The 47,263-nt window shown below is 50.6% G+C and carries 61 protein-coding genes (1 of these 61 running past the window's edge); 5 read left to right on the top strand and 56 right to left on the bottom strand.

Features of this window, described 5'->3' with window-relative positions; genetic code table 11:
• Nucleotides 1–294 precede the first annotated feature (294 nt).
• Nucleotides 295–726: an OsmC family protein gene (locus tag BMW55_RS15760; RefSeq protein ID WP_089971605.1), complete on the bottom strand. Its 432-nt coding sequence runs from the start codon at nucleotides 724–726 to the stop codon at nucleotides 295–297.
• A gap of 13 nt (nucleotides 727–739) precedes the next feature.
• Nucleotides 740–1,360: a stage II sporulation protein M gene (locus BMW55_RS15755; protein WP_089971602.1), complete on the bottom strand. Its 621-nt coding sequence runs from the start codon at nucleotides 1,358–1,360 to the stop codon at nucleotides 740–742.
• Nucleotides 1,361–1,480: 120 nt separating this feature from the next.
• On the opposite strand from BMW55_RS15755, the gene pdaB reads away from it, so the two are divergent.
• The gene (gene pdaB / locus BMW55_RS15750; protein ID WP_089971599.1) at nucleotides 1,481–2,245 is read left to right on the top strand and encodes a polysaccharide deacetylase family sporulation protein PdaB; all 765 of its coding nucleotides are present in this window, start codon (nucleotides 1,481–1,483) and stop codon (nucleotides 2,243–2,245) included.
• A 95-nt stretch (nucleotides 2,246–2,340) separates the two neighbouring features.
• Here pdaB and BMW55_RS15745 read toward each other — a convergent pair whose 3' ends face one another.
• Nucleotides 2,341–2,934: a KinB-signaling pathway activation protein gene (locus BMW55_RS15745; RefSeq protein ID WP_089971596.1), complete on the bottom strand. Its 594-nt coding sequence runs from the start codon at nucleotides 2,932–2,934 to the stop codon at nucleotides 2,341–2,343.
• A 135-nt stretch (nucleotides 2,935–3,069) separates the two neighbouring features.
• Here BMW55_RS15745 and gerD point away from each other — a divergent pair, with 135 nt between their 5' ends.
• On the top strand, nucleotides 3,070–3,711 hold the full coding sequence (gene gerD, locus BMW55_RS19060) for a spore germination lipoprotein GerD (protein ID WP_139179519.1): 642 nt from the start codon (nucleotides 3,070–3,072) through the stop codon (nucleotides 3,709–3,711).
• A gap of 56 nt (nucleotides 3,712–3,767) precedes the next feature.
• Here the strand turns inward: gerD and BMW55_RS15740 are convergent, their stop codons facing one another.
• Nucleotides 3,768–5,468 carry a cell wall-binding repeat-containing protein gene (locus BMW55_RS15740; protein WP_089971593.1) on the bottom strand — a complete coding sequence of 567 codons (1,701 nt, stop codon included), beginning with the start codon at nucleotides 5,466–5,468 and terminating at the stop codon, nucleotides 3,768–3,770.
• A gap of 164 nt (nucleotides 5,469–5,632) precedes the next feature.
• On the opposite strand from BMW55_RS15740, the gene BMW55_RS15735 reads away from it, so the two are divergent.
• Together BMW55_RS15735 and BMW55_RS15730 are read left to right on the top strand one after the other, a co-directional pair.
• Nucleotides 5,633–6,496, top strand: coding sequence for a PIG-L family deacetylase (locus BMW55_RS15735; protein ID WP_089971590.1), 864 nt, complete (start codon nucleotides 5,633–5,635; stop codon nucleotides 6,494–6,496).
• Nucleotides 6,497–6,791: 295 nt separating this feature from the next.
• Nucleotides 6,792–7,760, top strand: a complete 969-nt coding sequence (locus tag BMW55_RS15730; protein ID WP_089971587.1) for a PIG-L deacetylase family protein — start codon at nucleotides 6,792–6,794, stop codon at nucleotides 7,758–7,760.
• A gap of 49 nt (nucleotides 7,761–7,809) precedes the next feature.
• Here BMW55_RS15730 and BMW55_RS15725 read toward each other — a convergent pair whose 3' ends face one another.
• From BMW55_RS15725 to rpsJ, 40 genes are all read right to left on the bottom strand, one after another.
• Entirely contained in the window at nucleotides 7,810–8,895 is a 1,086-nt protein-coding gene (locus BMW55_RS15725) for an Mrp/NBP35 family ATP-binding protein (RefSeq protein WP_089971584.1), read from the bottom strand.
• 51 nt (nucleotides 8,896–8,946) lie between these two features.
• The gene (gene cwlD / locus BMW55_RS15720) at nucleotides 8,947–9,696 is read right to left on the bottom strand and encodes an N-acetylmuramoyl-L-alanine amidase CwlD (protein ID WP_089971582.1); all 750 of its coding nucleotides are present in this window, start codon (nucleotides 9,694–9,696) and stop codon (nucleotides 8,947–8,949) included.
• Between the two features lie 110 nt (nucleotides 9,697–9,806).
• Nucleotides 9,807–10,250 (bottom strand): hypothetical protein, encoded by a 444-nt coding sequence (locus BMW55_RS15715; RefSeq protein ID WP_089971578.1) that lies wholly within the window; start codon nucleotides 10,248–10,250, stop codon nucleotides 9,807–9,809.
• Between the two features lie 97 nt (nucleotides 10,251–10,347).
• On the bottom strand, nucleotides 10,348–10,740 hold the full coding sequence (gene rpsI, locus BMW55_RS15710; RefSeq protein WP_089971575.1) for a 30S ribosomal protein S9: 393 nt from the start codon (nucleotides 10,738–10,740) through the stop codon (nucleotides 10,348–10,350).
• Nucleotides 10,741–10,759: 19 nt separating this feature from the next.
• Nucleotides 10,760–11,197 (bottom strand): 50S ribosomal protein L13, encoded by a 438-nt coding sequence (gene rplM / locus BMW55_RS15705; protein WP_089971571.1) that lies wholly within the window; start codon nucleotides 11,195–11,197, stop codon nucleotides 10,760–10,762.
• 823 nt (nucleotides 11,198–12,020) lie between these two features.
• Nucleotides 12,021–12,770: a tRNA pseudouridine(38-40) synthase TruA gene (gene truA, locus BMW55_RS15700; protein WP_089971569.1), complete on the bottom strand. Its 750-nt coding sequence runs from the start codon at nucleotides 12,768–12,770 to the stop codon at nucleotides 12,021–12,023.
• A gap of 9 nt (nucleotides 12,771–12,779) precedes the next feature.
• Complete coding sequence (locus tag BMW55_RS15695) at nucleotides 12,780–13,562, bottom strand: energy-coupling factor transporter transmembrane component T family protein (RefSeq protein ID WP_089971566.1); 783 nt, start codon at nucleotides 13,560–13,562, stop codon at nucleotides 12,780–12,782.
• A complete protein-coding gene (locus tag BMW55_RS15690; RefSeq protein ID WP_089971563.1) occupies nucleotides 13,559–14,416 on the bottom strand; it encodes an energy-coupling factor transporter ATPase in 858 nt (285 codons plus the stop codon). Before BMW55_RS15690 ends, BMW55_RS15695 begins: the two co-directional genes overlap by 4 nt.
• Entirely contained in the window at nucleotides 14,392–15,240 is an 849-nt protein-coding gene (locus BMW55_RS15685; protein WP_089971559.1) for an energy-coupling factor transporter ATPase, read from the bottom strand. The genes BMW55_RS15690 and BMW55_RS15685 overlap by 25 nt, the downstream gene beginning before the upstream one ends.
• Nucleotides 15,241–15,317: 77 nt before the next feature.
• Nucleotides 15,318–15,710 carry a 50S ribosomal protein L17 gene (gene rplQ / locus BMW55_RS15680; RefSeq protein ID WP_089971556.1) on the bottom strand — a complete coding sequence of 131 codons (393 nt, stop codon included), beginning with the start codon at nucleotides 15,708–15,710 and terminating at the stop codon, nucleotides 15,318–15,320.
• A 25-nt stretch (nucleotides 15,711–15,735) separates the two neighbouring features.
• Nucleotides 15,736–16,680: a DNA-directed RNA polymerase subunit alpha gene (locus BMW55_RS15675; RefSeq protein ID WP_089971553.1), complete on the bottom strand. Its 945-nt coding sequence runs from the start codon at nucleotides 16,678–16,680 to the stop codon at nucleotides 15,736–15,738.
• A gap of 149 nt (nucleotides 16,681–16,829) precedes the next feature.
• Entirely contained in the window at nucleotides 16,830–17,243 is a 414-nt protein-coding gene (rpsK, locus tag BMW55_RS15670) for a 30S ribosomal protein S11 (protein WP_089971551.1), read from the bottom strand.
• Between the two features lie 3 nt (nucleotides 17,244–17,246).
• Nucleotides 17,247–17,615 carry a 30S ribosomal protein S13 gene (gene rpsM, locus BMW55_RS15665; RefSeq protein WP_089971548.1) on the bottom strand — a complete coding sequence of 123 codons (369 nt, stop codon included), beginning with the start codon at nucleotides 17,613–17,615 and terminating at the stop codon, nucleotides 17,247–17,249.
• A 17-nt stretch (nucleotides 17,616–17,632) separates the two neighbouring features.
• The gene (rpmJ, locus tag BMW55_RS15660; protein WP_022738894.1) at nucleotides 17,633–17,746 is read right to left on the bottom strand and encodes a 50S ribosomal protein L36; all 114 of its coding nucleotides are present in this window, start codon (nucleotides 17,744–17,746) and stop codon (nucleotides 17,633–17,635) included.
• A gap of 72 nt (nucleotides 17,747–17,818) precedes the next feature.
• Entirely contained in the window at nucleotides 17,819–18,037 is a 219-nt protein-coding gene (infA, locus tag BMW55_RS15655; protein ID WP_089971545.1) for a translation initiation factor IF-1, read from the bottom strand.
• Between the two features lie 4 nt (nucleotides 18,038–18,041).
• Nucleotides 18,042–18,356: a KOW domain-containing RNA-binding protein gene (locus BMW55_RS15650; protein WP_089971542.1), complete on the bottom strand. Its 315-nt coding sequence runs from the start codon at nucleotides 18,354–18,356 to the stop codon at nucleotides 18,042–18,044.
• A gap of 15 nt (nucleotides 18,357–18,371) precedes the next feature.
• Entirely contained in the window at nucleotides 18,372–19,118 is a 747-nt protein-coding gene (gene map / locus BMW55_RS15645) for a type I methionyl aminopeptidase (RefSeq protein ID WP_089971539.1), read from the bottom strand.
• On the bottom strand, nucleotides 19,115–19,768 hold the full coding sequence (locus BMW55_RS15640) for an adenylate kinase (protein WP_089971536.1): 654 nt from the start codon (nucleotides 19,766–19,768) through the stop codon (nucleotides 19,115–19,117). The genes map and BMW55_RS15640 overlap by 4 nt, the downstream gene beginning before the upstream one ends.
• Nucleotides 19,769–19,865: 97 nt before the next feature.
• The gene (gene secY, locus BMW55_RS15635; RefSeq protein WP_089971533.1) at nucleotides 19,866–21,176 is read right to left on the bottom strand and encodes a preprotein translocase subunit SecY; all 1,311 of its coding nucleotides are present in this window, start codon (nucleotides 21,174–21,176) and stop codon (nucleotides 19,866–19,868) included.
• Complete coding sequence (rplO, locus tag BMW55_RS15630) at nucleotides 21,176–21,616, bottom strand: 50S ribosomal protein L15 (protein WP_089971529.1); 441 nt, start codon at nucleotides 21,614–21,616, stop codon at nucleotides 21,176–21,178. Before rplO ends, secY begins: the two co-directional genes overlap by 1 nt.
• A 33-nt stretch (nucleotides 21,617–21,649) precedes the next feature.
• On the bottom strand, nucleotides 21,650–21,838 hold the full coding sequence (rpmD, locus tag BMW55_RS15625) for a 50S ribosomal protein L30 (RefSeq protein ID WP_089971525.1): 189 nt from the start codon (nucleotides 21,836–21,838) through the stop codon (nucleotides 21,650–21,652).
• A 13-nt stretch (nucleotides 21,839–21,851) separates the two neighbouring features.
• Complete coding sequence (gene rpsE, locus BMW55_RS15620; protein ID WP_089971522.1) at nucleotides 21,852–22,370, bottom strand: 30S ribosomal protein S5; 519 nt, start codon at nucleotides 22,368–22,370, stop codon at nucleotides 21,852–21,854.
• Nucleotides 22,367–22,735 carry a 50S ribosomal protein L18 gene (gene rplR / locus BMW55_RS15615; protein ID WP_089971519.1) on the bottom strand — a complete coding sequence of 123 codons (369 nt, stop codon included), beginning with the start codon at nucleotides 22,733–22,735 and terminating at the stop codon, nucleotides 22,367–22,369. The genes rpsE and rplR overlap by 4 nt, the downstream gene beginning before the upstream one ends.
• A 36-nt stretch (nucleotides 22,736–22,771) precedes the next feature.
• Complete coding sequence (gene rplF, locus BMW55_RS15610; protein ID WP_089971515.1) at nucleotides 22,772–23,308, bottom strand: 50S ribosomal protein L6; 537 nt, start codon at nucleotides 23,306–23,308, stop codon at nucleotides 22,772–22,774.
• A 26-nt stretch (nucleotides 23,309–23,334) separates the two neighbouring features.
• A complete protein-coding gene (gene rpsH, locus BMW55_RS15605) occupies nucleotides 23,335–23,733 on the bottom strand; it encodes a 30S ribosomal protein S8 (RefSeq protein ID WP_089971512.1) in 399 nt (132 codons plus the stop codon).
• Between the two features lie 25 nt (nucleotides 23,734–23,758).
• Nucleotides 23,759–23,944, bottom strand: coding sequence for a type Z 30S ribosomal protein S14 (locus tag BMW55_RS15600; RefSeq protein ID WP_089971508.1), 186 nt, complete (start codon nucleotides 23,942–23,944; stop codon nucleotides 23,759–23,761).
• A gap of 35 nt (nucleotides 23,945–23,979) precedes the next feature.
• Entirely contained in the window at nucleotides 23,980–24,525 is a 546-nt protein-coding gene (rplE, locus tag BMW55_RS15595; protein ID WP_089971505.1) for a 50S ribosomal protein L5, read from the bottom strand.
• 25 nt (nucleotides 24,526–24,550) lie between these two features.
• A complete protein-coding gene (gene rplX / locus BMW55_RS15590; protein WP_089971625.1) occupies nucleotides 24,551–24,904 on the bottom strand; it encodes a 50S ribosomal protein L24 in 354 nt (117 codons plus the stop codon).
• Nucleotides 24,905–24,974: 70 nt separating this feature from the next.
• Entirely contained in the window at nucleotides 24,975–25,343 is a 369-nt protein-coding gene (gene rplN / locus BMW55_RS15585; protein WP_089971502.1) for a 50S ribosomal protein L14, read from the bottom strand.
• Nucleotides 25,344–25,383: 40 nt separating this feature from the next.
• Complete coding sequence (gene rpsQ, locus BMW55_RS15580) at nucleotides 25,384–25,650, bottom strand: 30S ribosomal protein S17 (RefSeq protein WP_089971499.1); 267 nt, start codon at nucleotides 25,648–25,650, stop codon at nucleotides 25,384–25,386.
• Nucleotides 25,647–25,859, bottom strand: coding sequence for a 50S ribosomal protein L29 (gene rpmC, locus BMW55_RS15575; protein WP_089971497.1), 213 nt, complete (start codon nucleotides 25,857–25,859; stop codon nucleotides 25,647–25,649). Before rpmC ends, rpsQ begins: the two co-directional genes overlap by 4 nt.
• Nucleotides 25,856–26,278: a 50S ribosomal protein L16 gene (rplP, locus tag BMW55_RS15570; RefSeq protein WP_089971494.1), complete on the bottom strand. Its 423-nt coding sequence runs from the start codon at nucleotides 26,276–26,278 to the stop codon at nucleotides 25,856–25,858. Before rplP ends, rpmC begins: the two co-directional genes overlap by 4 nt.
• 3 nt (nucleotides 26,279–26,281) lie before the next feature.
• Nucleotides 26,282–26,941 (bottom strand): 30S ribosomal protein S3, encoded by a 660-nt coding sequence (rpsC, locus tag BMW55_RS15565; protein ID WP_089971491.1) that lies wholly within the window; start codon nucleotides 26,939–26,941, stop codon nucleotides 26,282–26,284.
• Between the two features lie 25 nt (nucleotides 26,942–26,966).
• Complete coding sequence (gene rplV / locus BMW55_RS15560) at nucleotides 26,967–27,299, bottom strand: 50S ribosomal protein L22 (RefSeq protein ID WP_089971488.1); 333 nt, start codon at nucleotides 27,297–27,299, stop codon at nucleotides 26,967–26,969.
• Between the two features lie 31 nt (nucleotides 27,300–27,330).
• The gene (rpsS, locus tag BMW55_RS15555) at nucleotides 27,331–27,612 is read right to left on the bottom strand and encodes a 30S ribosomal protein S19 (protein WP_089971483.1); all 282 of its coding nucleotides are present in this window, start codon (nucleotides 27,610–27,612) and stop codon (nucleotides 27,331–27,333) included.
• A 42-nt stretch (nucleotides 27,613–27,654) separates the two neighbouring features.
• Nucleotides 27,655–28,485 (bottom strand): 50S ribosomal protein L2, encoded by an 831-nt coding sequence (gene rplB, locus BMW55_RS15550; protein WP_089971480.1) that lies wholly within the window; start codon nucleotides 28,483–28,485, stop codon nucleotides 27,655–27,657.
• A gap of 32 nt (nucleotides 28,486–28,517) precedes the next feature.
• Nucleotides 28,518–28,805, bottom strand: a complete 288-nt coding sequence (rplW, locus tag BMW55_RS15545; RefSeq protein ID WP_089971477.1) for a 50S ribosomal protein L23 — start codon at nucleotides 28,803–28,805, stop codon at nucleotides 28,518–28,520.
• Nucleotides 28,802–29,428: a 50S ribosomal protein L4 gene (gene rplD, locus BMW55_RS15540; protein WP_089971474.1), complete on the bottom strand. Its 627-nt coding sequence runs from the start codon at nucleotides 29,426–29,428 to the stop codon at nucleotides 28,802–28,804. Before rplD ends, rplW begins: the two co-directional genes overlap by 4 nt.
• Nucleotides 29,429–29,457: 29 nt before the next feature.
• The gene (gene rplC / locus BMW55_RS15535) at nucleotides 29,458–30,084 is read right to left on the bottom strand and encodes a 50S ribosomal protein L3 (RefSeq protein WP_089971472.1); all 627 of its coding nucleotides are present in this window, start codon (nucleotides 30,082–30,084) and stop codon (nucleotides 29,458–29,460) included.
• Nucleotides 30,085–30,118: 34 nt separating this feature from the next.
• Entirely contained in the window at nucleotides 30,119–30,427 is a 309-nt protein-coding gene (gene rpsJ / locus BMW55_RS15530; RefSeq protein ID WP_089971469.1) for a 30S ribosomal protein S10, read from the bottom strand.
• A gap of 410 nt (nucleotides 30,428–30,837) precedes the next feature.
• Between rpsJ and BMW55_RS19850 the strand changes: the two genes are divergently transcribed.
• A complete protein-coding gene (locus BMW55_RS19850) occupies nucleotides 30,838–30,969 on the top strand; it encodes a hypothetical protein (RefSeq protein ID WP_280139795.1) in 132 nt (43 codons plus the stop codon).
• A 129-nt stretch (nucleotides 30,970–31,098) separates the two neighbouring features.
• Here the strand turns inward: BMW55_RS19850 and cyoD are convergent, their stop codons facing one another.
• The 12 genes from cyoD to rpoB form a co-directional block, all read right to left on the bottom strand.
• The gene (gene cyoD / locus BMW55_RS15525) at nucleotides 31,099–31,401 is read right to left on the bottom strand and encodes a cytochrome o ubiquinol oxidase subunit IV (RefSeq protein ID WP_089971465.1); all 303 of its coding nucleotides are present in this window, start codon (nucleotides 31,399–31,401) and stop codon (nucleotides 31,099–31,101) included.
• Between the two features lies 1 nt (nucleotide 31,402).
• Nucleotides 31,403–32,008 (bottom strand): cytochrome o ubiquinol oxidase subunit III, encoded by a 606-nt coding sequence (gene cyoC, locus BMW55_RS15520; RefSeq protein WP_089971462.1) that lies wholly within the window; start codon nucleotides 32,006–32,008, stop codon nucleotides 31,403–31,405.
• Nucleotides 32,008–33,978 carry a cytochrome aa3 quinol oxidase subunit I gene (gene qoxB, locus BMW55_RS15515; RefSeq protein ID WP_089971459.1) on the bottom strand — a complete coding sequence of 657 codons (1,971 nt, stop codon included), beginning with the start codon at nucleotides 33,976–33,978 and terminating at the stop codon, nucleotides 32,008–32,010. Before qoxB ends, cyoC begins: the two co-directional genes overlap by 1 nt.
• A 23-nt stretch (nucleotides 33,979–34,001) precedes the next feature.
• The gene (locus BMW55_RS15510) at nucleotides 34,002–34,928 is read right to left on the bottom strand and encodes a ubiquinol oxidase subunit II (protein WP_089971455.1); all 927 of its coding nucleotides are present in this window, start codon (nucleotides 34,926–34,928) and stop codon (nucleotides 34,002–34,004) included.
• Nucleotides 34,929–35,214: 286 nt separating this feature from the next.
• Nucleotides 35,215–35,469, bottom strand: coding sequence for a hypothetical protein (locus BMW55_RS15505; RefSeq protein WP_089971452.1), 255 nt, complete (start codon nucleotides 35,467–35,469; stop codon nucleotides 35,215–35,217).
• A 402-nt stretch (nucleotides 35,470–35,871) separates the two neighbouring features.
• The gene (tuf, locus tag BMW55_RS15500) at nucleotides 35,872–37,059 is read right to left on the bottom strand and encodes an elongation factor Tu (RefSeq protein WP_089971449.1); all 1,188 of its coding nucleotides are present in this window, start codon (nucleotides 37,057–37,059) and stop codon (nucleotides 35,872–35,874) included.
• A gap of 109 nt (nucleotides 37,060–37,168) precedes the next feature.
• On the bottom strand, nucleotides 37,169–39,244 hold the full coding sequence (fusA, locus tag BMW55_RS15495; RefSeq protein ID WP_089971446.1) for an elongation factor G: 2,076 nt from the start codon (nucleotides 39,242–39,244) through the stop codon (nucleotides 37,169–37,171).
• A gap of 40 nt (nucleotides 39,245–39,284) precedes the next feature.
• Nucleotides 39,285–39,755: a 30S ribosomal protein S7 gene (gene rpsG / locus BMW55_RS15490; RefSeq protein ID WP_089971442.1), complete on the bottom strand. Its 471-nt coding sequence runs from the start codon at nucleotides 39,753–39,755 to the stop codon at nucleotides 39,285–39,287.
• 47 nt (nucleotides 39,756–39,802) lie between these two features.
• Nucleotides 39,803–40,216 carry a 30S ribosomal protein S12 gene (rpsL, locus tag BMW55_RS15485; RefSeq protein ID WP_089971439.1) on the bottom strand — a complete coding sequence of 138 codons (414 nt, stop codon included), beginning with the start codon at nucleotides 40,214–40,216 and terminating at the stop codon, nucleotides 39,803–39,805.
• A 157-nt stretch (nucleotides 40,217–40,373) separates the two neighbouring features.
• Nucleotides 40,374–40,622, bottom strand: coding sequence for a 50S ribosomal protein L7ae-like protein (locus tag BMW55_RS15480; RefSeq protein WP_089971436.1), 249 nt, complete (start codon nucleotides 40,620–40,622; stop codon nucleotides 40,374–40,376).
• A 90-nt stretch (nucleotides 40,623–40,712) separates the two neighbouring features.
• Nucleotides 40,713–44,336, bottom strand: a complete 3,624-nt coding sequence (gene rpoC, locus BMW55_RS15475; protein ID WP_089971433.1) for a DNA-directed RNA polymerase subunit beta' — start codon at nucleotides 44,334–44,336, stop codon at nucleotides 40,713–40,715.
• A 73-nt stretch (nucleotides 44,337–44,409) separates the two neighbouring features.
• Nucleotides 44,410–47,263, bottom strand: partial view of a DNA-directed RNA polymerase subunit beta gene (rpoB, locus tag BMW55_RS15470; RefSeq protein ID WP_425283875.1) — the 3' portion only. The gene runs 683 nt beyond the window's last position; only the last 2,854 of its 3,537 coding nucleotides appear in the window; the start codon falls outside the window, past its right edge; the stop codon is at nucleotides 44,410–44,412.

Raw genomic sequence — 47,263 nt, 5'->3', positions numbered from 1 at the left:
TGAGCCAGGATCAAACTCTCCATCAAAGTTTGACTGCTCAAAAAGAATCAACAGGTCGTGTGTCACTCTTTAGTTTTCAAGGAACACTTTCTTCTTTTTTCGTCGCCGCCTTGCATCTCGCGGCGACAAATGTTATGTTAACACATCCATTCAATCGTGTCAACAACTTTTTTTAACTTTTATTCGTCGTTCAACTGCATCTTTTATAAAGAAAAAGCGACGCCACTTAATATAGCACGCTTTTTCTTCACTGTCAATCTATTTTCTTTTCATATCACAGAGCAGACGATTGCCTCAACTCTTTTCCTTCATTTCATATCTTTGTCCATTAATCTCAAAACTGCTGGTCACTTCCGCATTTAATGAATTGGATACGGAGCAGTATTTCTCCACTGAGAGCTGCACCGCGCGCCGAACTTTATCTTCCGGCAAGTCCCCGGTCAGGATGTAATGCATATGGACGCGTGTAAACCGGCGGGGATGGTCTTCTGCCCGATCTCCGCTTACTTCCATTGAAAAAGACTCTACCTCCAGGCGCATCTTTCTCAAGATATCCACAATGTCAATCCCGGAACATGTTCCGACTGCTGAGAGGAGCACCTCGGTCGGGCGGGGGCCCACATTTTCCCCTCCCACCTCCGGCGCCGCATCAAGATCCATCGTATGCCCGGACGGCGTTTCCGAAGCAAAATGCATGTTGCCTTTCCAACGAATCTGTACTTTCATCCCCATGCCTCCTTTATCCAAGCGGTTTCATGTACAGGATCAAACTGGTCTCAATAATGGCCGCCACAAAGATCAAAACGGCAACGCCCGCCAACACGACCGGCAGCCGGGAGCGAATTCCTTTCCACTCTTGAACGCTGGCCTCCATGTATTTGGGAACGACCAGTGAGATCACCCGCCGAACCGCCGCTGCACCCAGCCGCATCCCGAACGCAGCCGCAATAATGGCTCCGGGCAGCTCGAGGATGCCGTGCGGCAATATCGTGGTCACAAAGATCACAAAGGGATTCGCCCCTGTTTCTTTGGCCGCGGTCATCAGGGTGACTCCCAGTAACATCCCATTGCTCACCATGGACATAAACGGGACCAATCCAAATAACAATCCCATCCCGATCATGGAGAAAGACGCGATGATGTTATTGAAAAACAGGGTGGAAAGTGTATGTAAAAAAGTGGGGTTTTCCTTGATCGAATTGACAACTCCTTCCAAACGGTCAAAGACACCCATCTGCTTCAGTGACTGAAGGAGGGGTTCTGCATTCACATACCCGGAAACGGCACTGACAACAAAAATGAGTGTGGCAATTCCGATGTACTTTCGCTCCGCCCGGATGCTTTCCATCAAGCGCCGCATCTATTTTCCTCCTTTCTTTCCATTCCAAAAGAATGACAATCATAACCCTCGTCCCTACGCATACATTTAGTATGGGACAGGTATCTGGTCGCTCATGCGACAACAATGGAGGGTAAAGGTATGAACTTTTTTTGGGTGTTTTCAGGGAAACGGATCAAACGGGCCTTGATGATTGCCGTGGCGTTTCTTTTCGCCGTCGGAATCTTTTATGCCGAAAACAAAAACATACAGGTATTCTTTCCCCTCGATTCGGGACCTTCCGCCATTTACAGTGTGAACACGGATAAAAAACAGGTGGCACTCACTTTTGACATCAGCTGGGGTGAAGAGCGGGCAAGGCCCATTTTGGATGTGCTGGAGCAGAAAGGGGTGAAAAAAGCGACTTTCTTCCTTTCTTCTCCCTGGGCGGAAACACACCCCGATTTGGTAAAAGAAATTGTTGAGATGGGTTTTGAGATCGGCAGCCACGGTCACCGCCATGATAACTACAGCACTTATAACGAGCAGCAGATCCGTACGCAGATCAGCAAAGCAGATCAAATCCTCACCGAACTCACGGGGAAAAAGCCGAAGTTAATCCGTTTTCCCAACGGTGACTTCGATAAACGGGTGTTGCAGGTCGCCGACCAAATGGGCTACAAGACGATTCAATGGGATACCGATTCGCAGGATTGGATGAACCCGGGAACGGATAAAATCATTCAACGGGTGGTCAGTAAAGCGCATCCCGGCGACATCATCCTGATGCACGCAAGCGATTCCTGCAAGCAAACCCATGAAGCGTTGCCGGTCATCATCGACAAGCTGAGGGAAAAAGGGTATGAATTTGTGACCGTATCTGAACTGATCGCCGGCACGGAAGTACAAACGAAACCCGTTGAATGATCCGACTGAGGGACAGGGATCTTTTATCCTTGCTGTGGTCGTCACAGGTAAAGGGTTCGTTTCGTTTTGGGTCGCCAGCCTGAACTGGATTTCAGTCAGCTGGCTTTTTTGTTTTCCTTTTTTACCCAGCGATGCAACTGCAAAATTTGCCAGGCATTACAGACGAGCAAAATCATGATGGTGAAGAAAATAAACACAACGGGGAGCTCGCCGGCTCGGGCATTGATCGACGGGATGGCTTCCAGCGTGGTTGCCGTCACCATGAAAAACAGGGTTGGGATAAAGGCGCTCGGATTGGTCTGTCTCAACTTGAGCCAGGCAACCAAGACACCCACGGCCACGATGAGCAACGGAATCCATAAATGCATCCACAACATCCTGCCGTCGAACTTGACGACATGAAGATAAACCAAATTGCCTATCACGATAAAGAGCAGAATGATTTGAATGAAGTCATACAGCCATCTGCTCCTGACCAGCCCCTTAGCAAGCCAGTTAAACACGAGATAAGAAAAAAAGCCCAGTTGTGCAACGGCGGCAAACGTTGAGCCGCTTAGCAAAAGCTGTGTCACCGGACCGAATGGATCCGGGTCCAGGACCATGTTCAAAGTCACCCCGATCAATACCGCCGATAGGGCCCCTAAGGCCAGCGTCGTCCAAAACCAAAAGAAAAGTTTCCTCAGTGTCATAGCTCAAGCATCTCCTATAAACATTCACTTTCCTGATTGTATCAAAAGGTGATCTTCTTTGACCAGTCAGGCATAAAACGGGACGACAATTCCCATATTAAAAGTAGCATTTGCGCGAGAAACGGAGGACTTCCCATGCGTCGCTCAACACTGTTTATACTGGTCATTATGCTTGTTCTTATCTCATGCAGTCCAAACGAAGGGCAAACTCAGGAGCAACAGCCCGATTACCAAAAAATTAAAGAAATGACTTTGGATGTACTGCATACGCCGGAGGGGAAAAAAGCGCTACAGGAATTGATGGCCGAACCAGAGTTTAAACAAAAAGTGATCATTAGCGGTTCGGATGTCGAACAAATGGTGGCCAAATCATTTACCGACGAAAAAACCAAAAAAGAGTGGGAAAAAATCCTGCAACAGCCCCAAGTGGCGGCCAATTTGGCAAAGGCGACCGCAAAAGAACAAAAACAACTGGTAAAAGACCTGATGAAAGATCCGGAATTCCAGAAAATGATGCTGGATCTGCTGAAAGACCCCCAATTCTCAATGCACCTTCTTCAATTGATGAAAAGCCAACAGCACAGAAAAGAAGTCATGAAAATCATGGAAGAAGCCTTGAAAATACCCACCTTCCAGGAAAAACTGATGAAATTGATGGAACAAGCCCAGAAGAAAGGCGGCAAGAAAGGCGGCCAGGGCGGCGGTGAAGGTGGAGGCGGTGGTGAAGGAGGCGGTGGAGGCGGCGAAGGCGGAGGCGGCGCAGGAGGATCCGCTTAAGCCGGCTTCCTTAAAAAATGCGGAAAGAGACCGGGAACTCCCGGCCTCTTTTTCTGTTACCTGATATATTGGGAAATCTGTTCTTCCACCGTTCTGGAAACCGCCCCTTCACTTCCTAAAATGTATGCCACATCCGGACTGTTTTGCGTTAGATAGCCCTTGACATTTGATTCCAACGAGGCAGGAGGGGTGAGCAAAATCGGCGCTTGCAGATGTGCAGCGAAAGGTCCGCCCGATAAAGCATCCGGAAAGTCATCCCCGCGGGCAAACACTTGCGTGTTGGGAATGAGTTGGAATTTATTGGCGATATTGACGGCTGTCTGATAACGCGTACTTCCGCCGATGCGTTCAACTGTTCTTCCATAGGAAGCGATTTTGTTCGCTACGGCATCGGAAACGGCCCCTGTTCCCCCGACAATGACGAATTTGCCTATCTCAGGATGGCTCTTGATGAAATTTTCGATATCCGGGGGGATGGAACCGGGTTTGACCAGCAAAATCGGCATGTAGGCTTGTCCGGCCACACTGGAAGCGGCAAGAGCATCGGGGAAATTCTCTCCGCTCGCGATGAAAGCAACATCAGACATAAAATCCCCCGCTGTACTCTTCATTTGTTCTGCAATGGCAGCTGAAACGGCATAACGGGTAGCACCGGCGATCCGCTCAACCTGATTGACTCCCATCTGCTTCAGTTCTGTTTCCACAGTGGCGGATACCGCCCCGGTCCCTCCTAAAATGATGGCCCGGTCAGGATTTCGCCGAAGGATCTCCTCTTTGATTGAGGGGGGCAAAAATCCGGTCTTGGTAAGGAGAATCGGCGCCTGATTCATGCTGGCGAGCGGAACCCCGGACAGAGCATCGGCATACAAGTCCCCGCGGGCGATGACAACAGTGGACGAATCAATGCCCAGCTCTTTGCTGATATTGGCAGACACCTCATAGCGATCTGCACCGCCAATTCTCTGCAGTGTCGGCACAATCAAAGTAAAATCGTCATAAACAGCATTGCCTGAAAACTCAAAGGCGTTCACCTTGAGGCTGTTGAACCCCGCATGAAGCGGAACAGAGACGGAAAAATCCCTTTCCAGCGATTGGGATTCACTGCCGTTCAAGCTGTACTCGGCAAAATCGGCATCCGTAGAGCCTTTCAAGGTGAGTGAACGGGTCCCTTGGGGCAGGCGCTGTTCATATTGATCCGGCGTTTCAAATGTAAGCGCAGGCAGAGTTTGATCAGGTGCTGCGGCCAGACGCAACCCGCTCAGGCGATACTGATAATTCAAAGGTGTTTTGCTTTCAGAAATCACAATAAAAGAATACTCTCCCGCCGGAAGCGTGTCCCCGTCCTGATAGTAAACCAGGTTCCCGTTCGCATCGACACCTGCAATCAGATAATCCATCAGCGTAGTTGAGTGTTCTGCCGTGACATGAACGGTGCTCGGTTGACTGAGACGAAACACGTATTCAGGAATGCGGTAGCTGGGAGTACTCCCCGAATAGACGACTTCCGTCATCCCGGTCGCTTCGCTGCCCGCTGTCCATGTGTTGGCTTGCTTGATCGTCCTGTTTCTAAGCACTTCTCTTTTCTTTTTCGCAAATTCCCCAATTCGGAGCATGATTTGGTGCTTGCGCGCTTGGATCAACTCATCGGCAAGGCTCTCCCCGCCCGCAGCATGAACGGCGGCGGACCGATCCATCAGGCTCACGGATGCAACCAATGCCACGGTTAAGATCCCCGCCGCCCATCTACAACTCTTCACGTCTCGAAATTCCTCCCTTTTGCTTGCATCCTTACATCATGAATATTCGTACGGAATTCTTGTTTTTTGTCCGGATTTTTTTCTGTTTCATTGACAAAAAACCCGCGAGAAATCCGAATAAACAGGATAGAAAAATGATTAACTCTTTTATTTCGAGGTGAAAGATGAGTTTACCGAAAAAAGGATTCCTGTTATGCCTGTCTGTCGCTTTGCTGCTCTGTTTACTCCCTGTCGCACACTCGGATGCAGCCATTTTGCGGCCCGTTGATTCGGGTTCCAATGTGGTCGTCTATCTGGTTCCCCATGCGGATGACGAAACGCTCACTTTTTCAGTGCCTGTCGTGAATGACATTCGGGCAGGAAAAAAAGTATACATGGTTTTGCTGTCTGCCGGTGCAGGTTCTTCGGCCAGGGAAACATTAAACGGGAAGTATGATATAGAGTCCCATGATTCGGATAAAGCCGGCGAGCCCAAATATTGCAATTGGCACAAACGATACCATGATCCGATTCTGGAGAACTATCATGTGGACTGGTTAACGCGTTACGAGTTTGGCCAGGCCCGTATCCATGAATTTTATAAGGCAGGTATTGCGCTTGGTGTACCGAAAGCCCGACTCAAAGTGCATCTGCTTGACCAGTTTACTTATGACGCGGTGAAAGCCGTTATCCGAACCCACGCAAGATTGTTCCCCAATGCCGAGTTTAAATCGATGTCACGGCTGGACGGCCATTCGGAACACGCCATGCTCGGACGGGTTTTGGATGACATGTATGCACGCAAAGAAATCAAAAAGCGGCAAACCAATTTCATCTCCATCTACACGGACCGTTTCAGCGGCAAAATAGTGCCGGGATATAAAATCTACCCGACTCATACAACGGACCGCACCAAGGTGATCCAGGCACTCAATGTGTATAAAACATGGAATCCCCCGGCAGGAGATTATGCGATCGGATATCACAGTGTACCGGCCCAGTTTGACAGCATGTTAAACCAAACTTATACCAAAGTCAGCCGATATTGATCGATTACCAACGGGCAGGGTTCACCTGCCTTTATTTATTTCAATAAATTTAACCACTTTGTTATTGACGTGAAAAATATCCATCATATATCATCTAAAAGTGCATGAATTTATAATTTATCTGCTCTTATTTAACGATATCAAAAAAACATGAATTTCCATTTAAACATAAATTTTGTTCGATCAGTTTGAAACCGCGTTTCGTGAAACGGGTAGGCTGCAAGCGAATCCCCGGTATTTCACAGCGCATGGATAATATCACTCAGGTCATTTACAGCACAATCAGAGGTGGCAAATGAAAAAATTCCTTATGCTCATTTTAGCGGGGACACTCTTGCTCACCGCCTGCGTGCTCTCCTATCAAATCTTTTTAGATACAGACCGGCAGGCCGTTGCAGATTCTCTCCAAACGAAGAAAAAGCGAAAACAACCCCCTAAACCCACTTGGATTGATAATGGCTCAAATGTGGTTGTCTACCTTGTCCCTCATCAAGATGACGAAGTGCTCACCTTTTCGGTCCCGATCCTGAATGACATTCGAGGCGGAAAAAAAGTTTATCTCGTGCTCATGTCCGACGGGAGGGGGACTTTCGCCCGCACCGTGCTGAACGGGAAATTTGACCAAAAAAATCCCCACAAAAAGGCGAAACCCTTCTACTGCCGGTTACATAAAAGATATCATGATCCGCAAAAAGAACATTATCTGCACGGTTGGCTGACCATCGAGGATGTTGCCGAGATCCGGCTGCGTGAATTTTATCATGCCGCTGAAGCGCTGGGCATCCCGAGCAATCAAGTGCGATTGAACATGATCGAACATTTCACTTATGATACGGTCAGACAGGTCATCCTGCAGGAAGTGAAAAATTTCCCCAACGCGGTATTTAAATCGATGTCGCCGATCGATTCACATAAGGAACACGCCATGTGCGGCATCGTATTAAATGATTTGCTGAGAGAGGGAAAAGTAAAGCAAGCGGAAACCCATTTTGCCTCGATCTTTACAGACCGCTTCAGCCACAAGAAATTTCCCGGATATAAAATGCGCTTAACGCATCAGGAAGACGCGGCCAAAGTCCGCAAGGCACTCAAAGCTTACATGACCTGGAACCCTGAGCACGGCGAATACGCGATCGGTTACCATAGCGTTCCGTCCCAGTTTATCAGCATGGAGAGAAGAATTTATACGAAAATTATTCAAGAAAAACGGCCAACAGAACAGGAACCTGTGAAAAAACAAGTGGCTACCGTCAAAGCGGAGTGATTCATAAAAAAAAGCATCGGCGTACAAAAGCCGATGCTTTTCTTGATGGTTACCGTTCGATTACGGGAACCTTTTTGATGATTTTGTCCGCCAACTCCTGATAGAGCCGGCCCGTCGGATGGTCTTCGGGATAAACAGACGGCGAATAGTCGGGATCGTCGGGATTGTTCACGGGCGCTCCCAAGGGAATTTGAGCGAGTAGCTCCACTTTTAGCTCCTGTGCCAGTTTCTCCCCTCCGCCGCGGCCGAAGACGTATTCTTTTTCCCCGTTTTTGTTTTCGTACCAGGACATATTTTCAACGACGCCCAGCACTTCATGATTGGTGCGGATGGCCATGGCGCCGGCCCGGGCAGCGACAAAAGAGGCTGTGGCATGAGGGGTGGTCACGATAATCTCTTTGCTTTGCGGGATGAGCTGATGAACATCCAGAGCCATGTCACCGGTCCCCGGCGGCAAGTCTAACAGCATATAGTCCAACTCACCCCAATGAACTTCAGTGAAGAAATTGCGCAGCATCTTACCCAGCATGGGACCGCGCCAAACCACCGGAGCATTGTCTTCCACGAAAAAGCCCATCGACATTACTTTGACTCCGAAGCGTTCCACCGGCAAAATCGTCTCGCCGATGACGACCGGCCGTTGTTCGATTCCCATCATGTCCGGGACGCTGAAGCCGTAAATATCCGCGTCAATTAGGCCTACTTTTTTTCCTGCTCTGGCCAGGGAAACGGCCAAGTTCACCGTCACGGTCGATTTGCCCACCCCGCCTTTTCCGCTGGCCACGGCGATAAACTCCGTTTTCGAATCTTGGGCAAGTATGGCAGGAACCGCCTGTCCGGGTTGAGGCTGTGCCTGTTTGCGCAAACTTGCCGAAAGGGCTGCACGCTCTTCATCGGTCATCGCGCCAAAGCTGATATCCACCTGTTCGGCGCCCAGATTCTTGAGCGCATGTTCCACATCTTCTTTAATCTTAAACTTCAAGGGGCATCCCTGAATCGTCAAAATCACGTCCAGTGAAACGCGGCTGTTCTCGATCCGGATATTGCGAATCATATTCAGTTCAACGAGGCTTCTGTTCAACTCGGGATCTTTGACATGCTTTAACGCTTCCATTACTTGTTCTTTTGTGATCATCTCAAGGGAACACCTCAATGTCGGGATCAGTTTCATATCGATTATATCATATCAGTCATGCAGAGACGGGGGTTCCTTTTGCGAATAAAAGCCGATGATTCCATAGTAAATCGAGGCAGCAACCTTTTTTTGGTAATTTTCACTGGCAAGAAGAGCCGCTTCCTGGGGATTGGATAAAAAGCCTACTTCCACCAGGGCGGTCGGGACCGGCGACGCTTTTAGAATATAGATATCCCCTTTTTGTTTGGGAAGACGGTTGGTGTTGCCCAGCTGACGAATCAATTCTTTTTGGATCAAGGTTGCCAACTTCTCATTTTCTTCGCGGACGGGATTATAAAACGTCTGGGCCCCTGACCAGCGGGAAGAAGGAAAAGAATTTAAATGAATGCTGACGAGAGCATCGGCATTTTTTTCTTTGGTAATATGAATCCGCTTCAACAGGTCTTCCGTTTTGCGGCGGCTCAGCCTTTGGGTTCCCGGCTCAGCAAGGTCCCGGTCTTTTTCCCTGGTCATGATGACAAAAGCGCCCGCTTCCTGTAAGTAGTCCCGCAAGTAAAGGGAAATTTTGAGGGTTACATCTTTCTCCAACAGCCCCTGCTCGCTCACCGCCCCTCCGTCGGGGCCACCATGTCCGGGATCAATCACGATAAATTTTCCGGTTAAAGGCAAGGTCCATGAGGTGGTCGTATCTTCGAAAAATGTTTGATTCAGGAGAGGGAGCGTAGCCAACCCAAAAAGAAAGCCAAAACTAAGCCAAAAAATCTTTCCCTGTCTGGTAGACCAATGAAGTTGTTTCAACATAGCCTTCGCCTCACTGTACATGCTTGGTTGATAATGTATATGGGACGAGGCTGAAGAATATGAATGGCGATCTGCTCACGGAACAACTCCATGCATGGCCCCGGCTCTCTTTACCTCCATTTCTGCCGGGCTCCCCGGACAAACCATCTGCGCACCAGATCCTCCAGCAAGATCAAAACAGATTCACAACTCCATTCATCCAGCCAGCCAAACAGCGAAAATTCTTGAATGAGCTGGTAAACCAACCGCTCCCCGTCTCCTTGATAAAGACGACGGTAAAGGTCTTCCAACGTCTGCTCTTCGTTCGAAGCACGGAGGTGTTCCCTCGCCCTTTTTGCTTCAAGAATTCCCCATACAAATGCTTCATACGCTGTGCGGTAGACCAATTCCAAAAGAATGGTCCGTTTCTGTTCAGACCAAAAATGCGTCATCGGCTCGACCAGCTCACGGGTGGTCTTCATCATATCGGCCCAGGGAAACCGGTTTAATGCCTTCGTGCGGATTTTCTCCTGATGAACGATCCGCATGAGTTCCAGATCAATGATTTGCCCCACAAGTGAACGGCTCCTTTATTCAACACTGACATAGTCTCAGTGTTGACGAAAAGAAAAAGAAAAAACCCCCATAACAGGGGGTTTTGGACAATCCCGGTTAGCGCTTGGAGAATTGCGGTGCGCGGCGGGCTGCTTTGAGTCCGTATTTTTTACGTTCTTTCATCCGCGGGTCACGGGTCAGAAAGCCTGCTTTTTTCAAGGTTGGACGAAGTTCGGAATCCACTTTCAAAAGGGCACGGGCAATACCGTGACGGATGGCGCCCGCTTGACCGGTATAACCTCCGCCATGAACATTGACGAGTACATCATAACGATCCAGCGTATCTGTCAACACGAGCGGCTGCCGAACAATTGCTTTCAGGGTTTCCAGTCCAAAGTAATCGTCGATGTTACGACCATTGATCACGATGCGCCCATCTCCGGGAACGAGGCGCACCCGGGCGACAGATTCCTTACGGCGACCGGTTCCATAAAATTGAACTTGTGCCACGTCTCTCTCCTCCTTTTCCTTAACCGCGCAGTTTCCACTCAACCGGCTGTTGAGCCTGATGAGGATGTTCGGAACCAGCGTATACTTTTAATTTTTTCAGCTGTTGACGACCTAAGCTGTTTTTCGGAAGCATGCCTTTAACAGCGAGTTCGATCATGCGCTCGGGGCGGGTGGCACGCATTTGACCTGCCGTGGTCATTTTCAATCCACCTGGGTATCCGGAGTGACGATAGTAGATTTTTTTCGTCAGTTTTTTACCAGTCAGTTCTACTTGAGATGCATTGATGACGATCACGAAGTCACCGGTATCCACATGCGGAGTGTATTGAGGTTTATGTTTTCCGCGCAAGATGGTAGCAACTTCAGATGCCAGACGGCCCAATGTTTTACCCTTGGCATCGACCACATACCATTTCCGTTCCACTTCCATCGGCTTGGCCATATATGTGGTACGCATCGTATTCCCTCCTCTATCAGTAACGGAGTTCCCGTTTTGTTCTGAGTGATTTTGTGAAGCAGAAGACAACCAATAAGAATAGATTTTGCGCCGAACTGTTTCCACCGGGGCTACAGTGGAAAATACCAAGCGTTATCATACCTTATAACCGGCCGGATGTCAAGAAAAATCGTGCTTCGGAGCAATGTTGAGGCGTTTTCTGTGAAAGTGTGCTGTGTTGTAAGAGTGTTTCTGTGTTTGTGCTGCCGGGGCGGTCGGCCGTGTTGGTCTCCGTGCTCTTGAGGCCGACAGGATTTAAAAACTGGCCACTCCGGCCCTCTCGCTACGGGCGCGGGTCAAACTCGCTGTCGCTCAAATACGTTACCCGCTTCCTCCCTCCGCTCGGGGCCTCCGCTGGGTACGGTCTCAAAGGCACTTCGTCCAATCACGGCCTCCCTACACGATTTTGCATTTCATTTCTAGGCAGTATCAACTAGTCAGATTGTTTTCTGTACAAGATCGACACGAATGAGCGGAGGAGGAAAACAAATTCCGCAGCGGGCTGTCATCCAAAGTTATGGTAAGGTATCATGGCCTGTATTCTTTATCAATCTTCATAAATACCACCAGCAGAGAAAACTTTTTTGCGACGAGCGACTCTGCCACCGCATCGGAACGGAGTCGTAAAAAAGTTTTCGGAGCGGCCCTTTAAAAAGATCCACTCTCATTCCCGGATTGTGCTCAGTAATCATGATCGTTTTCGTTAACGAATGCTGTTTAAAGTGTTTCTGTAATTCTTCCGGGGCGGGCTTTCATTGAGCGCTCAGACAAGCTGCCACAACCGTTAGCTCTCCCACGGTGAATATCCCACTTCCACAAGAATCAAGCCTTCCGGCGGAAAAGTGGGGCCCGCGAGCGTTCGGTCACGTGCGGCCAGGATCGCGGGGATCTCCTCCGCCGATCGCTCGTGCCGGCCGACCTCATACAGAGTGCCGGCAATGATCCGGACCATATTGTACAAAAACCCGTTTCCCGTCAACTCGATATCGATCCCGCCCGCCACCTCTTTCACCCGGCATCGGTAGATCGTTCGCACCCGGTCGGTGACCACCGTTTTCGCCGAACAGAAAGAGGTAAAATCATGAGTCCCTTCAAGCAGCTTTCCGGCTGCCTGCATCGCATCCGGGTCAACGGGAAAAGGCAAATGAGTCCGGAAGCGGCGAGTAAAAAGATCGGGAACAGGCCGGGTATCAATCTGGTAGCGATACGTCTTCCAATAAGCGCTCTTCCGCGCATGAAAAGAATCATCCGTTTCAGCAGCCGAGATGACAATGAGATCTTTCGGCAACATGCGCCGTAGGATATACGGATATTTTTCCGCAGGGATGGGGCTGGCTGTAGTAAAATGGCAAACTTGGCCCAGGGCATGCACGCCTGCGTCTGTTCGTCCCGATCCGTGAATTTCAATTTCTTCTCCTGTCAGTCTATAGAGTGCTTCTTCCAATGTTCCCTGAATAGTGCGCTGTCCGGGCTGGCGCTGAAATCCGGAAAAATCGGTCCCGTCATAAGCGATGACCATTTGAATCTTTTTCATCTGAAACTCCTACTTTCTTAAGAGCCACAGGGCTGTCAGCAAGATCACGAAGAGGAGGAGCAAGACGACATCCAGATGCGAGTAATGAAGCTCCCTCCATTTTGTCCGCCCCTTTCCTCCCCGGTAACAGCGGGATTCCATTGCCAGCGCCAAATCCTCCGCACGGCGAAACGCCGAAATAAAGAGAGGGATCAAAACAGGTATATAGCTTTTCACCCTCTTGAAAACATGTCCGCTCTCAAAATCGGCTCCCCGGGCCATCTGGGCCTTTTTGATCTTCTCTGTTTCCTCCCACAAGGTGGGAATGAACCGGAGAGCGATCGACATCATCAAAGCCAACTCATGCGCCGGCACTCCCAGCCGTTCAAAGGGCTTTAACAAACTCTCCATACCGTCTGTCAGATCGATCGGCGATGTAGTAAAGGTGAGGAGTGATGCTGCTGCCATCAACAGGAAAAAACGAATGGAGATGTAAATCGCTTGACGAACCCCTTCTTCATAGATGGTGAGAAATGAAAATGAAAAGAGCGCCTCTCCTCCTCTGGTCATCCAAAGGTGAAGAAGAGAGGTAAGGAGAATCAAGATGAAAACAGGCTTCATCGACCTGTAAAAAACAGAAAGGGAGATACGCGAAAAATAGATTCCAATCCCGGTAAATAGCACCAATAATCCATAAGTTGCCGGATTATTGGCGAGGAACACGGCAAACATATAAGCAAAGACAAATAAAAGCTTTGCCCGCGGGTCCATTTGGTGAAGCGGAGAATGACCGGGAATGTACTGTCCGATCATCCGAATTCCCCCTTCCGCGTGAGCAGCTCCCTTTCCAGCTCTTCCAAACGGAAAATGGTCAAAGGAAGCGGGGGATTCAATCGTTCGTTTAACCGCAGCACCAATTTGGAAATCTCAGGGAGATCCAGCTTATACTCCCGTAACTTTTCCGGCTGGGAGAAAACTTGAGCCGGCGGTCCGGACTCTGCACACCGTCCATCGGATAAGATATAAAGAAAATCCGCGTATCGGGCCGCTTCATCCATATCGTGGGTAACTAAGATCACGGTAAAACGGCGCTCACGTTGGAGTTGGTAAATCGTCTCCAGTAACTCTCGGCCGGACCGCGAATCCAGACCGGCCGTAGGTTCGTCCAGCACCAGGACATCCGGTTGCATCGCCAGCACGCCCGCAATGGCAACACGCCTCATCTGGCCGCCACTCAACTGAAACGGGGAGCGCTCAGCCAACTCCGGAGAGAGTCCCACCCACTGCATGGCCAAACGAACTCTTTCATCAATCTCCCCTTGCGTCAAGCCCTGGTTTTTTGGGCCGAAGGCAATGTCTCTCCCTACGGTTTCCGCAAACAACTGATGTTCAGGGTATTGGAATACCACTCCGACATGTTTCCGGAGTGACGAACCGCTTTTGGAGTTGTGGTGAACAGCATGAGGGCCTACTTGGATTTTACCGGCTGTCGGGCGGATGAGTCCCCCGATCAATTGAATCAATGTTGATTTTCCTGATCCCGTGGGTCCAAGAATCGCAGCGAACGTCCCGCTTGGAATCCGCAGGCTGACATCGTTGAGCGCCTGCCGGCTGAAGGGAGTATCAGGCATGTAGACATAACTTAGTCCTTCGATAAGAATCTCCATAGATCGGTCACCAGATCTTCCAGGCTTGTGATTCTCTCCCGCAGATGCCATCCGTGCCCGAGCAGCCGGTGATGAAGCCGGACCGCGAGAGGTACGTCCAGCCCCCATTTTTCCAGTATCAGCGCTATTGGATACAGCTCGTCAGCAGGCAGATCCAACTGAATGCGCCCCTCCGCCATCACGATGACTCGTTTAGCTAAAAAAGCTTCGTTTGCCGAATGGGTGATATGAATCACGGTTGTGCCTTTTTCATTGAGCTGTCGTATGATGCCGAGCACGTCTTTTCTTCCCTGGGGATCCAGCATGGAAGTCGCCTCGTCGAATACGATCACCTTTGGCTGCATCGCGAGGATGCCGGCAATCGCAAGGCGCTGTTTTTGTCCCCCTGACAGATGATGCGGTTCTCTCTGCTCCATTCCGGCAAGCCCCACTGCTTCCAGAGCATCCCGAATGCGCTCTTTCATTTCCTCCCGGGAAACCCCCAGGTTCTCCAAGCCGAAGGCGACATCGTCCTGAACGGTTGGAGCAACGATTTGGTTATCCGGGTTTTGGAATACCAATCCTACCTGTTGGCGAATGTACCACAAATCTTGCGTATTTGCGGTCAGTCTACCACCTACCCGCACCTCTCCTTCCACTGGAAGAAGAAGCCCGTTGAGCAGGCGGGACAGCGTCGATTTTCCCGAACCATTGGGGCCAATCACACTGACGTATTCACCCGGCATGATGGTAAGGTTGATGTCTTGGAGCGCCCAATCTTTTCTGGGAGCTTCCTCAGGCTGGTAGTGAAACCATACTCCCTTAACCTGAATCACCGGATTCATCATCCCTTTAAAAGAAAAAAGGGTAAACGTCAGGACCGGTCGGATCCTGCCCTCACCCTTTCAACAGACAGATATGCTTACTTTACCAATTCCAAATAAACCATCGGTGCTCCGTCACCGCGGCGCGGGCCCAGTTTCAGAATGCGCGTATAACCGCCGTTGCGTTCCTGGTAACGGGGAGCGATTTCATCGAACAACTTTTTGACAGCATCCACATGTTTGTTGTGCGTTACTTCTTCTCCGTCTTTCACGGTGTTGGAACGAGTGGTACGTACATAAGCGGCAGCTTGACGGCGTGCGTGCAGATCGCCGCGTTTGCCGAGAGTGATCAGCTTCTCAGCGATCGAACGCACCTCTTTAGCCTTTGCTTCGGTGGTTTCGATCCGCTCGTTGATGATGAGGTCGGTTACGAGATCACGAAACATCGCTTTACGCGCGGCACTGTCACGCCCTAATTTTTGATATGCCATCTGATTTCCCTCCTCTACCCGAAAATCAATCATCTTTGCGCAGGGAAAGCCCGAGCTCAGCCAGCTTTTCCTGCACTTCTTCCAGTGATTTACGCCCTAAGTTACGAACTTTCATCATATCTTCTTCGGACTTTTGCGTGAGCTCTTGAACCGTGTTGATACCGGCGCGCTTCAGACAGTTATAAGAGCGGACGGAGAGATCCAATTCTTCGATGGTCATCTCCATCACTTTCTCTTTCTTGTCCTCTTCTTTTTCCACCATGATTTCAGCATCTTTGGCCTCTTCGGTCAGCCCGACGAACAGCATCAGATGCTCATTCAAAATCTTGGCGCCCAAGCTCACAGCCTCATCCGGCATCAGACTTCCGTTCGACCACACTTCTAATGTGAGTTTATCGTAGTTGGTAACTTGTCCAACACGCGTGTTTTCGACATGGTAGTTAACCCGCTCAATCGGGGTGTAGATCGAGTCGATGGGAATGACACCGATCGGTTGGTCCGGGCGTTTGTTTCTTTCAGCGGATACATATCCGCGGCCACGATTCGCTGTCATCCGGATGCGAAGGTGAGATCCTTCGGCTAATGTGGCGATGTGAAGATCCGGGTTCAGGATTTCAACATCACTGTCGGCGCGGATGTCTGCGGCTTTCACCTCACCGGCACCTTCCACGTCGATCTCCAGGATCTTTTCTTCATCCGAATGGATTTTCAGCGCCAGCTGCTTCAAATTGAGGATAATTTCAGTTGTATCCTCCACTACACCAGGAATCGTGGAAAACTCATGCAATACCCCATCAATCTGGATGGTTGTAACGGCCGCACCTGGCAAAGAGGACAACAGGATACGGCGCAGAGAGTTGCCCAGGGTAGTGCCGTATCCGCGCTCCAAGGGTTCTACCACAAATTTTCCGTATCGATGATCTTCGCTGATCTCCACAGCTTCGATCTTCGGCTTTTCGATTTCAATCATACGGCTCACAAACCCTCCTTCAGAACGTCGCGTTCCGGGCATTACTCACCAACTGGTGATCCTTCGTTGTGCAACATGGATTGGGTCCAGACGGACCAGTCCTATCCAGTATACACAAACTTCAACCAAGATAAACCAAAAAACGGTCATTAAACACGACGACGTTTCGGCGGGCGGCAACCATTGTGCGGGATCGGTGTAACATCTTTGATCAAGTTGACTTCCAAACCTGCCGCTTGCAGAGAACGGATCGCTGCTTCACGACCGGCACCAGGTCCTTTAACCAGTACCTCAACGGTTTTCATGCCGTTTTCCATCGCGGTTTTGGCTGCTTGTTCTGCTGCCATCTGCGCGGCGAACGGAGTGCTTTTGCGGCTTCCTTTAAAGCCCATGGTACCGGCGCTGGCCCAAGCAACCGCGTTTCCGCGCGGGTCGGTAATCGTAATGATGGTGTTGTTAAAAGTGGAGCGAATGTGTACCACACCGTGCTCAACGTTCTTTTTGGCACGACGTTTTACGCGCTGAGTCGTTGTACGTTTAGCCACTGTTTTCCCTCCTTGCATTCATTATTTTTTCTTGTTCGCAACAGTACGACGCGGTCCTTTGCGGGTGCGGGCATTGGTTTTGGTACGTTGACCACGAACCGGCAAGCCGCGGCGATGGCGAATTCCACGAAAAGAACCGATCTCAATCAAACGCTTGATGTTGAGAGCCACTTCCCGGCGCAAATCACCTTCAACAACAAGGTTTTTATCGATGTAGCTGCGCAGTTTGGATACTTCATCTTCAGTCAGGTCACGAACCCGGGTATCCGGGTTGATCCCGGTAGCTTCCAAGATTTTTTTGGATTGAGAACGACCAATTCCATAGATGTAGGTGAGAGCGACCTCGATCCGCTTTTCACGTGGCAGGTCAACACCTTCGATCCGTGCCATACGGACACCTCCCGTCCTTAACCTTGTTTTTGTTTATGCTTAGGATTTTCACAAATTACCATAACCGCCCCTTTGCGACGAATCACTTTGCACTTCTCGCAAATGGGCTTCACCGACGGTCTAACTTTCATTTCGGTTACCTCCTGTCTCTTTCGCAGACCCTGATCGGTCAGACGGGTAAGCGATGAGAGTCACCCCATCCCTTACTTATAACGATAAGTGATCCGTCCACGGGTCAAGTCGTATGGTGAGAGCTGAACAGTCACTTTGTCGCCCGGCAAAATCCGGATAAAGTGCATACGGATTTTTCCGGATACATGGGCGAGCACCTCATGACCATTTTCCAACTCTACTCTGAACATTGCATTCGGCAGGGGTTCTCTGACAATCCCTTCCACCTCGATCACATCTTCTTTGGCCATCGACTCACTCTCCTTTCTGCTCAAGCTTTCCGCACTGGAGCAGGTACTGGTTCAGGGCGTATCGCAACTTGGCATTATTCACACGACCGAAATTCTCTACAACGTCAGCTACTTCTTCCGAAATCACATTGGTCATCTGGATATGCTTCACGTTTTTCTTTTTTGGACGGTCAAACTTGCGCTGGTCCCCGTCAGCCAACCAAACAAAATGGGGTTCTTCCAAGCCGATGACAATCGCATATTTTCCGGCGTCTCGTCCGCGGAGAATACGAACAATTTGCCCTAGACGGGGTCGACTGTCAACATCCGTCACGTCCATCACCCTTCACCTGTATTACGCTGTCGTAAGAATCTCATGACCTTCATCCGTGATCGCGATGGTGTGCTCAAAATGAGCACATAACGAACCATCCGTTGTGACAACCGTCCAGTTATCCTCAAGTGTCCGGACAAAGCGGCTACCCGCATTTACCATAGGTTCGACAGCAAGAGTCATTCCCGGCTTCAGGCGAGGACCTTTACCTGGCAAACCGTAATTGGGCACGCTGGGTGCTTCATGCAAGTTTTGGCCAATGCCATGACCTACGTATTCACGGACGATTGAAAAACCCGCTTGCTCCGCAACTGATTGAATCGCATGTGAGAGATCCCCGAGCCTGGCTCCCGGTTTCGCCTGCTCTAACCCTTTGTACAGCGAAGCTTCGGTTACCTCGAGCAATTTTTCGGCTTCCGGGGAAACCCTCCCAACCGGGTAAGTCCAAGCCGAGTCACCATGGTACCCATCATAACAAGCGCCGATGTCGATGGAGATAATATCCCCTTCCATCAGTTTGCGCTTCCCGGGAATTCCGTGAACCAATTCATTGTTCACGGAAGTGCAAATGCTGCCCGGAAAACCATTATAACCTTTAAAGGAAGGGATGGCTCCAAAGCTTCGGATCACTTTTTCGGCGAGCTGATCCAGCTCCAGGGTCGTAATCCCCGGCTCAATGACCTTTTTTAACTCCTGATGAGTTAAATATACGATTTTTCCCGCTTGCCTCATGCGTTCCAATTCTTTGGCCGACTTCAAAATGATCATTTTTCTGACCCTCGAATCAGCGACAAGATGGAGTCTGTCACATGTTCGATCGGCTGCTTCCCATCCACGCGATGCAATTTTCCTGTTTTTTGGTAGTACTGGAGCAGCTTTTCCGTTTGCTCCATATTGACCTTCAAACGGTTTGCGACCGTTTCGACGCGGTCATCATCGCGCTGATAAAGCTCCCCGCCACAGCGGTCGCAAACCCTCTCCACCTTCGGCGGTGCAAACAGTACATGGTAGGTTGCGCCGCAATCACGGCAAATGCGCCGACCGGTAAGACGCTTTAACAGTTCGTCTTCATCCACCTCGATGTAGATGACATGGTCAAGTTCTCTTCCGAGGTCTTTCGTGAGTTCGTCCAACGCTTCTGCCTGCGGGACCGTTCTCGGGAAACCGTCCAGCAAAAAACCGTTCGCACAATCATCTTTGCCCAAGCGTTCGCGAACAATACCGATCGTCACACGGTCAGGAACCAATTGTCCTTGATCCATGTAAGATTTCGCTTCCAAACCAAGCGGTGTCTCTTCTTTCACTGCTGCCCGAAACATATCTCCGGTCGAGATATGCGGAATGTTCAACTCATCAACAATCCGAGCCGCCTGAGTCCCCTTACCGGCTCCGGGCAATCCCATCAGTACGATATTCAAGCGCCATCCCTCCCGGTTCATTTGCCTGCGAGCGGCTCGATACAAACCTGCTCATGCATAGTCCCCGGATCCGAAACTCCGGGGTTTTCAAGTAAAATTATCTGTTCATAAAACCTTTGTAGTGACGTTTAATCAACTGACTTTCGATCGTTTTCATCGTTTCAAGCGCGACCCCAACCACGATCAAGAGAGATGTGCCGCCGATCTGCACGCTTTGAGGCAAATCAGCGATGGCGATGAAGAAGATAGGCAGAATGGACACAGCCGCCAGGAACAGAGCACCCGTCAGCGTGAGGCGATTCATCACCCGGGTCATATAGGTGGATGTGTTTTTACCTGGGCGAATCCCAGGGATAAAGCCGCCGTTTTTCTTCATCTGGTCAGCCAGTTGAATGGGGTTGATCTGCACAAACGTGTAGAAGTAAGTAAACCCGATGATCAGGATGACATAAAGTGCCATTCCAAGGCCGAACTTCGTGTAGGTGAAGTTGTCAATGATCCAGTCTGCCACCGGATTCCCTCTCCAGAAATTGGCGATTGTCGGCGGGAACAAAAGCAGGGACAGAGCAAAGATCACCGGAATCACGCCGGCCGCGTTTACTTTGAGCGGAATGTGGGTGGATTGCCCACCGTACATCTTACGTCCCACTACACGTTTGGTGTACTGTACCGGAATTTTTCTGACGCCCTGTTGGATGTAAATGACACCAACAATTACGATCAGCACGACGAGCAGAATGCCGACAGCTTTGACGATGCTCAGGAACAGCTGTTGATCGGCTTTGGCAAACAAGCTCTCATACATCTGGGCGATACTCGTTGGGATGGCAGCGACGATTCCTGCGAATATCAAGATCGAAATGCCGTTTCCGATTCCCTTATCGGTAATTTGCTCGCCAATCCACATCAGGAACGCCGTTCCGGCTGTAAGAGTGATGGCGATGAGCGCATAACCCCAGAAACTGGTATCTGTAACAAACCCTGCGCCTGCACCAAAATAATTGTTAAAGCCGATCGACAAACCGATGGACTGGATAATAGCAAGTCCGATGGTAAAGTAACGCGTGAACTGCGCCAACTTCCGGCGTCCGGATTCCCCCTCTTTCGCCCAGCGGGCAAAGGCGGGGATCACATCCATCGTCAACAGCTGCACGATAATTGAAGCAGTGATATACGGCATAATCCCCATGGCGAAGATCGAGAAATTGCCGAACGCATTTCCGGAAAACGCGTTAATCAGCCCGAACATTCCTTCGGATTGATTGATCATCTGCTTCAATACATCCGCATTGGTGTTTGGAACCGGAATAAAGCTTCCGATTCGAAACACCACTAACATCAACAGAGTAAAAAGGATGCGACGACGAAGATCTTCCACCTTAAAAATGTTGCCCAGGTTCCGAATCATTAGATTACCTCCGTCGCTCCACCAGCGGCGGTGATTTTTTCAGCAGCGCTTTGAGAGAATTTATGGGCCTTTACGGTCAGTTTTTTGTTGAGTTCACCGTCGCCCAACACTTTCAATCCGCCTTTGAGGTTCTTCACAACTCCCGTTTCGACGAGAAGTTCCGGTGTTACTACGCTTCCATCCTCAAACCGGTTCAGTACATCCAAATTGACGATCGCGTACTCGACGCGGTTCGGGTTGGTAAAGCCGCGTTTGGGCAAACGTCTGTAGATCGGGTTTTGTCCCCCTTCAAAGCCAGGACGTACGCCGCCGCCGGAACGTGCTTTTTGCCCTTTATGGCCTCGGCCGGCGGTTTTCCCTTGACCGGCGGAAATTCCGCGGCCCAGGCGTTTTCTCTTATGGCGAGAGCCCGGAGCAGGTTTTAACTCATGAAGTTTCATGCTTCGCACCTCCTCTTCATCATGTGCTACAGATTACTCATTCACTTCTTTTACTTCGACCAGGTGTTTTACTTTTTCGATCATACCACGAATGGCCGGATTATCTTGATGAAGAACGGTCTGTTCCCGCTTGCGAAGACCAAGTGTGCGCAGGGTGACACGTTGCGTTTCCGGACGGCCAATCATACTCCGTTTGAGAGTAATCGCCAGTTGTTTTGCCACGGTCATCCCCTCCTTATCCTAACAATTCTTCTACGCTTTTTCCGCGCAGTTTGGCAACGTCTTCAGGACGTTTCAGATTTTGTAATCCGTCCAGGGTCGCACGAACCATGTTGATCGGATTATTGGAGCCGGTAGACTTGGTAAGGATATCACCAACACCGGCAACGTTCAGCACGTCACGAACAGGTCCGCCGGCAATAACACCCGTACCTTTGGAAGCCGGCTTCAGGAGAACGCGTCCCGCACCGAAATGTCCGATGATCTCATGAGGAATGGTGCTTCCCATGAGCGGGACAGTAATCATATTCTTTTTCGCGGCTTCAATACCTTTTCGGATCGCTTCCGGAACTTCGGCAGCTTTGCCGATTCCCGCTCCAACTTTCCCTTTGCCGTCACCGACAACGACAAGGGCGCTGAAACTCATGCGGCGTCCGCCTTTTACCGTTTTTGCTACGCGGTTGATGTTAACCACTTTCTCAATGTACTCAGGCTGCGCAGCATCTTTTTTGCGTGGCTTTTCTTGTCTGCTCAAAAGTCCAGACCTCCTTCCCGTGCTCCTTCGGCTAATGCTTTCACTCGACCATGATAGAGATATCCGCCCCGGTCAAAGACAACTGCTTTATAACCTTTTTCCATTGCCCGCTTCGCGATCATTTCGCCTACTTGACGAGCAGCATCCACAGTAGAACCGCTGATGCCTTTCGCTTTGAATTCAGCATCCAGGGTGGAGGCAGATGCCAAAGTGGTGCCCGTCATATCGTCGATCAACTGGGCATAGATGTTTTTCGAAGAACGGAAAACATTGAGGCGGGGACGCTCAGCCGTGCCAAAAAGCTTTTTACGAACACGCAAGTGGCGTTTTTTGCGCTTTTTGTTTCGATCCTCTTTTTGAATCACGGTGCAGCTCACTCCCTTCTATATTAAGCGATTCGTTTACTTACCGGTTTTACCTTCCTTGCGTCTGATCCGTTCGTCGCTGTATTTAATCCCTTTGCCTTTGTACGGCTCAGGCTCGCGGATGGAGCGGATGTTAGCCGCTACTGCCCCGACTTTTTGTTTATCGATGCCACGAACGATGATCTGGGTGGCAGTTGGAACTTCAAGTTCGATTCCCTCTTCCGGAGTCACTTCAACCGGATGGGAGTAACCGACGTTTAACACCACGTTGTTGCCTTTTTTGCTGGCCCGGTATCCGACACCGACCAACTCAAGCGTTTTGGAGAAGCCATTGGATACGCCTTCGATCATGTTGGCGATCAAGCTGCGGGTCGTACCGTGAAGCGCACGATGAGTGCGGTGATCGCTTGGACGTACCACAAGCACTTCATTGTTCTCCAGCTTGATGGCGATATCGGGATGGAAGTCACGGGTTAAGGTGCCTTTCGGCCCTTTCACGGTTACTTTGTTTCCTTCGATTTTTACTTCTACACCGTTAGGTACAGAAATCGGTTTTCTGCCGATACGAGACATTCCATTCACCTCCATCCAAGAGAGTTTTACCAGATGTATGCGAGTACTTCTCCGCCCACTTTCTGCTGGCGCGCTTCCTTATCTGTCATGATCCCTTTGTTGGTAGACAGAATGGCAATACCCAATCCGCGCAACACACGGGGAACTTCACTAGCCTTGACATACACGCGCAAACCTGGTTTACTGATCCGTTTCAGACCAGTGATCACTCTTTCATTGTTCGGTCCGTATTTTAAGAAGATCCGCAAGATCCCTTGTTTGTTATCCTCGATGTATTCCGCATCCCGGATAAAACCCTCGCGCTTCAGAATCTCGGCAATTTCCCGTTTCACACGCGAAGCAGGAAGCTCTACGCTCTCATGGCGGACCATGTTGGCGTTCCGGATTCTTGTCAGCATATCAGCAATTGGGTCTGTCATCACCATGCGAGAACCCTCCTTCCATTCATCATTACCAGCTTGCTTTTTTTACGCCGGGAATCTGCCCTTTGTAGGCCAATTCACGGAAACAAATACGACAGAGACGGAATTTGCGATATACCGAGTGCGGGCGGCCGCAACGCTCGCAGCGGGTATATTCACGCACTTTGAACTTCTGCGGGCGCTTCGCCTTCACGATCATCGATTTCTTGGCCAAGTGATTCCCTCCTTTTTAAGTGAATGAAAATCCGTTCATTGCTTGCGGAAAGGCATTCCCATAAGGGTCAAAAGCTCGCGTGCTTCTTCATCCGTATCCGCGGTGGTTACGATGACTACATCCATCCCGCGCACTTTGTCGATTTTGTCATAAGAGATTTCCGGGAAGATGAGTTGTTCTTTGAGTCCCAGAGTGTAGTTCCCGCGGCCGTCAAACGACTTCGGCGAAACACCGCGGAAGTCGCGCACCCGAGGCAGGGCGACATTCATCAGTTTGTCGAGGAAATGATACATCCGTTCGCCGCGCAAGGTCACTTTTACGCCGATCGGCATACCTTCACGGAGCTTGAAACCGGCGATTGATTTCTTCGCACGGGTAACCACCGGTTTTTGACCGGAGATCGCAGTCAGGTCTTCAACTGCGCCATCCAATGCTTTCGCATTTTGTACAGCTTCACCGACACCCATGTTGATTACAACTTTTTCGATTTTCGGCACTTGCATCGGTGACTTGTAGTTGAACTTTTTCATGAGTGCTGGAGTAACTTCGTTCAGGTAGAGTTCTTTCAAACGAGCTGCCATCAGGTGAACCTCCCTTCTTCACAAATTACTTGTCGAGGATTTCCCCGGATTTCTTCGCGTAACGGACTTTCTTCTGTTCGCCGTTTTTCCCCTCGATGAACTTGTAGCCAATCCGTGTCGGCTCTTTCGTTTTCGGGTCTTCGATCATCAAGTTGGAGATGTGAATCGGAGCTTCTTTCTCAATGATTCCGCCCTGAGGGTTGGCCTGGGTCGGGCGGGAATGTTTTTTCACCATGTTCACACCCTCAACGAGTGCGCGGTTCTCCTTCGGGAAAACTTTGATCACACGGCCTTTGGTGTAAACTTTTTTGCCGTTTTCAAAGTACGGAGCTTCTTTTCCGCGCATGACGATCACGATGTCTCCCTTTTTGATGTGCACTTTGTTTTGTTTACCGGACATGCTCGGCACCTCCTTATCTCTCGGAGATTATCTTTACGCATTTGAATCCTTACAGCACTTCCGGTGCCAAAGAGATGATTTTCATGAAGTCACGCTCACGCAGTTCACGGGCAACTGGGCCAAAAATACGCGTACCGCGCGGGCTTTTATCTTCTTTAATCACGACAGCAGCGTTTTCGTCAAAGCGGATGTAGGATCCGTCCGCACGGCGGGTCGGACGCACGGTACGAACCACCACGCATTTCACTACATCACCTTTCTTGACAACGCCACCGGGTGTTGCTTGTTTGACCGAAGCGACAATAATGTCCCCGATTCCTGCGGTCGCCTTTTTGGAACCACCGAGTACACGGATGCACATAACTTCTTTCGCGCCAGAGTTGTCTGCCACACGAAGACGAGTTTGAGGCTGAATCATCAGTTTCCCTCCTTCCAGCGTCATTCACGCGCGTATGGAATTAGATGATAACCGCTTCTTCCACGATATCCACCAGACGCCAACGCTTTTCTTTTGAAAGCGGACGAGTTTCCATGATTTTTACGATATCGCCAACTTTGGCCCTGTTTTCTTCATCATGGGCTTTAAATTTCTTGGTGTACTTGACGCGCTTTCCGTACTTGGGATCTTTTTTGTAGGTTTCCACAGTGACGACAATCGTTTTATCCATTTTGTCGCTGACCACTTTGCCGACACGTACTTTACGGCGAGTTGTGCGCTCGTTCATCCCTGTTTCCTCCTTTCGATACCCAGTTCGCGCTCACGAAGAACGGTTTTGCAACGGGCGATGTTCTTGCGAACCTGACGCAGGCGAGCAGGGTTATCCAATTGCCCGGTTGCAGACTGGAAACGGAGGTTAAACAGTTCCTCTTTGTACTGTGCGAGCTTTTGCTCGATCTCGGCGGTGGTCAACTCCACTAGCTCTTTCGCTTTCATTCGTTACCACCCGCTTCACGTTTTACAAATTTGCATTTAATCGGAAGTTTGTTGGCTGCAAGGCGCATGGCTTCGCGAGCTGTTTCTTCCGGTACACCTGCCAGTTCAAACATGATCTTGCCCGGTTTCACTACAGCCACCCATTTTTCAGGAGAACCTTTACCGCTACCCATCCGTACTTCAAGCGGTTTTTGGGTGATGGGTGTGTCCGGGAAAATTTTGATCCAGACTTTTCCGCCCCGTTTGATATAGCGGGTCATGGCAATACGCGCCGCCTCGATTTGCCGGTTGGTGACCCAAGCCGGTTCGAGGGCTTGCAAGCCGTATTCACCAAATGCTACTTCCGTACCGCCTTTCGCACGCCCTTTCAGGCTCGGACGATGGGGACGGCGGAATTTGACACGTTTAGGCATTAGCATGGCTTACTCGCCTCCTTCCGCTTCTCCCTTATTTTTGGCAGGAAGAACCTCACCACGGTAAATCCATACTTTCACACCGATCCGTCCGTAAGTGGTGTGAGCTTCCGCAAATCCATAGTCGATATCAGCGCGCAACGTGTGCAGAGGTACAGTTCCTTCGCTGTAACCTTCACTGCGAGCGATATCTGCACCGCCCAGACGACCGCTGACCATCGTGCGAACACCTTTCGCACCTGCACGCAGAGAACGTTGAATCGCCTGTTTCATGGCCCGGCGGAACGAGATCCGGCGCTCCAATTGTTGAGCGATGTTTTCAGCTACAAGATATGCATCAAGCTCGGGGTTTTTGATTTCATGGATGTTGATGTGGACTTTTTTATTGGTCAGTTTGGCGAGTTGAGCGCGAAGTGCCTCCACTTCAGCACCGCCTTTACCGATGACCATGCCGGGCTTCGCAGTGTGAATGGTGATATTCACACGGTTCGCTGCACGCTCGATTTCGACTCTCGAAACGGCTGCATCTTTCAGACGATCCTTGATAAATTCACGGATCTTGATGTCTTCATGCAACAGGTCTGCATAATCTTTTCCGGCATACCATTTGGAATCCCAATCACGAATGATACCAACACGCAGTCCGACTGGATTAACCTTTTGACCCAAAGCTTTATCCCTCCTTATTCATAAACTACTTTTCCGATACGACAACCGTAATGTGGCTGGTACGTTTATTGATTCTGCTCGCACGTCCCATCGCGCGGGGCATGTAGCGTTTCATCGTCGGCCCCTCATCAACATAAGCCTTTTCGACAACCAAGCGGCTGGTATCCAAGTTGTGGTTGTGTTCAGCGTTCGCTACGGCTGAAGAAAGAACTTTCTCAATGATCGGTGAGGCGGCGCGAGGAGTGAAGCGAAGGATGGCGAAAGCCTCTTCCACAGATTTGCCGCGAATCAGATCGATAACCAGACGCGCTTTGCGTGGAGCGATACGCACGTTGCGTGCAACAGCTTTTGCTTGCATAGTCTGACCTCCCCTCTGGATAACCTATCCTCTACCGTTTTTTCGTCTTCTTGTCATCGCCGGCATGACCTTTGAAAGTGCGGGTCGGGACAAATTCGCCCAGTTTATGGCCGACCATGTCTTCCGTCACATAAACAGGGACGTGCTTCCGTCCGTCATGTACGGCAAAAGTATGTCCGACGAATTCCGGGAAGATGGTGGAGCGACGCGACCAGGTTTTGATTACGCGCTTTTCGTTTTTCTCATTCAGCTCTTCCACTTTTTTCAACAGGTGAGCATCAGCAAATGGTCCTTTTTTCAGGCTGCGGCCCATATACTCAACCTCCCTTCGGATGAAGGTTTTTCATACTCATCGTTACTTCTTGCGACGACGAATGATATATTTGTCGGATGCTTTGTTTTTCTTGCGGGTTTTGTAACCAAGCGTAGGTTTGCCCCAAGGTGTGACCGGAGACTTGCGTCCGATCGGCGCACGGCCTTCACCACCACCGTGCGGGTGATCAACCGGGTTCATGACCGATCCGCGAACGGTCGGGCGTTTGCCTAACCAGCGGGAACGACCGGCTTTACCGATGGTGACCAGCTCGTGATCCAGGTTGCCTACTTGACCGATGGTTGCACGGCAGTCGAGGTGGATCATGCGGGTTTCACCAGAGGTGAGACGGATGATCGCATAATTGCCCTCTTTACCCAGAAGTTGCGCCGAAGCACCGGCAGCACGAACCAACTGTCCTCCGCGACCCGGTTTCAGCTCGATGTTATGAATAACGGTACCTACCGGGATATTCCGAAGCGGAAGCGCATTTCCCACACGGATGTCTGCATCCGGACCGGAGATGATCTCAGTTCCGACAGTGAGACCATGCGGAGCGAGAATGTAGCGTTTTTCACCGTCAACATAGTGAATCAAAGCGATGTTTGCGGAGCGGTTCGGATCGTATTCGATGGTGGCAACTTTGCCGGGAATGCCGTCTTTGTTGCGCTTGAAGTCGATGATCCGGTATTTCCGCTTGTGACCGCCACCTTGATGGCGCACAGTCAGTCTGCCCTGGTTGTTGCGACCGGCTTTTTTCACCAGCGGCACGGTCAGGGATTTTTCCGGTTTATCGGTGGTGATCTCTTCAAATGTGGATACGGTCATATGACGACGGGATGGGGTCGTCGGTTTAAAATTTTTAATGCCCACTTCTGTTTCCCTCCTTTTTCGCGGTATTTGAATTAGACTTCAAAGAGTTCGATCGGCTTGCTGTCTTCAGCCAGCTTGACGATCGCTTTCTTTCTCTCGGGCGTGCGGCCGGTGTAACGACCATAACGCTTTTGCTTTCCGGGAACACGCATGGTGTTCACTTTTTCCACTTTCACGCCAAAGATTTCTTCAATGGCTTTTTTCACTTCCACTTTGTTGGCGCGCACGTCTACTTCAAAGACGTATTTGCGGTCTTCCATCAACTCCGTGGATTTCTCGGTAATCACCGGACGACGGATAATATCGCGCGGGTCTTTCACTGGCCTAGCACCTCCTCAACGCGATTCACAGCTCCACGAGTGAGAATCAGCTTGTCATGGTAAAGCACATCCAACACATTCAAGCCATCAGCGGAGATCAGCTTCACACCGGGGATATTGCGTGTGGAGAGCACTGCATTTTCATCCAGGTTGTCGCTGACAACAAGCGCCTTCTTGTCCGCTCCCAGATTTTTCAGCACATTCACCATTTCACGCGTTTTGGCTTGTTCCAGTTTCAGCTCATCCAGCACGATCATCTCATTGTCTCTCACTTTGGAGGACAGAGCCGATTTAATCGCGAGACGGCGAACTTTCTTCGGCAATTTGTAAGCATAGCTGCGAGGCTGAGGCCCGAATACGACGCCACCGCCGACCCAAATAGGCGAACGGATGCTGCCGTGACGTGCACGCCCCGTACCTTTTTGTCTCCACGGCTTTCTGCCGCCCCCGCGTACAGCTGCGCGGTTTTTCGTTGCATGAGTGCCGCGGCGCAAGGAAGCTTGCTGCATGACGACCGCTTCATGCAAAACGGCTTCATTCGGAGTGATACCGAATACAGCATCGGACAATTCGATATCCCCTACCTGTTTACCGCTCATATCTAACACTGCTACCTTTGGCATGGATGAATCCTCCTTTCCCTTCAAAGCGATTATTGACCTTTCACAGCGGATTTGATCACAAGATAGCTGTTTTTCGGTCCGGGTACGGAACCTTTGATGAGAAGCAGATTGTTTTCTGCGTCTACTCGAACAATTTGCAGATTTTGCGTGGTGACACGCTCTCCACCCATGCGACCCGGGAGGGTTTGCCCTTTAAATACACGGTTCGGAGCAATCGCACCCAGAGAACCCGGTCCGCGATGGTAACGGGAACCGTGAGACATCGGCCCGCGCGCTTGGTTGTGGCGCTTGATTGCACCTGCGAAACCTTTTCCTTTGGAGGTACCGGTCACATCAACCAATTCGCCTTCAGCGAAAATATCCGCTTTGACGACTCCGCCCAGCTCATACTCGTCCAGGTTTACTCCGCGGATTTCTTTGATGAATTTCTGCGGCTTGGCATTTGCTTTTTTTGCATGGCCGAGTTCCGGTTTGTTGGCACGATGTTCTTTTTTCTCTTCGAAACCGAGCTGGATGGCTGCATATCCGTCATTTGCTTCATCTTTCTTTTGCAGTACAACGCAGGGACCTGCTGCCACAACGGTGACGGGCACTACCACGCCATCTTCATTGAAGATTTGGGTCATCCCAATTTTTTTGCCGAGAATACCTTTCACTTTCTACACCTCCTGCCGTTTGAAAGTAGAAAAATTACAATTTGATTTCAATATCCACGCCGGAAGGCAAATCCAATCTCATCAACGCATCCACGGTTTGCTGAGTCGGATTCACGATGTCGATCAGACGTTTATGAGTGCGCATCTCGAATTGCTCACGAGAATCTTTATATTTGTGAACCGCACGCAGAATCGTATAAACCGTTTTATCGGTCGGCAGTGGAATCGGTCCGGAAACATTGGCCCCGGTCCGCTTTGCCGTATCGACGATTTTTTCCGCCGATTGATCCAGTATGCGGTGATCGTAAGCCTTGAGACGAATGCGAATCTTTTGTTTTGCCATTGGTAACCCTCCTTCTCGCTCAATTTGAAAATTGAACTTCTCCATGGAAATTTCCCGCCCGCCCATGGCAAAGGGGCCGGGTGTGTCGGCAACCTTCCACTTCATCGCTGTTCATGACAACATTCAAGATTATATAGAAAAACAGAAACAGATGCAAGTTATTTTCCATCCGTTTTGGGGTAATAGAACACTTTAGTGCTTGATCTCAGCTGCCTGCAACGCGTTCAACCCTCAGCACACCGCTATTAAACGGCTCAACCGGAGCACAAAACAAGCGAAACTCTTTGCCCAACCGCTGGCTCTTGGAATGGCCGATCCACTTGTAAGTCTATCCATAAATGACCTCTTATTTATATTGATATCTAATAGAAATCTTTTAACTGCCCTTACCCCTGTTTAGGAGAAATATCATGCAATGCAAAATCATGTCTGGAGTTCACGCAAATGATCTCATCCATATGACCGGACAAGAGAGATGGAAGAATCCGTCGAACACTGTCATCTTGGATATTTCCGGGGAAATACTTGTAGAAGATTACTAGGGAACCAAGATCCAAATCGTCATTTTCGGATAACCCTGAGCAGAAAGCGACACCATTCTCTTTATTTCAAACTTACAACTAAAAAAAGCTATCTCATCCGCTGGACAAGATAGCTGAGTAACTGATCAATTACTGGACTTGCGAATTAAACGACATGATCCAGACTGAACCGGCCACGATCGTAACCACGATCACCACGCCAAGGATCAAAGCCATTACATTGTATCTCGGCTTTTCTCCCTCTTTGATGTGCATGAAAAAGAACAGTTGAACCAAGAATTGCAAAACTGCCATGGCAATGATGGTCACCACAAGCGCTGTCGGACTCATCATCTTATTTAATACCAGGACCAATGGAATAACGGTCAGGATGATCGATAAGATAAACCCGATGGTATACGATTTAACCGACCCGTGGCTCTCTTGATTCATCCTACATCACCCCCATCAGATACACGACGGTAAAGAGGAAAATCCACACGACGTCAAGAAAATGCCAGTACAAACAGATGTTGTACACTTTCCGGCTGGTCACGGGGTTGATCCCGTGACGTCCTAATTGAATCATAATCGCGATCATCCAAATCAATCCGAAAGAAACGTGAAGACCGTGCGTGCCGACCAGGGTAAAGAACGCGGACAGGAAGGCGCTCGTGGAGATGGTGGCTCCTTCCATCACCATATGATAAAACTCATTGATTTCCAGACCGATAAAGGCTAAACCTAACAGGGCCGTTACGATCAGCCAAGTGATCAGTTCTTTGATCTTCCCTTTGTGCATGGCTAAAACGGCCAGTCCGCTGGTAAAGCTGCTCGTCAACAAAATGAACGTTTCCGCGACAAATCCCGCAACATCAAATATTTCTTTGCCTACAGGGCCGCCCGCCGTGTTCGTGCGCAGGACGACATACGTGGCAAACAAGGTGCCGAACAAAATACAGTCAGTGACAAGGAAGATCCAAAAGCCAAGAGTCTTGAGAGACTCTTGATCGTGATGGTCATCATGGTGATGTTTATGATGGGATGCGGCATGTTCCATTATACAGCCCTCCCTAGTGCTTTTTCGGTACGCTCGATCTCTTTAACCGGAATATAATAATCCGTGTCGTATTGGAAAGAACGAGCGAGTAAACAAATCCCTACTCCGATCAGACCGAACACAGCCATCCACACCCACGAGAACGTAAAGCCAAATCCGGCAATAAACCAGAAGACGGACATAATGAACGGAATACCGGAGTTTTTCGGCATATGAATGGGTTTGAGCTGCACAGGTTTCTTTTTGGTGCCGTCTTGTTGCATCTCTTTCTTCATTTCCCACCAGGCATCTGGCCCTTTTACTTGCGGGATGACGGCAAAGTTGTAATGGGGAGCCGGAGAGGGAATCGACCACTCCAGCGTCCGTCCGTTCCAGGGGTCACCTGTCCGGTCACGCTCGCCGTGTTTAATGCTGTAAGCGATTTGCCAGATTTGGAAAACGAACCCGGCCCCCATGAGGAAGGCCCCTACCGTAGACGTAAAGTTGAGCGGCGCCCAACCCAGATCCCATCCATAGGTATAAACTCTCCGGGTCATTCCCATGAAACCTAACGCATATTGCGGCATAAAACACACATAGAAACCGATATTCCACAACCAGAAGCCCCATTTGCCGAGACGTTCATCCAGCTTAAAGCCGAACATCTTCGGCCACCAATAGTAAATGCCGGCCAAATATCCGAACACAACGCCGCCAATCAATACCTGATGGAAATGGGCAATCAGGAAATAGCTGTTGTGATACTGATAGTCTGCAGGAGCGACAGCCAGCATAACCCCAGTTGCCCCGCCGACGGCAAAGCAAGGAATAAACGCCAGGGTCCAAAGCATGGGCTGCTTCAATTGAATCCGTCCGCGGAACATCGTAAACAGCCAGTTAAAGACCTTCACACCTGTCGGGATGGCGATGGCCATGGTCGTGACGGCAAAGAAGGCGTTGACATCCGCTCCCGCGCCCATGGTGAAGAAGTGGTGTACCCAGGTGAAGAAAGCCAGCACACTGATAATCATCATGGCAAATACCATCGATTTATAGCCAAAGATCTTCTTTCTCGAGAACGTGCTCACGATCTCGGAGAAAATACCGAAAGCCGGCAGGATGACAATATACACCTCGGGATGTCCCCACATCCAGATCAAGTTCACGTACATCATCGGATTCCCGCCGCCGTCCATGGTGAAGAAATGCCCGCCAAAGAAACGGTCGACGAATAAGAGACCCAGCGTTACCGTCAGGATCGGGAACGCAAAGATAATCAGGATGCAGGTGGCCAGAACTGACCAGGTAAACATGGGCATGTCCATCAATTTCATGCCCGGAGCACGCATTTTTAAGATGGTGACCAGAAAGTTGATTCCGGTAGCCAAACTACCGATTCCGGAGATCTGAATCCCCCAAATATAGAAATTTTGTCCGACTCCCGGACTGTGGGAGAGTTCGGACAGCGGCGGATAAGCCAGCCAACCTGAATCCGGGGAACCACCGATGACAAAAGAGATGTTGAAGAGCAATGCCCCAAAGAAAAACAGCCAAAAGCTTAACGCATTGAGGAAAGGATACGCAACGTCCCGCGCTCCGATCTGCAGCGGGACGACGATGTTAAACAAAGCGAACATCATCGGCATCGCCATGAAAAGGATCATGATCGTGCCGTGCGTCGTAAAAATGGCATTGTAGTGTTCGGAGTGCAAAAAGTGCATCTCCGGCAAAGCCAGCTGCAACCGCATCAGCAGGGCATCTACACCGCCCCGGAACAGCATCAGCAGCGACGCGATCAAATACATGATCCCAATTTTCTTGTGATCAACGGTTGTGAGCCATTCCCTCCATAACCAGCCCCATTTTTTGTAATAAGTGAGCACAAAGATGATGGCAAACGTAGTGAGTACAATCGCAACATCCGCCCCGTAGATCAACGGATCACCCGTCACGAAGAAGGTAGATGCAAAATCTTTTATTTTCTCCCACATTGGCCTTCCTCCTCTCTTTCCCTTTAATGGTGCTTATGCATGCCGGACATGTCATGCTTCTCTGTCTCATGTCCGGTTCCGTGATTGTTCGAATGGTGCTTATGGTTCGGACCGCCGTTTTTATTTACGATGTATTCAAAGAGGCCTTCGGGATAAGACGAAAAGGACATCACATCAGCAAGACCAGGTTTGGCCAGATTCCGGTAACCGTCCATTGTCAACTCCGGGGCTGTCTTCTTGATTTGGTTCGCCCACTTATCAAATTCAGCTTGCGACTTGGCAACCACTTTAAATTGCATGTGAGCAAATCCTTTACCCGTAAAGTTTGCTCCCTGGCCAAAATACTCGCCGGGCTGATCCGCTTGCAGCCACAATCGCATGGCCATTCCGGGCATGGTGTACACTTGTCCGCCAAGTTGCGGAACCCAGAAGGAGTTCATCGGAGCATCGGACGTCACCTCAAATTGAACAGGAACCCCGGCCGGAATCGGGGCGTAATTGACAGTGGCAATCTTTTGCTCAGGGTAGATGAACAGCCACTTCCAATCGAGCGAAGTCACTTGAACTTTGATAGCCGTCGGGGCGGGCGGTTTGGGCAGCGCAAAAGTCGCTTTCACTGTATAAAAGCCGAGCAGCGCAATGATCACAACCGGAATCCCCCACCAAACAACCTCCAACAGCGTATTGTGCGCCCACTCCGGTTTATAGGGTGCTTTGTTGCCGGGCCGGTCCCTGTAACGATAGACAACAAAGACGGTAAGTATGATCACAGGAATGACGACAATCGCACAGAGAATGGCAGACACCACAATCAGCTGATACTGGGTTTCAGCCACCGGGCCTCTTGGCTCCAGCACAAGAAATTGATTTTCGCATCCGGCAAGGACAATTATCGCGAACGCTGCCATGATGATCAGCTGAATACAACGGAGCAGCCTTGGTTTTCGCATTGGAATGATCTCCTCTCCAGCAATCTATATATCTATCAGGATTCGTCGTGTCATCATTGGAATGAAACATCTTATCCATTTGTTCCATCATAACAGATAAAATTTTTTCAGCTGACTACTTTGATCCAATGTCAAAAAGCTGTTCCAGATTTGTTACAAAGGTTCCACGCATTCTTCACAAGATGTTCGAACAAACAAAAGAGGGCAGTTCCATCACCAGATGGAACTGCCCTTCATGATTTATTAAAATTTTTAGTTATGTAATTGCTTTCAAACAGACTATCGTTTATTCATGATTCTGTGTTGTATGAAGCAATTGAAAAATGGTAGCAAGGACAAAAATATTCATTCCAGCTATTAAAAACCCTATTGCCACCATCAATCCAAGATTCTCCCCGCTGAAGTCGCTTACATTCGGGGCCAACAGCACAAAACCCGCGACAATGACCACCCAGGCCAGAATTCGTAACATTTCGCCAGCTTTCATTCCGCTATTTTGAACCGAATTTCTTTTTTTAAATGGATAGACATGATTGCTCATGATCCCAACCCCTTGGTTAGATAGAACATCTATATGTTCATCATACCACAAGGATCGCATTTTGTTCATAAAATGTTCGAAATACGATCGAAAAATCGTTAAAAATGAATGGGCTCATTTATTCCGTTTTACATTTATGATCCAGACTCAGCGGTCCATTGGTGCAAAATGAAAGTGGTTGATTAAATGAGTTGTGATTACGATATTATGAGTTCAGCCAGTGGTTCCGTCCGTTCCATTTCATAAAGAATACAGCGGTTACGGGACGCCGATCGCCCCGTCTCCGGGTTCTCGTCGTCTTTCTTCAGCTTTCCAAAGAATACGCCAGCCTTCCACCGACTGATCAAAAAACAAAAAAAGGCTGTCAGCCCAAAACGGGTTAACAGCCTGATGGATGGGAAATTACTCGATGATCGAAGTTACAGCGCCGGCACCTACGGTACGTCCGCCTTCACGGATCGCGAAACGAGTACCGTCTTCGATCGCGATCGGAGCGATGAGTTCTACTTCCATTTCTACGTTGTCGCCAGGCATGCACATTTCAACGCCTTCCGGCAATTTGATAACGCCGGTTACGTCAGTGGTACGGAAGTAGAATTGCGGACGGTAACCGGAGAAGAACGGGGTATGACGTCCACCTTCTTCTTTGGAGAGAACGTATACTTGAGCTTTGAACTTGGTGTGCGGCTTCACGCTGCCAGGTTTAGCGATAACTTGACCGCGTTGTACGTCTTTACGCTCAACACCACGCAAGAGGGCACCGATGTTGTCACCAGCTTGAGCTTGATCGAGCAGCTTGCGGAACATTTCCACACCGGTTACAACGGTTTTGCGGGTTTCAGCGAGACCAACGATTTCTACTTCGTCACCCACTTTAACAATTCCGCGCTCTACACGGCCGGTAGCAACGGTACCGCGACCGGTGATGGTAAATACGTCCTCAACAGGCATGAGGAGAGGTTTGTCGGTTTCGCGTTCCGGGGTCGGAACGTACTCGTCAACAGCAGCCATCAGTTCATGGATGCGCTCAGCCCACTCACCAGTCGGATCTTCGAGAGCTTTGAGAGCGGAACCTTTGACTACAGGAATGTCATCTCCCGGGAACTCGTACTCGGAGAGGAGTTCACGAACTTCCATTTCAACGAGTTCGAGAAGCTCTTCATCGTCAACCATGTCAACTTTGTTCAAGAATACGACGATGTACGGTACCCCTACCTGACGGGAGAGCAAGATGTGCTCACGGGTTTGCGGCATCGGACCGTCAGCAGCGGATACTACGAGAATAGCCCCGTCCATCTGAGCAGCACCGGTGATCATGTTTTTCACGTAGTCAGCGTGTCCCGGGCAGTCAACGTGAGCATAGTGACGATTTTCGGTCTCATACTCAACGTGAGCGGTGGAGATGGTGATACCACGTTCTCTTTCTTCCGGAGCTTTATCGATTTGGTCGTAAGCAGTTGCTTGTGCACCGCCTTTTTGAGCGAGAACGGTGGTGATCGCAGCGGTCAAAGTGGTTTTACCGTGGTCAACGTGACCGATGGTACCAATGTTAACGTGAGGTTTTGTACGTTCAAACTTGGCTTTAGCCATGACTCATAATCCTCCCTTTATTAAGGAATAAGTATTGATTTTTGTGGATGTATAGGAAACCCGGGAAGCGGCAGAACCGCTTCTCCAGTTTCTTCTAATGGAACATCAATTATGCGCCGGAAGATTTCTTGATGATTTCATCAGCGATGTTCTTCGGCACTTCCTCATAGTGGTCAAACACCATGGTGAACGTACCGCGGCCTTGGGTACGGGAACGCAAATTGTTCACGTAACCAAACAATTCCGCAAGCGGAACCATTCCGCGAACGATCTGTGCACCACCGCGGGATTCCATTCCTTCTACGCGACCGCGACGAGCGTTGATGTCGCCCATAACGTCCCCCATAAACTCTTCGGGAACAACGACTTCCACTTTCATCACAGGCTCGAGAAGGACGGGGTTACACTTGGCTCCCGCAGCTTTCAGCGCCATGGAACCGGCGATCTTGAATGCCATTTCCGAGGAGTCTACATCGTGGTAAGAACCATCGACGAGCGTTGCCCGGATGTCGACCAGCGGATAACCGGCCAGGACACCATTCTGCATGGCTTCTTCGATCCCTGCTTGTACGGCCGGGATGTATTCCTTCGGCACCACGCCACCGACAATCTTGTTGACAAATTCGAAGCCGGCACCTTCTTCAAGCGGCTCGAATTCGACCCAAACGTGACCGTATTGCCCGCGTCCACCGGACTGGCGGATAAACTTTCCTTCCACTTTGGCGGGGCTGCGGAAAGTTTCTTTGTAAGCCACCTGCGGAGCGCCCACATTGGCTTCTACTTTAAATTCACGTCTGAGACGGTCCACGATGATGTCCAGGTGGAGCTCACCCATACCGGAGATGATGGTTTGCCCGGTTTCTTCATCGGTAAATGTTTTGAAGGTGGGATCTTCTTCCGCCAATTTGGCAAGCGCCACACCCATTTTATCCTGATCGCTCTTGGATTTTGGTTCAATCGCGATCTGGAGCACCGGATCCGGGAATTCCATGGACTCAAGGATGATCGGGTTTTTCTCATCACAGAGAGTTTCCCCGGTTGTGGTATCCTTGAGGCCAACGGCTGCAGCGATGTCACCTGCATAAACGGTGCTGATCTCTTCACGGTGGTTGGCGTGCATTTGGAGAATGCGGCCAATCCGCTCGCGCTTCCCTTTGGTGGAGTTCAGCACATAGGAGCCTGAATTCAACGTACCGGAGTAGACGCGGAAGAATGTCAGTTTACCGACATACGGGTCGGACATAATTTTGAACGCCAGAGCGGCGAACGGCTCATCATCGCTGGAATGGCGAACCGCTTCAGTGCCGTCGGGCAGCTGCCCCTGAATCGCGGGAACATCCAGCGGAGAGGGCAGATAATCGACAACCGCATCGAGGAGCGGCTGTACCCCTTTGTTTTTGTAGGAAGAACCGCAAAGTACCGGAGTGATTTTCACTTCACAGGTACCTTTGCGCAGAGCCGCCTTGATTTCCTCTTCAGTGATTTCTTCACCTTCGAGGTATTTCATCATCAGCTCTTCGTCCAAGTCCGCAACTGCTTCGATGAGCTGGTTGCGGTACTCTTCCGCTTTTTCCTTGTACTCATCCGGAATTTCGCGCGCTTCGGACTGAGTACCGAGATCATCGGTGTACACAATCGCCTGCATTTTAACCAGGTCAATGATACCTTCGAAGGTATCTTCTGCGCCGATCGGCAATTGGATCGGGACTGCGTTCGCTTGAAGACGCTCGCGCATTTGCTCAACAGCGCCGTAGAAGTCGGCACCGATGATATCCATTTTGTTTACATACGCGATACGCGGTACACCATAACGGTCTGCTTGTCTCCAAACAGTTTCCGATTGAGGTTCTACGCCGCCTTTTGCGCAGAATACCCCAACGGCTCCATCCAGTACACGGAGGGACCGCTCTACTTCGACAGTAAAATCAACGTGTCCCGGAGTATCAATGATATTGATCCGGTGACCCTTCCACTGAGCAGTGGTAGCAGCGGAAGTAATGGTGATTCCGCGCTCTTGCTCCTGTTCCATCCAGTCCATGGTTGCAGCGCCTTCGTGCACCTCACCAATTTTGTGAACGCGACCGGTATAGAAGAGAATACGCTCAGTAGTCGTTGTTTTTCCTGCATCGATATGAGCCATGATCCCGATATTCCGTGTATCTTTCAAGGAGAATTCACGTGCCATCGGAAATTTCTCCCTTCATATTCACAAGAATGTCTGGGCATTACCAGCGGTAATGTGCAAATGCACGGTTGGCTTCGGCCATACGATGCGTATCTTCTTTTTTCTTCACAGCCGAACCGGTGTTGTTGGCTGCATCCATAATTTCGTTAGCCAAACGCTCCTGCATGGTTTTTTCGTTGCGGAGGCGAGCGTAGCTGACCAACCAGCGCAACCCTAGGCTGGTGCGCCGCTCGGGTTTCACCTCAACCGGAACTTGGTAGTTGGCACCACCTACACGGCGGGCTTTAACTTCGAGTACCGGCATCACGTTTTTGAGCGCCTGCTCAAATACTTCCATCGGGTCTTTGCCGGTACGCTCCCGAATGATATCAAAAGCATCGTAAAGAATTCGCTGGGCCTTTCCTTTTTTACCGTCATACATGAGACGGTTGATCAGACGAGTTACCAACTTGCTGTTGTAAATCGGATCAGGAAGTGCGTCCCTGCGAGGTACTGGGCCTTTACGCGGCATGCTTTTCCCTCCTTTTCCACTTCAATTTCTGGTGCTTAAGATGAACCTTATTTTTTAGGACGTTTGGTACCGTACTTGGAACGGCCTTGCATACGGTTGTTTACACCGGCGGTATCGAGTGCACCGCGGACGATGTGATAACGAACACCAGGCAGGTCCTTCACACGGCCTCCGCGAATGAGAACGACGGAGTGCTCTTGCAGGTTGTGACCGATCCCCGGAATGTATGCAGTCACCTCGGTGCCGTTGGTCAAACGAACACGGGCATATTTACGCAGCGCAGAGTTCGGTTTTTTCGGGGTCATGGTTCCCACACGGGTGCACACACCGCGTTTTTGCGGAGCGCTTTGGGGTACCGTTTCTTTTTTGAAGCTGTTGTACGTGTATTGCAATGCAGGAGACTTCGATTTTCTCACTTTCGCTTTACGACCTTTGCGTACGAGCTGGTTAATTGTTGGCATATGCTGGCACCTCCTTTTTCGTTGGTCTTCAGAATCAAGACCACAGATCCAGGTGTTTCATCCATGGTCAAAAAAAGGCGAACGACCTTTATTGAATCAGGATCGCGCGCCCATTCCACAGGCACGCGATCTCATCTTTTTCAGTCGCTCCATCCGTTTACTTCAGAATGGCTGCTGTAGCTGCACCCACTTCAATCCCGCATGCTTTCCCCAAATCTCTCATGGAGTCCACATGTACAACAGCAATTCCCCGTTCTTTGCACATCGAGATGATAGAGCGGGTGATTTGCGGGTCCGCATCATCGGCCACAAATACCTCTTCGGCTCTACCTTGCTCGATCGCCTTCTTGGTTTGCTTGGTGCCGATCGTCAACGACTTTGCTTGTTTCACTTTTTCATAAGACATTGAATCGCCCTCCAAAGTGAATGGTTCCCAAGCACACGAAAATATCTTAACACCTGCATCTGCTAAAGTCAACAAGAAAACCTTAGCCGATTAAGAGTCGATCAACACCTTTTGCTTGGCGGAAGCATCTTTGTTGTTACCGTCGGTTTCGTTCGCCTGAGCGATTTTAAGAGTCCGGTAGCGGGCCATGCCGGTACCGGCAGGAACCAGTTTACCGATAATCACATTTTCCTTGAGTCCGAGCAGTCGGTCCACTTTTCCTTTGATCGCCGCATCGGTCAAGACACGGGTCGTCTCCTGGAAGGACGCCGCCGACAAGAAAGATTCCGTTTCCAAGGAAGCTTTGGTGATTCCCAGGAGTACAGGACGGGCCACTGCCGGTTCGCCCCCGGTGAGAAGTTCTTTCTTGTTCGCTTCTTCATAATCGTGGATATCCACGACGGAACCCGGCAGCAGATCGGTTGTTCCCGCATCGGTGATGCGGACTTTGCGCATCATCTGCCGGATCATCACTTCGATGTGCTTGTCATTGATTTCCACCCCTTGCAAGCGGTACACCTTTTGTACTTCTTGCAGGATGTACTGCTGTACGCCATGAACGCCCTTGACGCGCAACAGTTCTTTTGGGTCGATCGAACCCTCCGTCAATTCGTCCCCGGCTTTGACCTGTTCCCCAACGGCAACGCGAAGACGGGAACCATAAGGAGCGAAATGGACTTTCGTTTCCACTTCTCCTTTGATCTCGATTTCACGGCGGTCTTTGACTTCGCGAATATCGACGACCTCACCCGAAATCTCACTGATCACCGCTTGCCCTTTCGGGTTCCGGGCCTCAAACAGCTCCTGAATCCGCGGCAAACCTTGGGTAATATCATCTCCCGCTACCCCACCGGTATGGAAGGTACGCATCGTCAGCTGGGTACCGGGTTCACCGATGGATTGTGCCGCGATAATACCAACCGCTTCACCGATTTCCACAGGGGTACCCAAGGCCAGGTTGCGGCCGTAACACTTTTTGCAGACACCGTGTTTGGTCCGGCACGACAGCACGGAACGGATCACGACCCGATCAATGCCCGCTTCTATGATCTTGGAGGCAATTTCCTCATCGATCAGTTGGTTGCGGGAAACGATCACTTCTCCCGTTTCGGGATGGCGAATCGTTTTAAAAGCGGTACGTCCGACAATGCGGTCGTACAGTCCTTCAATGATTTCGTTTCCGTCCGAGATGTGCGTCACTTCCAACCCTTTATCCGTACCGCAATCTTCTTCGCGCACGATAACGTCTTGGGCCACGTCGACCAGACGGCGGGTCAGGTAACCGGAGTCGGCCGTTCGGAGAGCTGTATCCGCCAGACCTTTGCGCGCCCCGTGGGTGGAAATGAAGTATTCCAACACGGTCAGCCCTTCACGGAAGTTGGTGCGAATCGGTTGCTCAATGATTTTACCGGCCGGGTTGGCCATCAGACCCCGCATTCCGGCCAGCTGCGTAATCTGGGAAACGTTCCCCCGCGCTCCGGAGTGCGCCATCATGTAAATCGGGTTGTATTTACCCAAATTTTTCATGAGGACTTCCGTAATCTGGTCTTTGGCCTGGCTCCAGATGGAAATGATCCGTTCATATCGCTCGTCATCCGTAATGAGACCGCGGCGGTATTGCTTCATCACCGTTTCGACTTTTTGTTCGGCTTCGGCCAGAATTTCCGATTTTTGCTCCGGCACGGTGACATCGGATACCGACATGGTAATACCGGCTTTGGTCGAATACGAATAACCCAGCGCTTTTACTTTGTCGAGGATCTCCGCAGTCGTGGTGGTTCCAAAGCGGCGGAAACACTCGGCGATAATGGCCCCCAGGTCTTTCTTCTTAATCGCTCCGGGATCTGACATCCCCTTGACAAATTCGCGAATGTTGGTCCCTTTGTCGAAAATAAAGTATTTATCCGGCGTGCCGGCAAAGTTTTTCTTGCCCGGTTCGTTGATGTAGGGGAATTCTTCCGGGAAGATCTCATTGAAAATGAGCTTGCCCACCGTGGTGATGAGGAGCGCATTCCGCTGTTTATCCGTAAAGGTCGTCTTCCTGACGTTTTTCGCAGGGATCGCGATCCGGCTGTGCAAAGTGATATACCCGTGATGATAGGCGTTGATCGCTTCAGAGATGGAATAGTAGATATTCCCTTCCCCTTTGTCCCCGTCCTTTTCGATGGTCAGATAGTAACAGCCCAAGACCATATCCTGAGAAGGCGTGACCACAGGTTTTCCGTCTTTTGGGTTGAGAATGTTTTGCGCGGCCAGCATCAACAGGCGGGCTTCCGCCTGCGCTTCTGCGGAGAGCGGGACGTGAACGGCCATTTGGTCACCGTCAAAGTCGGCGTTGTAGGCCGTACATACCAGCGGGTGCAAACGGATCGCACGGCCTTCTACCAGGACCGGTTCAAACGCTTGAATTCCGAGACGGTGAAGGGTGGGCGCACGGTTTAAGAGCACCGGATGTTCTTTGATCACTTCTTCAAGGACGTCCCAAACTTCCGGATGTACGCGCTCTACTTTCCGTTTCGCGCTTTTGATATTGTGGGCCAGCCCTTTAGCCACCAATTCTTTCATCACAAACGGCTTAAACAGCTCCAAGGCCATTTCTTTCGGCAGGCCGCATTGGTACATTTTCAGGTTGGGCCCGACGACAATCACCGAACGTCCGGAGTAGTCTACCCGTTTTCCGAGCAGGTTCTGGCGGAACCGGCCCTGTTTTCCCTTCAGCATGTGGGACAGGGATTTCAGCGGGCGGTTGCCGGGACCAGTCACCGGACGACCGCGGCGGCCGTTGTCAATCAAGGCATCCACCGCTTCCTGCAGCATCCGCTTCTCATTTTGCACGATGATATCCGGGGCGCCGAGATCGAGCAATCGCTTGAGACGGTTGTTCCGGTTGATCACGCGCCGGTACAGGTCATTCAAGTCGGAAGTGGCAAAACGTCCCCCGTCCAGCTGCACCATCGGACGGAGTTCCGGAGGAATGACCGGCAGAACATCCAAAACCATCCATTCCGGGCGGTTGCCGGAAGAGCGGAATGCTTCCAGTACTTCCAGCCGTTTTACGGCCCGGTTGCGCCGCTGTCCCTGGGCGGTTTGCAACTCTTCTTTCAAGAGTTCAACCTCTTTATCCAGGTCAATTTCAGACAGCAGCCGTTTAATCGCCTCTGCCCCCATCATGGCAGTGAACGCATTGCCGTATTTTTCGCGATAGCTGCGGTATTCCTTCTCCGAAAGAAGTTGTTTTTTCTCGAGCGGAGTCGGGCCCGGATCAACAACCACATAGGAAGCGAAATAAATCACTTCCTCCAGGGAGCGCGGAGACATATCCAGAACAAGACCCATGCGGCTGGGAATTCCTTTGAAATACCAAATGTGGGAAACGGGGGCGGCCAGTTCGATATGCCCCATCCGTTCACGGCGCACCTTGGCGCGGGTCACTTCCACCCCGCAGCGGTCACAGACGACTCCCTTATAGCGAACCCGTTTATACTTACCGCAGTGACACTCCCAGTCCTTGGTGGGACCGAAGATTTTTTCACAAAAGAGACCTTCTTTTTCGGGTTTGAGCGTTCTGTAGTTGATCGTTTCGGGCTTTTTTACCTCCCCGCGAGACCAGGAACGGATTTTCTCAGGAGAGGCGAGGCCGATTTTCATATATTCAAAGTTATTCACATCGAGCATTGGGGCATTCCTCCCTCAGGATTCATCCCGTTGCAAGCGGGGAAAAGGCGTAAACCTCTCCCCCTTGCTACGTTCACGAAGTTGACCGGGCGTCTTCCCCGTCTTCCAGGACAAAATCGAGTTTGTCGTTGGCCGGTTCCTCATCCTCTTCCAATTCACGCATCTCGATTTCTTCCTCGTTTTCGGCCAGAATTTTCACGTCCATACCCAGGCTTTGCAGCTCTTTGATCAATACTTTAAAAGACTCGGGCACACCCGGTTCGGGGACATTTTCCCCTTTGACAATGGCTTCGTAAGTTTTCACCCGTCCGACGACATCATCCGATTTGACGGTCAGGATTTCCTGGAGAGTATACGCGGCACCATACGCTTCGAGTGCCCAAACTTCCATCTCACCAAACCGCTGGCCTCCGAACTGCGCCTTACCGCCCAGCGGTTGCTGTGTGACGAGCGAGTACGGTCCGGTGGAGCGGGCGTGGATCTTGTCGTCAACCATGTGTGCCAGTTTAATCATGTACATGACGCCGACCGTGACACGGTTTTCAAACGGTTCACCCGTTCTGCCGTCATAGAGGATGGTTTTTCCGTCCTCATCCAAGCCGGCTTCTTTCAACGTTTCAAACACATCATTCTCGCTGGCCCCGTCGAAGACCGGTGTCGCCATATGGAGCCCCAGCGCTTTGGCCGCCATGCCCAAGTGGACTTCCAGCACCTGTCCGATGTTCATGCGCGACGGAACACCGAGAGGGTTGAGCACGACTTCCACCGGACGGCCATCCGGCAGGAACGGCATATCCTCCTCCGGCATGATCCGGGCAATAACCCCTTTGTTTCCGTGGCGCCCGGCCATTTTGTCCCCTTCGGAAATCTTCCGCTTCTGGGCAATGTAGACGCGCACCAATTGATTGACGCCCGGAGGCAACTCGTCTCCATTCTCACGGGTAAACACTTTCACGTCGACGACGATTCCATCTTGTCCATGCGGAACGCGAAGCGAGGTATCACGCACTTCACGGGCTTTCTCACCAAAGATCGCATGCAAGAGACGTTCTTCCGCCGTCAGTTCGGTCACACCTTTCGGAGTCACTTTACCGACCAGAATGTCTCCCGGCTTAATTTCCGCACCGACGCGAATGATTCCCCGTTCGTCGAGATTTCTCAAAGCATCTTCCCCGACGTTCGGAATATCGCGTGTAATTTCTTCCGGCCCCAGCTTGGTATCCCGAGCCTCGCATTCGTGTTTTTCTATGTGAATCGAGGTGTAGACATCCTCTTTCACCAGTTTTTCACTGAGCAAAATCGCGTCCTCGTAGTTGTACCCTTCCCAGGTCATAAACGCGACGACCACGTTGCGTCCGAGAGCCAGTTCCCCCTGCTCCGTGGAAGGCCCGTCAGCCAGCGTATCTCCGGCCTTTACTTTTTCGCCCACACGCACGATCGGACGCTGGTTGATGCAGGTTCCTTGGTTGGAACGCTGGAACTTGATCAGCTTGTATTTATCCAGGTCCCCTTTCACCAGGCGGCCGTCCACTTCTTCTTCATGCCGCACCCAGATCTCGTCCGCAGTCACCCGTTCTACGGTACCCGGGCGTTTCGCGCGGATCATCACTCCGGAATCGCGGGCCGCAATCCACTCCATTCCGGTACCGATGAGCGGCGCTTCCGGCTTGAGGAGAGGCACAGCCTGACGCTGCATGTTGGATCCCATCAACGCGCGGTTGGAGTCGTCGTTTTCCAGGAACGGGATACACGCAGTAGCGACAGACACAACCTGTTTCGGCGAAACATCCATGTAATCGACCTGACTGCGCGGTACGTTCAAAATCTCGTCCTGATAACGTACGGTTACCGTCTCATTGAGGAAAGTACCGTCTTCGGCCAGCGGCGCGTTGGCCTGCGCGACATAATAGTTATCCTCTTCATCCGCTGTCAGATAGTCAATCTCGTCAGTAACACGGCCGGTCTCAGGGTCTACGCGGCGATAAGGAGTTTCAATAAACCCGTACTCATTGATCCGCGCATAGGTGGAAAGTGAGTTGATCAAACCGATGTTCGGACCCTCGGGAGTTTCGATCGGACACATCCGACCATAGTGTGAGTGGTGAACGTCACGCACTTCAAACCCCGCGCGCTCCCGGGTCAAACCACCAGGTCCAAGGGCGGAAAGACGTCGTTTGTGAGTAAGTTCGGCCAACGGATTGGTTTGATCCATAAATTGGGACAACTGGCTGCTTCCGAAGAACTCTTTGATGGAAGCGATGACCGGGCGAATGTTGATGAGTGCCTGCGGTGTGATGGCATTGGCATCCTGGATGGACATCCGCTCACGCACCACTCGTTCCATCCGGGACAAACCGATGCGGAATTGGTTTTGCAGGAGCTCACCGACCGATCGCAGGCGGCGGTTGCCCAAATGGTCGATATCGTCTGTGCTGCCAACTCCGTTCAGCAAGTTGATAAAGTAGTTGATGGAAGCGATGATATCCGACGGAGTGATATGTTTCACAGACCGATCCACTTCGCCGTTGGAGATGACTTTGATCACTTTGCTTTCATCGAGCGGAGAGTAGATATGAACCGTTTGCAAACGAACGGGACCGTCATCCGGCACTCCGCCGCGGACCGAATGCTCTTTCATGCCAAAAGCCTGTTCACCGGTGAGATAGGGCAACAACTTATCCAATACCCGGCGCTCCAAGACTTGTCCGGCTTCAGCCAAGATTTCACCCGTTTCGGGATCTACGACGGGCTCAGCCAGTTTTTGGCCCAGCAGACGGTTTTTGATGTGCAGCTTTTTGTTCATTTTGTAGCGGCCCACATTCGCCAAATCATAGCGTTTGGGGTCAAAGAAGCGGGCATACAGAAGGCTGCGCGCATTTTCAGCCGTAGGCGGTTCACCCGGGCGCAAGCGTTCATAAATTTCGATC

Source organism: Lihuaxuella thermophila (assembly GCF_900110165.1).
Taxonomy (GTDB): Bacteria; Bacillota; Bacilli; order Thermoactinomycetales; family Thermoactinomycetaceae; genus Lihuaxuella; species Lihuaxuella thermophila.
This window is presented reverse-complemented; position numbering and strand designations above follow the sequence as displayed.

Excerpts from the sequence above, each read along its gene's own strand:
- BMW55_RS15760 (WP_089971605.1), bottom strand. The coding sequence starts at position 726 with ATGAAAGTACAGATTCGTTGGAAAGGCAACATGCATTTTGCTTCGGAA.
- BMW55_RS15755 (WP_089971602.1), bottom strand. The coding sequence starts at position 1,360 with ATGCGGCGCTTGATGGAAAGCATCCGGGCGGAGCGAAAGTACATCGGA.
- pdaB (WP_089971599.1), top strand. The coding sequence starts at position 1,481 with ATGAACTTTTTTTGGGTGTTTTCAGGGAAACGGATCAAACGGGCCTTG.
- BMW55_RS15745 (WP_089971596.1), bottom strand. The coding sequence starts at position 2,934 with ATGACACTGAGGAAACTTTTCTTTTGGTTTTGGACGACGCTGGCCTTA.
- gerD (WP_139179519.1), top strand. The coding sequence starts at position 3,070 with ATGCGTCGCTCAACACTGTTTATACTGGTCATTATGCTTGTTCTTATC.
- BMW55_RS15735 (WP_089971590.1), top strand. The coding sequence starts at position 5,633 with ATGAGTTTACCGAAAAAAGGATTCCTGTTATGCCTGTCTGTCGCTTTG.
- BMW55_RS15730 (WP_089971587.1), top strand. The coding sequence starts at position 6,792 with ATGAAAAAATTCCTTATGCTCATTTTAGCGGGGACACTCTTGCTCACC.
- BMW55_RS15725 (WP_089971584.1), bottom strand. The coding sequence starts at position 8,895 with ATGATCACAAAAGAACAAGTAATGGAAGCGTTAAAGCATGTCAAAGAT.
- cwlD (WP_089971582.1), bottom strand. The coding sequence starts at position 9,696 with ATGTTGAAACAACTTCATTGGTCTACCAGACAGGGAAAGATTTTTTGG.
- rplM (WP_089971571.1), bottom strand. The coding sequence starts at position 11,197 with ATGCGTACCACATATATGGCCAAGCCGATGGAAGTGGAACGGAAATGG.
- truA (WP_089971569.1), bottom strand. The coding sequence starts at position 12,770 with ATGAAAAAGATTCAAATGGTCATCGCTTATGACGGGACCGATTTTTCC.
- BMW55_RS15695 (WP_089971566.1), bottom strand. The coding sequence starts at position 13,562 with ATGATCGGACAGTACATTCCCGGTCATTCTCCGCTTCACCAAATGGAC.
- BMW55_RS15690 (WP_089971563.1), bottom strand. The coding sequence starts at position 14,416 with ATGGAGATTCTTATCGAAGGACTAAGTTATGTCTACATGCCTGATACT.
- BMW55_RS15685 (WP_089971559.1), bottom strand. The coding sequence starts at position 15,240 with ATGAATCCGGTGATTCAGGTTAAGGGAGTATGGTTTCACTACCAGCCT.
- rplQ (WP_089971556.1), bottom strand. The coding sequence starts at position 15,710 with ATGGCATATCAAAAATTAGGGCGTGACAGTGCCGCGCGTAAAGCGATG.
- BMW55_RS15675 (WP_089971553.1), bottom strand. The coding sequence starts at position 16,680 with ATGATTGAAATCGAAAAGCCGAAGATCGAAGCTGTGGAGATCAGCGAA.
- rpsK (WP_089971551.1), bottom strand. The coding sequence starts at position 17,243 with ATGCAAGGAGGGAAAACAGTGGCTAAACGTACAACGACTCAGCGCGTA.
- rpsM (WP_089971548.1), bottom strand. The coding sequence starts at position 17,615 with ATGGCACGGATCGAAGGTGTTGACCTGCCACGTGAAAAGCGGATCGAG.
- rpmJ (WP_022738894.1), bottom strand. The coding sequence starts at position 17,746 with ATGAAAGTTAGACCGTCGGTGAAGCCCATTTGCGAGAAGTGCAAAGTG.
- infA (WP_089971545.1), bottom strand. The coding sequence starts at position 18,037 with ATGGCCAAAGAAGATGTGATCGAGGTGGAAGGGATTGTCAGAGAACCC.
- BMW55_RS15650 (WP_089971542.1), bottom strand. The coding sequence starts at position 18,356 with ATGGACGTGACGGATGTTGACAGTCGACCCCGTCTAGGGCAAATTGTT.
- map (WP_089971539.1), bottom strand. The coding sequence starts at position 19,118 with ATGATCATTTTGAAGTCGGCCAAAGAATTGGAACGCATGAGGCAAGCG.
- secY (WP_089971533.1), bottom strand. The coding sequence starts at position 21,176 with ATGATTCGGAACCTGGGCAACATTTTTAAGGTGGAAGATCTTCGTCGT.
- rplO (WP_089971529.1), bottom strand. The coding sequence starts at position 21,616 with ATGAAACTTCATGAGTTAAAACCTGCTCCGGGCTCTCGCCATAAGAGA.
- rplF (WP_089971515.1), bottom strand. The coding sequence starts at position 23,308 with ATGTCTCGTATCGGCAGAAAACCGATTTCTGTACCTAACGGTGTAGAA.
- rpsH (WP_089971512.1), bottom strand. The coding sequence starts at position 23,733 with ATGGTGATGACAGACCCAATTGCTGATATGCTGACAAGAATCCGGAAC.
- rplE (WP_089971505.1), bottom strand. The coding sequence starts at position 24,525 with ATGGCAGCTCGTTTGAAAGAACTCTACCTGAACGAAGTTACTCCAGCA.
- rplN (WP_089971502.1), bottom strand. The coding sequence starts at position 25,343 with ATGATTCAGCCTCAAACTCGTCTTCGTGTGGCAGACAACTCTGGCGCG.
- rpsQ (WP_089971499.1), bottom strand. The coding sequence starts at position 25,650 with ATGAACGAGCGCACAACTCGCCGTAAAGTACGTGTCGGCAAAGTGGTC.
- rpmC (WP_089971497.1), bottom strand. The coding sequence starts at position 25,859 with ATGAAAGCGAAAGAGCTAGTGGAGTTGACCACCGCCGAGATCGAGCAA.
- rplP (WP_089971494.1), bottom strand. The coding sequence starts at position 26,278 with ATGCTAATGCCTAAACGTGTCAAATTCCGCCGTCCCCATCGTCCGAGC.
- rplV (WP_089971488.1), bottom strand. The coding sequence starts at position 27,299 with ATGCAAGCAAAAGCTGTTGCACGCAACGTGCGTATCGCTCCACGCAAA.
- rpsS (WP_089971483.1), bottom strand. The coding sequence starts at position 27,612 with ATGGGCCGCAGCCTGAAAAAAGGACCATTTGCTGATGCTCACCTGTTG.
- rplD (WP_089971474.1), bottom strand. The coding sequence starts at position 29,428 with ATGCCAAAGGTAGCAGTGTTAGATATGAGCGGTAAACAGGTAGGGGAT.
- rpsJ (WP_089971469.1), bottom strand. The coding sequence starts at position 30,427 with ATGGCAAAACAAAAGATTCGCATTCGTCTCAAGGCTTACGATCACCGC.
- BMW55_RS19850 (WP_280139795.1), top strand. The coding sequence starts at position 30,838 with ATGCAATGCAAAATCATGTCTGGAGTTCACGCAAATGATCTCATCCAT.
- cyoD (WP_089971465.1), bottom strand. The coding sequence starts at position 31,401 with ATGAATCAAGAGAGCCACGGGTCGGTTAAATCGTATACCATCGGGTTT.
- cyoC (WP_089971462.1), bottom strand. The coding sequence starts at position 32,008 with ATGGAACATGCCGCATCCCATCATAAACATCACCATGATGACCATCAC.
- qoxB (WP_089971459.1), bottom strand. The coding sequence starts at position 33,978 with ATGTGGGAGAAAATAAAAGATTTTGCATCTACCTTCTTCGTGACGGGT.
- BMW55_RS15510 (WP_089971455.1), bottom strand. The coding sequence starts at position 34,928 with ATGCGAAAACCAAGGCTGCTCCGTTGTATTCAGCTGATCATCATGGCA.
- BMW55_RS15505 (WP_089971452.1), bottom strand. The coding sequence starts at position 35,469 with ATGAGCAATCATGTCTATCCATTTAAAAAAAGAAATTCGGTTCAAAAT.
- tuf (WP_089971449.1), bottom strand. The coding sequence starts at position 37,059 with ATGGCTAAAGCCAAGTTTGAACGTACAAAACCTCACGTTAACATTGGT.
- fusA (WP_089971446.1), bottom strand. The coding sequence starts at position 39,244 with ATGGCACGTGAATTCTCCTTGAAAGATACACGGAATATCGGGATCATG.
- rpsG (WP_089971442.1), bottom strand. The coding sequence starts at position 39,755 with ATGCCGCGTAAAGGCCCAGTACCTCGCAGGGACGCACTTCCTGATCCG.
- rpsL (WP_089971439.1), bottom strand. The coding sequence starts at position 40,216 with ATGCCAACAATTAACCAGCTCGTACGCAAAGGTCGTAAAGCGAAAGTG.
- BMW55_RS15480 (WP_089971436.1), bottom strand. The coding sequence starts at position 40,622 with ATGTCTTATGAAAAAGTGAAACAAGCAAAGTCGTTGACGATCGGCACC.
- rpoC (WP_089971433.1), bottom strand. The coding sequence starts at position 44,336 with ATGCTCGATGTGAATAACTTTGAATATATGAAAATCGGCCTCGCCTCT.